The sequence below is a fragment of the Flavobacterium ustbae genome (assembly GCF_003946915.1).
GTDB lineage: Bacteria > Bacteroidota > Bacteroidia > Flavobacteriales > Flavobacteriaceae > Flavobacterium > Flavobacterium ustbae.
Genome location: NZ_RPOC01000013.1, coordinates 57,672 through 112,352 on the forward strand (window position 1 = coordinate 57,672; position 54,681 = coordinate 112,352).

General features: G+C 33.9%; 39 protein-coding genes and 1 other RNA gene (1 of these 40 cut by a window edge). 26 read left to right on the forward strand and 14 right to left on the reverse strand.

Going from position 1 to position 54,681, the window contains the following annotated elements; translation table 11 throughout:
* From EG814_RS15645 to EG814_RS15660, 4 genes are all read left to right on the forward strand, one after another.
* On the forward strand, positions 1 to 464 hold the 3' portion of the coding sequence (locus EG814_RS15645; RefSeq protein ID WP_125722835.1) for a (Fe-S)-binding protein. The gene continues 328 nt to the left of window position 1, outside the view; 464 of the gene's 792 nt are visible here — the last part of the coding sequence; its start codon lies beyond the left edge, outside the window; it ends in the stop codon at positions 462 to 464.
* A gap of 92 nt (positions 465 to 556) precedes the next feature.
* Positions 557 to 1,039, forward strand: a complete 483-nt coding sequence (locus tag EG814_RS15650; RefSeq protein ID WP_125722836.1) for an ABC transporter ATPase — start codon at positions 557 to 559, stop codon at positions 1,037 to 1,039.
* Positions 1,040 to 1,448: 409 nt separating this feature from the next.
* Positions 1,449 to 2,594 carry an N-acetyl-alpha-D-glucosaminyl L-malate synthase BshA gene (bshA, locus tag EG814_RS15655; protein WP_125722837.1) on the forward strand — a complete coding sequence of 382 codons (1,146 nt, stop codon included), beginning with the start codon at positions 1,449 to 1,451 and terminating at the stop codon, positions 2,592 to 2,594.
* A 16-nt stretch (positions 2,595 to 2,610) separates the two neighbouring features.
* Positions 2,611 to 3,033 (forward strand): protease complex subunit PrcB family protein, encoded by a 423-nt coding sequence (locus EG814_RS15660; protein WP_125722838.1) that lies wholly within the window; start codon positions 2,611 to 2,613, stop codon positions 3,031 to 3,033.
* Positions 3,034 to 3,278: 245 nt separating this feature from the next.
* Here the strand turns inward: EG814_RS15660 and EG814_RS15665 are convergent, their stop codons facing one another.
* Positions 3,279 to 3,776 (reverse strand): hypothetical protein, encoded by a 498-nt coding sequence (locus EG814_RS15665; protein ID WP_125722839.1) that lies wholly within the window; start codon positions 3,774 to 3,776, stop codon positions 3,279 to 3,281.
* A gap of 138 nt (positions 3,777 to 3,914) precedes the next feature.
* Entirely contained in the window at positions 3,915 to 4,736 is an 822-nt protein-coding gene (locus EG814_RS15670) for a UDP-2,3-diacylglucosamine diphosphatase (RefSeq protein ID WP_125722840.1), read from the reverse strand.
* Between the two features lie 188 nt (positions 4,737 to 4,924).
* On the opposite strand from EG814_RS15670, the gene aroC reads away from it, so the two are divergent.
* The 3 genes from aroC (at position 4,925) to EG814_RS15685 (ending at position 9,605) form a co-directional block, all read left to right on the forward strand.
* On the forward strand, positions 4,925 to 5,983 hold the full coding sequence (gene aroC, locus EG814_RS15675; protein ID WP_125722841.1) for a chorismate synthase: 1,059 nt from the start codon (positions 4,925 to 4,927) through the stop codon (positions 5,981 to 5,983).
* A gap of 52 nt (positions 5,984 to 6,035) precedes the next feature.
* Positions 6,036 to 7,298: a dicarboxylate/amino acid:cation symporter gene (locus EG814_RS15680; protein WP_125722842.1), complete on the forward strand. Its 1,263-nt coding sequence runs from the start codon at positions 6,036 to 6,038 to the stop codon at positions 7,296 to 7,298.
* A 123-nt stretch (positions 7,299 to 7,421) separates the two neighbouring features.
* Positions 7,422 to 9,605 carry a response regulator gene (locus tag EG814_RS15685; RefSeq protein ID WP_125722843.1) on the forward strand — a complete coding sequence of 728 codons (2,184 nt, stop codon included), beginning with the start codon at positions 7,422 to 7,424 and terminating at the stop codon, positions 9,603 to 9,605.
* Here EG814_RS15685 and EG814_RS15690 read toward each other — a convergent pair.
* Both EG814_RS15690 and EG814_RS15695 read right to left on the reverse strand, forming a co-directional pair.
* Positions 9,602 to 10,849, reverse strand: coding sequence for a DEAD/DEAH box helicase (locus EG814_RS15690; RefSeq protein WP_125722844.1), 1,248 nt, complete (start codon positions 10,847 to 10,849; stop codon positions 9,602 to 9,604). The two genes, EG814_RS15685 and EG814_RS15690, sit on opposite strands and share 4 nt — an antisense overlap.
* A 135-nt stretch (positions 10,850 to 10,984) precedes the next feature.
* Complete coding sequence (locus EG814_RS15695) at positions 10,985 to 12,022, reverse strand: formimidoylglutamase (RefSeq protein ID WP_125722845.1); 1,038 nt, start codon at positions 12,020 to 12,022, stop codon at positions 10,985 to 10,987.
* A gap of 98 nt (positions 12,023 to 12,120) precedes the next feature.
* On the opposite strand from EG814_RS15695, the gene EG814_RS15700 reads away from it, so the two are divergent.
* Entirely contained in the window at positions 12,121 to 12,999 is an 879-nt protein-coding gene (locus tag EG814_RS15700; protein ID WP_125722846.1) for a hypothetical protein, read from the forward strand.
* 101 nt (positions 13,000 to 13,100) lie between these two features.
* Here the strand turns inward: EG814_RS15700 and hutI are convergent, their stop codons facing one another.
* Together hutI and EG814_RS15710 are read right to left on the reverse strand one after the other, a co-directional pair.
* Positions 13,101 to 14,339, reverse strand: a complete 1,239-nt coding sequence (gene hutI / locus EG814_RS15705) for an imidazolonepropionase (protein ID WP_125722847.1) — start codon at positions 14,337 to 14,339, stop codon at positions 13,101 to 13,103.
* 120 nt (positions 14,340 to 14,459) lie between these two features.
* Positions 14,460 to 15,509, reverse strand: a complete 1,050-nt coding sequence (locus EG814_RS15710; RefSeq protein WP_125722848.1) for a glutaminyl-peptide cyclotransferase — start codon at positions 15,507 to 15,509, stop codon at positions 14,460 to 14,462.
* An 88-nt stretch (positions 15,510 to 15,597) separates the two neighbouring features.
* Between EG814_RS15710 and ffs the strand changes: the two genes are divergently transcribed.
* From ffs to EG814_RS15730, 4 genes are all read left to right on the forward strand, one after another.
* An RNA gene (gene ffs, locus EG814_RS15715) (signal recognition particle sRNA small type) lies at positions 15,598 to 15,695 on the forward strand.
* 179 nt (positions 15,696 to 15,874) lie between these two features.
* Positions 15,875 to 16,678, forward strand: coding sequence for an SDR family oxidoreductase (locus EG814_RS15720; RefSeq protein WP_125722849.1), 804 nt, complete (start codon positions 15,875 to 15,877; stop codon positions 16,676 to 16,678).
* 173 nt (positions 16,679 to 16,851) lie between these two features.
* Entirely contained in the window at positions 16,852 to 17,508 is a 657-nt protein-coding gene (gene fsa / locus EG814_RS15725) for a fructose-6-phosphate aldolase (RefSeq protein ID WP_012026532.1), read from the forward strand.
* Between the two features lie 91 nt (positions 17,509 to 17,599).
* Positions 17,600 to 18,097 (forward strand): hypothetical protein, encoded by a 498-nt coding sequence (locus EG814_RS15730; protein ID WP_125722850.1) that lies wholly within the window; start codon positions 17,600 to 17,602, stop codon positions 18,095 to 18,097.
* A gap of 112 nt (positions 18,098 to 18,209) precedes the next feature.
* Here the strand turns inward: EG814_RS15730 and EG814_RS15735 are convergent, their stop codons facing one another.
* The 3 genes from EG814_RS15735 to EG814_RS15745 form a co-directional block, all read right to left on the reverse strand.
* Entirely contained in the window at positions 18,210 to 19,679 is a 1,470-nt protein-coding gene (locus tag EG814_RS15735; protein WP_125722851.1) for an MFS transporter, read from the reverse strand.
* 171 nt (positions 19,680 to 19,850) lie between these two features.
* Positions 19,851 to 20,552, reverse strand: coding sequence for a LytR/AlgR family response regulator transcription factor (locus tag EG814_RS15740; RefSeq protein ID WP_125722852.1), 702 nt, complete (start codon positions 20,550 to 20,552; stop codon positions 19,851 to 19,853).
* Positions 20,542 to 21,594: a sensor histidine kinase gene (locus EG814_RS15745; RefSeq protein WP_125722853.1), complete on the reverse strand. Its 1,053-nt coding sequence runs from the start codon at positions 21,592 to 21,594 to the stop codon at positions 20,542 to 20,544. Before EG814_RS15745 ends, EG814_RS15740 begins: the two co-directional genes overlap by 11 nt.
* Before the next feature lie 275 nt (positions 21,595 to 21,869).
* On the opposite strand from EG814_RS15745, the gene EG814_RS15750 reads away from it, so the two are divergent.
* The 8 genes from EG814_RS15750 (at position 21,870) to EG814_RS15785 (ending at position 39,984) form a co-directional block, all read left to right on the forward strand.
* The gene (locus EG814_RS15750) at positions 21,870 to 24,908 is read left to right on the forward strand and encodes a SusC/RagA family TonB-linked outer membrane protein (protein ID WP_125722854.1); all 3,039 of its coding nucleotides are present in this window, start codon (positions 21,870 to 21,872) and stop codon (positions 24,906 to 24,908) included.
* A 10-nt stretch (positions 24,909 to 24,918) separates the two neighbouring features.
* The gene (locus EG814_RS15755; RefSeq protein ID WP_125722855.1) at positions 24,919 to 26,487 is read left to right on the forward strand and encodes a RagB/SusD family nutrient uptake outer membrane protein; all 1,569 of its coding nucleotides are present in this window, start codon (positions 24,919 to 24,921) and stop codon (positions 26,485 to 26,487) included.
* 106 nt (positions 26,488 to 26,593) lie between these two features.
* On the forward strand, positions 26,594 to 28,531 hold the full coding sequence (nagB, locus tag EG814_RS15760) for a glucosamine-6-phosphate deaminase (protein WP_125722856.1): 1,938 nt from the start codon (positions 26,594 to 26,596) through the stop codon (positions 28,529 to 28,531).
* A gap of 151 nt (positions 28,532 to 28,682) precedes the next feature.
* Positions 28,683 to 30,749, forward strand: a complete 2,067-nt coding sequence (locus EG814_RS15765; RefSeq protein WP_125722857.1) for a beta-N-acetylhexosaminidase — start codon at positions 28,683 to 28,685, stop codon at positions 30,747 to 30,749.
* 469 nt (positions 30,750 to 31,218) lie between these two features.
* Entirely contained in the window at positions 31,219 to 35,958 is a 4,740-nt protein-coding gene (chiA, locus tag EG814_RS15770; RefSeq protein ID WP_125722858.1) for a T9SS-translocated chitinase ChiA, read from the forward strand.
* A 246-nt stretch (positions 35,959 to 36,204) separates the two neighbouring features.
* Positions 36,205 to 36,894, forward strand: coding sequence for a DUF3592 domain-containing protein (locus EG814_RS15775; RefSeq protein ID WP_125722859.1), 690 nt, complete (start codon positions 36,205 to 36,207; stop codon positions 36,892 to 36,894).
* Positions 36,895 to 36,959: 65 nt separating this feature from the next.
* A complete protein-coding gene (locus tag EG814_RS15780) occupies positions 36,960 to 37,730 on the forward strand; it encodes a TlpA family protein disulfide reductase (RefSeq protein ID WP_125722860.1) in 771 nt (256 codons plus the stop codon).
* A 634-nt stretch (positions 37,731 to 38,364) separates the two neighbouring features.
* Positions 38,365 to 39,984, forward strand: a complete 1,620-nt coding sequence (locus EG814_RS15785; protein ID WP_125722861.1) for an ABC-F family ATP-binding cassette domain-containing protein — start codon at positions 38,365 to 38,367, stop codon at positions 39,982 to 39,984.
* A 73-nt stretch (positions 39,985 to 40,057) separates the two neighbouring features.
* Here EG814_RS15785 and EG814_RS21050 read toward each other — a convergent pair whose 3' ends face one another.
* Together EG814_RS21050 and EG814_RS15790 are read right to left on the reverse strand one after the other, a co-directional pair.
* Entirely contained in the window at positions 40,058 to 40,228 is a 171-nt protein-coding gene (locus EG814_RS21050) for a hypothetical protein (RefSeq protein ID WP_164515335.1), read from the reverse strand.
* Positions 40,229 to 40,345: 117 nt separating this feature from the next.
* Positions 40,346 to 42,379 carry a TPR end-of-group domain-containing protein gene (locus EG814_RS15790; protein WP_125722862.1) on the reverse strand — a complete coding sequence of 678 codons (2,034 nt, stop codon included), beginning with the start codon at positions 42,377 to 42,379 and terminating at the stop codon, positions 40,346 to 40,348.
* A 190-nt stretch (positions 42,380 to 42,569) separates the two neighbouring features.
* Here EG814_RS15790 and pyrR point away from each other — a divergent pair, with 190 nt between their 5' ends.
* The 6 genes from pyrR to EG814_RS15820 all read left to right on the forward strand — a co-directional run bounded on the left by pyrR (position 42,570) and on the right by EG814_RS15820 (position 47,283).
* Complete coding sequence (gene pyrR / locus EG814_RS15795; RefSeq protein ID WP_125722863.1) at positions 42,570 to 43,109, forward strand: bifunctional pyr operon transcriptional regulator/uracil phosphoribosyltransferase PyrR; 540 nt, start codon at positions 42,570 to 42,572, stop codon at positions 43,107 to 43,109.
* 156 nt (positions 43,110 to 43,265) lie between these two features.
* The gene (locus EG814_RS15800; RefSeq protein WP_125722864.1) at positions 43,266 to 44,192 is read left to right on the forward strand and encodes an aspartate carbamoyltransferase catalytic subunit; all 927 of its coding nucleotides are present in this window, start codon (positions 43,266 to 43,268) and stop codon (positions 44,190 to 44,192) included.
* A 137-nt stretch (positions 44,193 to 44,329) separates the two neighbouring features.
* A complete protein-coding gene (locus tag EG814_RS15805) occupies positions 44,330 to 44,662 on the forward strand; it encodes a ribonuclease Z (protein ID WP_125722865.1) in 333 nt (110 codons plus the stop codon).
* A 90-nt stretch (positions 44,663 to 44,752) separates the two neighbouring features.
* The gene (locus tag EG814_RS15810; protein ID WP_125722866.1) at positions 44,753 to 45,658 is read left to right on the forward strand and encodes a ribonuclease Z; all 906 of its coding nucleotides are present in this window, start codon (positions 44,753 to 44,755) and stop codon (positions 45,656 to 45,658) included.
* Between the two features lie 299 nt (positions 45,659 to 45,957).
* Positions 45,958 to 46,602 (forward strand): pyridoxamine 5'-phosphate oxidase, encoded by a 645-nt coding sequence (gene pdxH / locus EG814_RS15815; RefSeq protein ID WP_125722867.1) that lies wholly within the window; start codon positions 45,958 to 45,960, stop codon positions 46,600 to 46,602.
* A gap of 174 nt (positions 46,603 to 46,776) precedes the next feature.
* Positions 46,777 to 47,283, forward strand: coding sequence for a CAP domain-containing protein (locus tag EG814_RS15820; RefSeq protein ID WP_164515336.1), 507 nt, complete (start codon positions 46,777 to 46,779; stop codon positions 47,281 to 47,283).
* 119 nt (positions 47,284 to 47,402) lie between these two features.
* On the opposite strand, the gene EG814_RS15825 is transcribed toward EG814_RS15820, so the two are convergent.
* The 3 genes from EG814_RS15825 to EG814_RS15835 form a co-directional block, all read right to left on the reverse strand.
* Positions 47,403 to 49,346 (reverse strand): OmpA family protein, encoded by a 1,944-nt coding sequence (locus EG814_RS15825; RefSeq protein WP_125722868.1) that lies wholly within the window; start codon positions 49,344 to 49,346, stop codon positions 47,403 to 47,405.
* An 11-nt stretch (positions 49,347 to 49,357) separates the two neighbouring features.
* The gene (locus EG814_RS15830; protein WP_125722869.1) at positions 49,358 to 50,275 is read right to left on the reverse strand and encodes a PorP/SprF family type IX secretion system membrane protein; all 918 of its coding nucleotides are present in this window, start codon (positions 50,273 to 50,275) and stop codon (positions 49,358 to 49,360) included.
* Positions 50,276 to 50,414: 139 nt separating this feature from the next.
* A partial coding sequence (locus EG814_RS15835; protein WP_125722870.1) for a T9SS type B sorting domain-containing protein occupies positions 50,415 to 54,681 on the reverse strand: 4,267 nt, incomplete at its 5' end.

Genomic DNA, 54,681 nt, shown 5'->3' on the forward strand with positions numbered 1-54,681 from the left:
AGTATCCGGAATTAGGTGGGAACTACGAAGTTATTCACCATACAGAGTTTTTAAAATCTTTAATTGATGACGGAAGACTAACTGTTGAAGGTGGACAATTTAAAGGTAAAAAAATTACTTTTCACGATCCTTGCTATTTAGGACGGGCAAATAAAGTTTATGAAGCGCCAAGAGATTTAATTCAGAAATTAGATGTTGAATTGGTCGAAATGAAACGTTCTAAATCAAACGGATTATGCTGTGGAGCAGGAGGAGCGCAAATGTTTAAAGATGCTGAACCTGGAAATAAAGAAGTAAACGTACTTCGTACAGAAGATGCTCTAGAAGTTCAGCCAGATATTATTGCTGCGGGTTGTCCTTTCTGTAATACGATGTTAACAGACGGAATCAAACATGCACACAAAGAAGGAGAAGTAAAAGTGATGGATGTGGCTGAGTTAATTGCTAATGCGCAAGATTTATAAATAAGGTTCAAAGTGACAAAGGGGCAAGGGGTTAAAGTTTTAAAACCTGAAACCTGAAACTTGAAACAAAACAAACAAAACAAAATTTAAAAATGTATATACCTTTTGAAAATTTACCAGGTGAATCTAGAGTTTGGATTTACCAATCGAACAGAAAATTTTCTGAGGAAGAGTTTTCTGAAATCGAAACAGATTTAAAAGCTTTTGTAGAACAATGGGCTGCTCACGGCACAAGTCTTGAAGCTTCGTTTTTATTGAAGTATAACCGATTTATTATATTGGCAGTTAATCAAGATGTGCAAGCTGCTACAGGATGTTCTATTGATAGTTCTGTTGAATTTATTCAATCATTAGAAAAGAAATATAATGTTGATTTATTAGATAAAATGAATGTTACGTTTAAACTTGGAGATCATATCGCTCATAAGCCATTAATTGACTTCAAGAAAATGGTTAAAGATAAAGCCGTAACAGCTAATACAATTGTATTTAATAATCTGGTTAATAATATTGAAGAATTTAATGATGCTTGGGAAGTTCCTGCAGCCGACAGCTGGCATAGCAGATTTTTTTAAGAGATTATAAAATGTTTAAAAAGCGAAACTTATGTTTCGCTTTTTTTGTTTCAAGTTTGAGGTTTCAAGTTTTAAGTTTGAAACAACATCAAGCTTCTTCAATATCAAGCTTCGTTAATGTTACACTTTGTCAAAGTTTCAAACTTGACAAATTTGTTTTAGGTGATTTAATTTCTATTGAAAAACAAAACTTCTAAATTAGCCACGATGGGGAGCGGCATCCTTTTTCGGGTTTTTTTAAACAGAAAAAGATATAGCGGACTGCGGGAATGGTATTCTTTTGAAACTTTTACTTCTGCTTCTAAAAATATTTATCAACCGGACTAATCTAATTTTGTCGAAAATCTAACAATTTAAAAGCCTGATGAAACGCTATTTTTGAGTATTTTCGTAGAATTAAATTTAATCCATGAAAATAGCAATTGTTTGTTATCCTACTTTTGGAGGTAGTGGTGTGGTAGCCACAGAGTTAGGTCTCGAATTAGCCAGAAGAGGACACGAAATACATTTTATTACATACAGCCAACCCGTTAGATTGGCGCTTTTAAACCCGAATGTTCATTATCACGAAGTAAATGTTCCAGAATATCCTTTGTTTCATTATCAGCCTTATGAGTTAGCGTTATCGAGTAAGTTGGTCGATATGGTTAAATTGTACAAAATAGAGCTTCTGCACGTGCATTATGCAATTCCTCATGCTTATGCAGGTTATATGGCAAAACAAATGCTTAAAAATGAAGGAATTAATCTGCCTATGATTACAACGCTTCATGGAACCGATATTACACTGGTTGGGAACCATCCGTTTTACAAGCCCGCTGTGACTTTTAGTATTAATAAATCAGATTATGTTACTTCGGTTTCGCAGAGTTTGAAAGATGATACTTTGAAATTATTCAAGATCAAGAATAAAATTAAAGTGATTCCAAATTTTATAGAATTGGATAAAGTCAAAAAAGATCCAACGGCACCTTGCCATCGTTATGTAATGGCAAACGAAAACGAGCGTATTATAACGCATATCAGTAACTTTAGAAAGGTAAAACGCATTCCAGATATTATTAAGATTTTCTATAATATTCAGAAAGAAATTCCAGCAAAATTAATGATGGTTGGTGATGGGCCAGAAAAGGAAAAAGCCGAAATTTTGTGCCAAGAATTAGGTATTTTAGACAAAGTAATTTTCTTTGGAAACAGCCATGAAATTGATAAGATTTTATGCATGACCGATTTATTTCTTCTTCCTTCTGAGACTGAAAGTTTTGGTTTAGCAGCGTTGGAAGCTATGGCTTGCGGTGTTCCGGTTATTTCGAGTAATTCTGGTGGTCTTCCTGAAGTAAACTTTGACGGATTTTCGGGATATCTAAGCAATGTCGGAAATGTGGAAGAAATGGCAGAAAATGCGATTAAAATTTTGAAAGACGATACAATTTTAAGTCAGTTTAAAGCAAATGCTTTGGAAGTAGCAAGAAAATTTGATATCAAAAATATTCTTCCAAAATATGAGGCTTTATATCAAAAAGCTGTAGATGATTATAAATATGAGAAGCATTAATTTTAAAAATAGGTAAATGAAAAAAGTAATTTCGATTTTAGCAGTTTTTGTTTTGATTTCTTGCGGTGCCAAGAAAACCTCTGCTGCAACAGGATTGTATGAAGTTTTGACGGTACAGTCTAACGGAGGCGGTAATATTAAATTCTTTGAAATCCTGACAGAGCCTAATGAGATTAAAATGTTGGAAAATGACCCGCTTTTGGCAGATAAAGTAAAAAACAGCGATACCAATACTTCAAATTATGTGATTTTGAATATGGGTGAAAAAAATACCAGCGGCTATACTATTGATGTTGTAAACGTTGAAGAAACAGATAAAAACATTATTATTACCGTTAAAGAAAATAATCCTGCAAAAGATGCTATGACGATGCAGGTAATTTCATATCCTTACACCGTAGTTAAAATTAATTCTAAGAAAGAAATTATTATTAAATAAGAAAGTGGTTTTTTAACCGTAAAGAACGCAAGGTTTTCGCTAAGCGCGCTACATTTTTTTAATTTAATTTAATCTCGCAAAGTCGAGAAGTCGCAAAAAATTAAACTTTGTGACTTGGCGACTTTGCGAGATTCTTTTTTATTGGAACTTGCGAACTTTGCGGTTAAATTTACCATTTATCACATAAAAAAAACCTGCCGGTTTTAAACGACAGGTTTCTTCTTACAATTATTTTTTATTTTTAATTAGAATCTGAATTTAACACCTAAACCAACGTCAAATCCAAAATTATCGTCATCATAGTACCCAGAACCAATTTCAGGTCTTACATCTAATGATAATGTAAGTGGCACTTCATCAAATCTATATTCAATACCGATATCTCCAGCTGCAAAAACATAAGTTCCGCTATCGTTGTATCTGTAGTTGTTATTGTAGTAATCGTAATCCCAAGCGGCTAAACCTCCACCGACACCTGCGTACCAGTTAAAACCTCCATCGATGTTCCAAACCCATTGGTAAAGAGCAACACCTTTTATTGCATCTACATCTCTGCTATTTCTCCAACCTAAATCAAACTCAAGTCTGTTTTTCTGATTTAGTCCTAGTTGGTATGATATTTCTCCTCCAAATCCGTTATTGTCTCCTAGACGTAATCCTAAAGCGTGCTTCGAAATTTCTTGCGATTGAGCCGTGAATGCTAAACCAAGAAGCATAATGGCAGATAATAAAATCTTTTTCATAAAATGGTTAAATTAATTTTTTTCAAATGTATAATTACAGTCCAATAGAGAACGTATATTATTTTTGAAAATTGTTATATAATTTACATTTCTTGAAAAACGGAGCGTTAAAATTCTTAAAAAAGCGATTCTGTGCTTCTATTTTAATATTATAGACGAAATGAGTTGCGAAGTAATAAGATCTTCCATTTCTAATAGATTTTCTTCTTCGGCAAAATTACTAGCTTTATAAGAAAACAATTTCCAACGCTTTTTATGATATTCTAGTGCAGTTAAGTTTTCTACCCAATCGCCAGAATTAAGGTATAAAGTGGAGCCGTATTTGTTTTCGATTGTTGCAATTTTAGGTTCATGAATATGACCGCAAACGACATAGTCGTAATTTTTTTCGATAGCCAAATCGGTAGCTGTTGTTTCAAAGTCTGAAATAAATTTTACAGCTTTCTTAACGCTTGCTTTTATTTTTTTCGAAAAAGAATAAGGTTCACGTCCCAATTTTGCTAAGCACCAGTTCACAAATCGATTCATTAGAATTAAATAATCGTAGCCTAATCCGCCTAGTTTTGCAATCCATTTAGAATGCTGCACAGAAGCGTCAAAAACATCTCCATGAAAAATCCAGGCCTTTTTGTCGTCTAATTCTAAAACTAATTTATCAACAAGAGCAAAATTTCCCATATTCATATCGCTGAATTTTCGAAGTATCTCATCGTGATTTCCAGTAATATAGTACACTTTTGTTCCTTTAGAAGCCATTCCGATAATACGCTGGATCACTCGTAAATGGGCTTTGGGAAAATAAGATTTTCGAAACTGCCAAGCATCAATTATATCGCCGTTTAAGACTAAAGTTTTGGGTTTAATGCTTGAAAGATAGTTGTTTAATTCTTTAGCATGACTTCCGTAAGTTCCTAAATGAACATCAGAAAGAATAACCAATTCGACGTTTCTTTTTTTCAATTTTTCTTGATTTGAAGTTTTACAAATGAAAGGAAATTTGTAAAAATTGACTTTATTAAAAGGTTATTAAAAAGAGGATATTTTTACCAAATTGTAATTTTTATCCCATTTAATGTTTCGTTAATAATACCAGTTTTAAATTTTTTAATTTAATTCATAAAACTTACATTTGCTCAAAACAAAACACAATGGCAGGAAACAGCTTCGGCACATTATATAAAGTAACAACATTTGGAGAATCTCACGGTGAAGCTTTAGGCGGTATTATTGACGGATGTCCTCCAGGAATACAATTAGATTTTGAAGCAATTGAGGTAGATATGGCAAGAAGAAAGCCAGGTCAGTCGGCAATTGTTACACAAAGAAAAGAACCAGACAGCGTTCAATTTTTATCAGGAATATTTGAAGGAAAAACTACTGGAACTCCAATTGGTTTCATTATTCCGAACACCAACCAAAAATCAGACGATTACTCTCATATAAAAGATAATTACAGACCAAGCCACGCCGATTACGTTTACGACCAGAAATATGGTTTGCGTGATTACCGAGGCGGCGGAAGAAGTTCTGCTAGAGAAACCGCAAGTAGAGTAGTAGCGGGTGCAATTGCAAAACAAATGCTGCCTGAAATTAAAATCAATGCTTATGTTTCTTCTGTTGGGCCAATTCATTTAGAAACGCCTTATGAAGAATTAGATTTTTCTAAAATAGAAAGCAATCCTGTGCGTTGTCCAGATGAGAAATCGGCAGCGATTATGGAAGAATATATTCGCGATATCCGCAAGCAGGGAGATACCGTTGGAGGTGTTGTAACTTGTGTGATCCAAAATGTTCCAGTTGGTTTAGGAGAACCAGTATTTGATAAACTTCATGCAGAATTAGGAAAAGCAATGCTTTCTATTAATGCAGTAAAAGGTTTTGAATACGGTAGCGGTTTTTCTGGATCTGAAATGAAAGGAAGTGAACACAACGACTTATACAATCCTGACGGAAGTACCAAAACAAATCTTTCTGGAGGAATCCAAGGTGGTATAAGCAACGGAATGGATATTTATTTTAGAGTTGCGTTTAAACCAGTTGCAACTATCATGCAGACTCAAGATTCTTTGGATAATAAAGGTAACATTACACCAATGACAGGAAAAGGACGTCATGACCCGTGTGTAGTGCCTCGCGCAGTGCCAATCGTAGAAGCGATGGCGGCAATTGTTTTGGCAGATTTTTATTTAATCAACAAAACATATTAGTAAAAGGTAAGACAGTGAGGGTCTTATATTTTAATAATTAAAAAATAATTTAATGCAAGAAGTTACAGAAACTAAAAAACAATCATTTCTTTCGGGATTAACAGGGCAAATTATAATTGCAATGGTTCTTGGAGCCATTTTAGGAATTATACTGCATAATACCATTTCGCCTGAAGCCGCACAATTATTTAGTGGTAAAATAAAAATGCTGGCAACGATTTTTATCCGTTTGGTGCAAATGATTATTTCGCCTTTAGTTTTTACTACTTTGGTAGTAGGAATTGCCAAATTGGGTGATATTAAAACTGTTGGAAGAATTGGAGGAAAAGCAATTGGGTGGTTTTTTACAGCTTCGTTTATTTCTCTTTTAATTGGATTGTTTTACGTAAATGTTTTGCAGCCGGGAGTTGGTTTAAAATTAGACCACGTTGATATGGCAGCAGCTTCTGAAGTTACAGGTAAAACACAAAATCTTACTTTTGATAATTTTGTTGAGCATATCGTGCCAAAAAGTATTGTCGAAGCAATGGCGACTAATGAAATTCTGCAGATTGTAGTTTTCTCTATTTTCTTCGGATTAGCGGCAGCTTCTTTAGGACCGACAGTAAAACCAATTATTGGAGCCTTTGATAAATTATCGCATATCGTTTTGAAAATGGTAAACTATGTAATGAAATTTGCGCCAATTGGAGTTTTTGGTGCTATTGCAGGTGTGTTTGCTATACGTGATGCAGAAGAATTGGTTATTACTTATTTTAAATTTTTCGGTTCCTTTTTAATCGGTATCAGTACGCTGTGGATTATTTTGATCGTGGTTGGATATATTTTCCTTAAAGGAAGAATGACTGAGTTATTAAGACGAATTACAGGGCCTCTGGCTATCGCTTTCGGAACAACGAGTAGTGAAGCAGTATTTCCTAAATTGACAGAAGAATTAGAAGGTTTTGGCGTAAAAGATAAAATTGTTTCTTTTATGTTGCCTTTAGGATATTCGTTTAACCTAGACGGAAGTATGATGTACATGACTTTTGCCAGTATATTTATTGCTCAGTTTTACAATGTGCATTTAGATTTAGGAACCCAAATGGCAATGCTTTTGGTTTTAATGCTTACCAGTAAAGGTATTGCGGGCGTGCCTCGTGCAAGTTTGGTTGTTGTAGCTGCAACTTGTGGCATGTTTGATATTCCGATTGAAGGAATTGCCTTGATTCTTCCAATTGACCATTTCTGCGATATGTTTAGAAGTGCAACCAATGTATTAGGAAATGCATTAGCAACTTCTGTTGTAGGACAATGGGAAGCAAACAAAGAATAAATAATAGTACTGAGATTTATTTTTTTTCTTAGTTATCAAAATAATTTTTGACAAGCTGTATTTTTTTACGAAATACAGCTTTTTTTTATTTTAAAGTGTATATTTGATCAAACTAGCCGATTAATGCCCCAAAAACGGATTTTTTTACTTCTACTCTTTGTTCTGAATTGCTTTGTCAGTTCGGCGACTCCGCAATCTAATTGTAATCTGGATCCTAAGATTGATAAGATTGTAAAAAAAGCACTTTTAAATTTTAGGGAATCTAACTTCGAAAAATCACTTATCTATTCTAGAACAGCTCTAAATGCTGCAACTGCAAAAAAAGATTATTGTCTTATTGCCCGCTCTTATAATATTATTGCGGCCAATTACAATGAGCTGACAGAATTTGATAAAGCTGTTTTTTTCTATAAAAAAGGGCTGTACTATGCCAATAAAACTAGTAATGATACCTTAAAATGCAATCTCTACAATAATCTAGGGAATATGTTTTGTTTCGAAAAGAAACAGTTTGATGAAGGAATTCGTTATTACAAAAAAGCAGTGGCCTATGCTTTAAGAATCAATGATTTAAAAGAAGTGTATTTTACCAATGTAAATATTGCTTGGGCTTATTTTGATATTGGAAATTACAATCAAGGATATCTTTTTCTAAAATATGTCAATAGCACAAAAGTAAAGTACAATGATGGTGCTACAGAAGTTATTGTTCATATGCTGAATGGCATTTATTCGAGTTACAAAAACAATGACAAGGCTGCAAATGTTCATTTTTTGAATGCAATTGAAGCAGGAAAAAGATGCCAGGAAAAAACAGATTTGGCGCATGCTTATTTAGAATATTCACATTTTTTAAATAAAATAAACAAGCATAAAGAAGCTTATGAAGCGCTTGTTAATCATTACAATGTTTCAGATAAGCTCTATGATGCTAAAAAGCTTAAAAAAGCATCTCAGGCTGGTTTAAGTTTGGAATTGGACGAATATAAAAGACAAATTGATAAAGTTGAAGGCGAAAAAGTCGAACAATCTCAAAGTTTACGAAAATCAAAAATTATTGTAGTTCTTTTTATTTTGATTTCGCTAATTCTTTTAGTTTTGATTGTCACTTTGATAAAGAATATCAGATATAAGAAAAAACACAATTTAGAGCTTCTTCAAGCCAAAGAAATTGCAGAAGAAGCTTCTCTGCTCAAAACACAATTTATATCAACCATAAGCCACGAATTGCGTACGCCACTTTATGGGGTTGTCGGAATAACCAATATGCTGCTTGAAGAACACAAAGAAATTTCAAGAAGCCAGCATTTAAGTTCGCTGAAATTTTCTGCTAGATATCTATTATCTCTAGTAAATGATATTCTCCAAATCAATAAAATTGAAGAAAATAAAATCGTACTTGAAAACCTAACTTTTAATATTTCTGATGAAATTACGGTAATCAAAAATTCGCTTTCTTTTCTTTCCCAAAAAAACAATAATAGGATTTCTATTGATATTGATTCTAATATTCCCGAGTATTTAATTGGAGATAAATTGCGTTTAGCGCAGATTTTGATGAATCTCGTAAGCAACGCATTAAAATTTACCAAAGACGGACAAGTTGAAATTATCGTAAAACTCAATAAAGTTGAAGGTAAACTGTATTATTTAGACTTCTTGATAAAAGATAACGGAATAGGAATCGCACTTGTAGACCAGAATAAAATTTTTGAAAAGTTTGTTCAAGTTGGTAGAAAAGACGAAGATTATCAAGGTACAGGTTTAGGACTCAGCATTGTAAAAAGACTTCTGGGGCTTTTTGGAAGCACGATTACGCTAGACAGTGATTTAGGAAAAGGAACTTCTTTTTCGTTTACAATCGCTTTTGAACACGATTTAGCCAAAACGAAAAGTATTATTGATGAGATTGAAGTAGATCTGACTTCGAGCGAAATTTATAAAATTTTAGTGGTAGAAGATAATTTGATTAACCAGCTAGTGACCAAAAAGATTATCGAAAAAAATAATTATGCCTGCAAAGTGGTAGAAGATGGTTTTGGAGCACTCAAAATTTTAGAAGACGAAACCTTCGATTTGATTTTAATGGATATTAATATGCCTTTAATGAACGGATTTGAAACTACTAAAAGAATTCGCCTTTTAGGCATAGAAACGCCAATTGTGGCTCTGACAGCTTTTGATAAAGATGAAATCACTGATGAAGCCATTTCGTCTGGAATGAATGATATTATAATTAAACCTTTTGAGCCGGTTAAATTGTTCAAAATAATCAATTTCCTTATAAACGAAAAAAACGCTGTTTAGTACCAGCGTTTTTTATTTTTTTTAGAATTATCTGACTTTCTCGATTTGTGAGCGCCACCGCTTCTGTTGGAGTTTTTAGGTTTTTCTCCTGCTTCTGGACTTCCAGAATGCCATTGATACGGATGATCAGCAATCGTTTTTACATCTACTTTAATTAGTTTCTGAATGTCTTTCCAATATGGAAGTTCGTCTTTTCCGCAGAAAGAAATAGCGATACCGCCATTTCCTGCACGGCCAGTACGACCAATACGGTGCACATATGTTTCTGGAATATTTGGTAAATCAAAATTGATCACGTACGGAAGCTGTTCAATATCAATTCCTCTCGCTGCAATATCTGTCGCTACTAGAACGCCAACTTCTTTGTTTTTAAAGGCATCCAAAACTCTTTGTCTTGCATTTTGAGATTTGTCTCCGTGAATAGCTTCTGCAGGAATATCTTTTTTGCGAAGTGCTTTTACAACATTATCGGCACCATGTTTTGTTCTAGAGAAAACAAGCACGTTTGATAAATTTTCTTCTTTAATTAAAGTATATAATAAGTTTCTTTTTTCGGTTTTATCTACAAAATAAATACGCTGTTCTACGTTTTCTGCTGTAGAAGAAACGGGAGAAACTTCTACTTTTTCTGGATCTTGCAAAAACATTTCTGCCAGTTCGCGAATTGCAATTGGCATTGTTGCAGAGAAAAGTAAAGTCTGTCTGTTTTTAGGAGTTAGTTTTACGATTTTTTTTACATCGTTTATAAAACCCATATCCAACATCTGATCGGCTTCGTCAAGCACTAAAGTGTGCAAGTGATTAAAGTCAAGAAAACCTTGTTTATGAAGGTCTAATAAACGTCCAGGAGTAGCAATTAAAATATCGACTCCATTTTTTAAAGCTTCAACTTGAGGGTTTTGCGAAACTCCACCAAAAATGGTCAGCTGCGTTAAATTGGTATATTTGGCATAAGTGTCAAAACTTTGTCCAATTTGTACTGCTAGTTCGCGGGTAGGAGTAACCACGAGCGCGCGAATTAATTTCGCTTTTTTTGATGAACCGACAATGCGGTGTAATTGGTGTATAATTGGAATAGCAAAAGCCGCTGTTTTTCCTGTTCCGGTCTGCGCACAGCCAATTAAATCACGGCCCGCCAAAACAATAGGAATAGATTTTTCCTGAATTGGAGTAGGATTTAAATAGCCTTCTTCAAATACGGCTTTTTGTATACTTTTTGAAAGTGATAGATCTTCGAATAACATATCTTAGGTGATTAACTATTTTAGTTTTAATGCTAAAATGCCGTGCAAAGATAAGTTTATTCAGTTAATCGTTTGTTTGAATTGGCTTTTATTTGGCAAAACCAATTTTTTCGGTGTTTATAATCAGCTTTTAAATCAATCCTTTTCGATGTTTGCCTTAATGAAATCGGTTACCAAATAACCAATTAATTTGCCTATTAAATTATTATTTGGAGCATTGTCTAAATCTGGTGCTCCTTCGCAGATATGCAGATATGCGGCGTTTTTATGTTCGCCAAAGAAAGAAACAAATTGTCTCAATTCTTCAACCGAAAATCCGCTTATGGTCATGGCGCTGCTGGCAATGTTGGGAATTGCATCTAGATCGATCTCGATTCCGAAAGCATCATTTTTTACAAAATCTAAAGCAGTAATCATTTCGCGATTAAAATCTTTTTCTTTTCTAATATTGACACTGTCGTACGTATTATATCTAACGCGATCTTCGAGTTTTTTAATGATATCTAAAACACTTTTTGAAGTGTAATTTTCATGAAGACCAAAAATGAAATATTTTTTTAAAAAACCTTCTTCATAAGCATAAGAAAATCCGTTTCCGCTATGACGGCCTTCTAAAATTCTGAAATCAGAATGCGCATCAAAATTAATAGCGTTCACAGGTTTTCCTTTTGCAAGAGCGGCACCTTTAATGTTTCCGTAAGCATTATTGTGGCCTCCACCGATAATAATAGGTGTTTTTCCAGCTTTGATTATGGTAAAAATAATGTGAGATACTTCTTTGTCTATTTTTTCAACCAGCTGGCTTAATTTAGAACGATCGTCAATATCATTAAAATCTAAGTTTTCTACATTACGCATTTCTTCGGCTACATTGATATGACCTAGAATAATAATATTGCTTCCCTTAGAAAAACGATTATGCTGAATGTTGGCAATGCTTTTTATAGCAGATTGCCATGCAGAGGCGGCTCCTGGTCTTCCGTAATTGGCACGAATGCCAATATCTTCTGGAATTCCTAAAAGAACATATTGGGCTTCACTTTCTTTAATAAAATCAACTTTGTCTGCTCCTGGTGGAATGACAAGCATTTTTTCTCCGAACTTTATTTCGCCACTTCTATGATTTGTGATTTTAGCTAAATCATTTATAGTGAAAGGGATTAATTTTTCCATGAAAAAAATTTATTTTCCAAAAATAATATAATTGTAGAAACTTACGTTATTACCTTATATTAATTCTTAAATTTGTTATTAAAGAAAATTATTTAAATATGGAAAACCCAAAGAACAACAATTCAAGTCTAAAGGCGGTAATCGCAGTTTTAGCAGTCCTACTTATTGGTAGCTTAGTTTATATTTTCAAATTATCTTCTGATACAGATGTAGTTAAGACAGAGCTTACCACTACAATGACAGAAAAAGAATCTGTAATGAAAGATTTACAGGAACTAAAAGCAACTTACGATGCTGCAATTGCTGAAAACACTTCTATGTCTGACGAATTAATTCAAGAAAGAGATAAAGTTGTCGCTTTAATGGATGATTTGAACAAATCTAAAGGAGATGTTTCTAAATACAAATCTCAAGTTCAAGCAATGCAGAGCAAAATGAAAACTTTAGTTGCTGAAAACGATGAGTTGAAAAAACAAAATGGTGTTTTAACTACTCAAAGAGACAGTACTATTGTAGTTTTAGGAGAATCTAAAAAATATAATGAAGTATTAGTTGGTCAAAATGAAGAACTAGCTAAAACTGTAGAAAAAGGTGCTAAATTATCTGTATTAAATACAAAAACTTCAGCTTATAAATTGAAAAGCTCTGGTAAACAAATTGAAACAGATAAAGCAAGCCGTGCTGACGTTCTAAAAGTTAGTTTTACAATTGCTGAAAACCAAATTGCAAAATCTGGAGACAAAACGTATTATGTTCAGGTTATTGATGCTAAAAACAATGTTTTAGGAGAAAAGAAAACAGAAAGTTTTGGAGATAATTCATTAACTTACAGCTTCAAAACTACTGTAAAATACGAAAACAAAACTGTTCAAGTTAGTGAAGATCTTCCTGGAAAAGATTTCGCTAAAGGAACTTACTTTATCAATGTTTTTGATAATGACGAATTAGTTTCTAAAACAAGTTTCAGTTTAAGATAATCAGCCGAAGAGGAAAAAATACCACTTAAGATATTAAAGGTCTGCAAAAAATGCAGACCTTTTTTTATACAATAAAGTAAGTTTGAATAATAAGTTGAAGGCTATTCTAATATTTTACCTTCAACAAAAACAGATTCAATAAGATTGCTCCCAAAAGCATAAGGAATCTGATAATAAGAAGAAATTGGTTTTGTCAGGATTAAATTGGCTTTTTTGCCTTTTGTAATGCTTCCATGCGTTTCTGAAAGTCCCATTGCATAAGCTCCGTTTATTGTTGCCGCGTTGATGGCTTCTTCTGGTGTCATTTTCATTTTAATGCAAGCCGTTGCCACGACAAAATTCATATTTCCAGATGGAGTAGAACCCGGGTTAAAATCGGTTGCCAATGCTAGCGGAAGACCTGCTTTTAGCATTTCTCTTGCCGGCGTATATGGAATGCTTAAAAAATAAGAACAAGATGGCAAAGCAACAGGCATTGTTTGTGTGTCTTTTAATGCTAGAATATCCTCAGGATTCATAATTTCAAGATGATCTACAGAAAGCGCGTTAAATTTAATTCCAGCCTGAATGCCGCCAATAGAATTAAATTGATTAACGTGAATTTTAGGCTTTAAACCAAAGTCGATCCCAGCTTGCATAATTTTTTCGGTTTCTTCTACAGAGAAATAACCGCTTTCGCAAAAAACATCAACATATTGTGCTAGTTTGTTTTTGGCAATTTCAGGAATCATTTGAGTAATTATTTCATCAATGTAACCTTCTTTATTTTCTTTATAATGAGTTGGAAAAGCATGCGCGCCCAAAAAAGTAGCTTTTATAGAAATTGGATAATTTTCTGCCAGTTTTTTAATAACGCGAAGCATTTTCAGTTCGCCTTCAATCGTTAATCCGTAACCTGATTTGATTTCAACGGCTCCAGTTCCTAAGTGCATTACTTCTTCAAGTCGAATTTTAGATTGTTCGTAAATTTCTTCTTCAGAAGTCTCGTTTAGTTTTTTAGCCGAATTCAAAATTCCGCCACCACGATTCGCAATTTCCTCATAAGAAAGTCCGTTTATGCGGTCTACAAATTCTTGTTCGCGATTTCCTGCGTAAACGATATGAGTATGACTATCACACCAAGACGGAAGAATAACTTTTCCAGTCGCATCAATAATTTCGTCTGCGTTTATTTTAGGAAGATTTTCCATTGAGCCGAAATCCTCAATTAAATTGTCTTTTATAATTAAAAAAGCATTTTTAATAGTGGGAAGAATCGCCATTTCAGAACCTGAAACTTTATCGATCGGAGTTTCGCGAACTTGAAGTAGTTCTTGTATGTTTGTGATTAAAGTGATCATGAATATAAATTGTTATAAAAAACAAATTTGCTTCGCCTATTCCCTTCGGTCGAGTCACAAATTTTCACGGATTAGGATGTGAAAACTTGTGAAATTCGTAAAATTGTTTTTGTTTATGTATTATTCTGAAACCGTAATTTCGAACATTTTATCCCAATATTTGCCTGTCACAAAAATAGTTTTTGTGATTGGATTATAAGCAATACCATTTAAAACTTCAGCGTTCTTAGCTTTAAGTGATTTGCGAAGATCTGCAAGGTTTAAAATCCCTTCAACTGCTCCTGATGCTGTATTTACTACAGCAATCGCATCTTTTTGCCATACGTTTGCATAGAATTTACCATCAATTAATTCTAATTCATTAATAGCTTTAATTTTTGAAGTTCCTGAATAAACATTGATGTAATCAATTAATTTTTGGGTTGCGGGATCCATTTTCCAAATTTTTTCAGTTCCGTCAGAATGATAGATGTATTTATCATCATGTGTCATTCCCCAACCTTCAATGTCTTTATCGTATTTGAATGTTTTTTCTAGTTTGAAAGTATTTGCATCATAAATGAAACCTGTTTTTTCTTGCCATGATAATTGGTATATTTTTCCATTGAAAAATGTTATTCCTTCACCAAAATATTCTTTATCAAGATCAACTTGTTTGACTACTTTTCCAGTTTTATAATCTACTTCTCTAAAATAAGAATCTCCTTTTTGTCCAGTACTTTCAAAAAGCCTTCCATCATGAAACTCTAAGCCTTCTGTAAAAGCTGTAGTATCATGTACAAAAGTGTTTACAACTTTATACTTTAATAATTTAGGTTCGATATCAGAAAAAACTTCAATTCTTTTAGTAGCATCAGAAGAATCTCCTTCGAAATAAACGGTAGCTTTTAGGTATTGATATCCTAATTTCTGATCTATTAATTCAAATCTAAAATCTTTGGCGCCTTTTGTACTTCCAACTCTTAAGTCGTTTATGAAGTAAGCAACGCTGTCGATTTCTTTCGAATTTGGGTTTAAAATTCCAATTGTAAGCGGTTCTTTTTGCGTAAAATGAGCCGGAAAAGCAGAATCATCGATAGTAAATAAAGAATTTTCACCTTTTTTTGTATCTCCACATCCAATTAATGTGATTCCTAATAAAATGACAGCTAGGAAGTTATAATTTTTCATAGTTTAAAATTTGAATAAGCCAATATACGACGATATTTTTATAGCAACAAAGGTCTTGCAAAAATATAAAAAGGTTGTATATTTGCACCGGCAAGTCCTACACGACCAGCTCCTGCAGACTCCCCCAGGATGGGAACATAGCAAGGGTACGTGGTTGAGCGGTGCGATGTAGGTCGCTTGCCATTTTTTATTTTTTAGAATTAATTAATTTGTGATCTTCCTTATGGGAGATTTTTTTATTTTTACCCCCATCTGAAGTTAGATGTTATTGGTTAAAAGTTAAAAGTTGGCTGCTTTGTACAGTTCAAAATTAACCCAATTCCAAGAAACGTATAGCTCATAACCCATAACTTATCACTAAAAAAATGAGTAAAGTCGTTTTAATTACTGGCGGTTCATCAGGAATCGGAAAATCTATTGGAGAATTTTTGCATCAAAAAGGTTTTGTTGTTTACGGAACAAGTAGAAACCCAGAGAAAGTTTTGAATTCTGTTTTCCCTTTGGTTGCCTTAGATGTCCGAAATTCAGAATCTATTAAAACTGCTGTTAGCAGAATTATCGAAACTTCTGGAAGATTAGATATTGTAATTAATAACGCTGGAGTTGGAATAACAGGTCCTTTGGAAGAAATTCCTACCGAAGAAATTAGAAATAATTTTGAAACTAACTTTTTTGGTCCAATTGAGGTTATGAAAGCTGCGTTGCCGCAAATGCGCAAACAAAACTCGGGACTTATTATCAATATCACTTCGATTGCAGGTTATATGGGACTTCCGTACAGAAGTGTTTATTCAGCATCAAAAGGGGCTTTAGAATTAATTACGGAAGCTTTGAGAATGGAGGTTAAATCTTTTGGAATTGAAATTACAAATGTTGCACCTGGAGATTTTGCAACCAATATTGCGGCTGGACGTTACCATGCACCAGTTGTTAAAGATTCTGCTTATGAAAAAGTTTACGGAGACGTTTTGGCAACAATGAATGATCATGTAGATGCTGGAAGTAATCCGAATGAAATGGCAGAAGCAGTTTATAAAATCATTCAAACAAAAAAACCAAATGTACATTATAAGGTCGGTGCTTTTATGCAGAAGTTTTCGATTGTATTAAAACGCGCTCTTCCAGATAAAGTGTATGAGAAAATGCTTATGAATCATTATAAGTTGTAGAAAAATGTAAAAAATACACTTATTTTTAACATATAATTTTAAAATGGTTTTAATTTTAAAAACGTTATTGATATTGATTTTGTAATTTTGCAGCTATATTTTCTTTTTGAATATCTATTGGAAGGAAATTAACAAACATATATACAAACAAACCATTTTTAATTAAACAAATTATGAAATTTTTTATAGACACAGCTAATTTAGCTCAAATTAAGGAAGCACAAGCTTTAGGTGTTTTGGATGGTGTGACAACTAATCCGTCATTAATGGCAAAAGAAGGAATCACTGGAAAAAACAACATTCTTAAGCATTATGTTGATATTTGCAATCTTGTTGAAGGCGACGTAAGTGCTGAAGTTAATGCTCTTGACTTTGAAGGTATGGTTAAGGAAGGCGAGGAGCTAGCTGAATTACATGAGCAGATTGTTGTAAAACTTCCTATGACTAAAGAAGGTGTTATGGCAGCTAAATATTTCTCTGATAAAGGAATTAAGACTAACGTTACTCTTGTTTTCTCTGTAGGACAAGCTATCTTGGCTGCTAAAGCTGGAGCTACTTATGTTTCTCCGTTTGTTGGTCGTTTAGATGATATTTCTACTGATGGATTGAACTTGATCCAAGAAATTAGAGAAGTTTATGATAACTACGGTTACGAAACTCAAATTTTAGCAGCTTCTGTTCGTCACACAATGCATATTGTAAACTGTGCTAAAATTGGTGCAGATGTTATGACTGGACCGCTTTCTGCAATTTACGGTTTATTGAAACACCCCTTGACAGATATTGGTTTAGCTCAATTCGTAGCTGACTTTGAAAAAGGAAACAAGTAATCCTTAAATAGTTACAAAATAAAAAACGCTTTTTTTCTAACGAGAAAAGGCGTTTTTTTTTACTTTTATATTGAATCTTAAATAGTCAAGTATGAAAGTAATCTTATTTATGCTGTCTTTTTTTGCAGCCAGTTTTTCAGTAAATGCACAAGCTGCTAAAGTTATTACTTCGATTAACGAAGCTGGCGATGTGGCCACTTATGAATTAGATTGTTCTGTTAAATTTCAAACTCTAGCCAAAGGCCTAAGGTATAATATTACCAGACATGAGTTTAAAGGCCCTGAATTGAAAAACAGTTATCGTCTTTTGCTTGTTATGGATGGGTTTTATTCGAAAACCTTAAATAGCGAAATGAATATTTCGGCAGTTTTAAGTGATGGTACAAAAATACAGGCTAAACAGACGTTAGAAGAAGATGGTTATTTTGATGGTGCCTGCACTTTGAGAATAAAAGATCCTCAGGCACTTTTAAATGCTGATATTGACAAAGTAATTATTCATGCAGATAAAGATGTCGTTTATACGTTAACAGCGCAAAATAAAGCTGTTTTTAAGAAGAATTTGAGTAACGTAATTAATGCGAAGTAAAAAGCTTCTAAGATACTAAGGCGCTAAGCTGCTAAGTTTATAGAATAAAAAAAATCCAAATTCCGATTTTACTAATTGGAATTTGGATGTTTTATATTGGCATTTCTAAATTTTAGTGTCCGCCACCAGCACTTTCGATATGGCTAATTCCTTGTCTTTTTAATATTTTTGGACAGTAGAAACCATAGAATCCTAAATAGGCAAAACCTAAAAGAGGAATAATATATGAGAAGTGAGTGTACGTGATTCCGAAAATTCCATTTGGATTTGTAGCATCTAAATCACAAATACTTCCTTGTACCAACGGAATTACTCCACCACCAAGAATCATCATAATTAAGAAAGAAGATGCTTTTCCTGTGTTTTTTCCTAATCCAGCGATTGCTAAATCGAAGATTGAAGGCCACATGATAGATAAGAATAAACCTCCAGAAATAAAGAAGAATTTAGCAATTTCTGGGTCTGGCCAAACTAATCCTAAAACCATCATGGTTAATCCTGAAATTCCGAAAAGCATTAATGTTTTTCCAGCATTTTTTCCTCCCACAAAACTAACTGCAATAAACAATAAGATCCAGATTGGGTAGATATAGAACGAAGAAACATCGTGAGCAGCAAAGATATTTGCTCCAATGATTACTCCAAAAGCAGCAGCTGGCACAATAAATTTAAGAGCTGTATTTACCAAGTTTGAAGTGTTAAATACGTTTGCTCCACCATTCCAACGGCCAATCATTAAACTACCCCAGTAAAGTGCGATAAATGGTGCAATTGCGTCTTCTAGGATATTTCCGAATTCGTTAGTGTGTAATAATGCAGGTAAATTACTAATGATGGTAACTTCAGTTCCCACATAAATAAAAATTCCCAACATACCTAGGTATAATTGAGGATAATCAAGAATGTTGAATTTACTGTGTTTTTCTGTAATAATTGCTTCTTCCTCTTTTACAGGATCTTCAATTTTTGAGAAATTCATAAATACTGCAACGGCAATAAATGCTAGACCCAAAATGATAAAAGGCAATTTAATATCTTCTAATGAAAGAGCTGTTTTTTTATTGTCTCCCATTCCAAATAAAGCAATACCCAATAAAATAGCTCCAATAGTTGTTCCGAAAGAGTTGATTCCTCCAGCAAGAGTTAAACGGTGCGCTCCAGTTTCTGGACTTCCCATTTTAATAGCCAACGGATTTGCTACAATCTGCTGAATGGAGAATCCTAATCCTACTGTAAACAATGCAGTTAAAAAGAAAGGGAAACTTTGTATTGTAGCTGCGGGTACAAATAGGAATGAACCTACTGCAGACAAAATTAATCCTGCCGATAGCGTTCTTTTGTAACCGTATTTCTGCAGAATATCTACTTTTAGCGATACAATAAAGAATATAATTGATCCAACAAAATAAGCCGCATAGAAAGCCCATGCTACTAATTGAGATTGTACTTGCGATAACGTAAATACTTTTTTGAATACTGGGATAAGGATGTCATTAGCAGAACCAACAAAACCCCAAAAGAAGAAGACGATTATCAAAGAGATAAATTGTCCCCATTTGGTTTGAACATTTTCTGAACTCATAATAATAAGGTTAATTTTATTTATTGTTTTTTGAAGACCGTAAATATATTTGTTAGGATTATCAAAAAAAAATAAAAAGGTATAAATAATGTTAAATTTAAACCAACGACTGTGTTTTTTCAACAAAGTGTTAATTTTAACCTAGTTACATAGTAAAATTTACAATTATATTTATTCCAATATCTTATTTTTAACCTCTTTACTGTAGTTTCTGCCTATCGGAATGTTGTAAGATTGTATTTGTACGCGATTTCCTTCAATAGATTTTACCTTATTTAGGGCAATTACATACGATTTGTGTATTCGAAGAAAGCGATCTGCGGGTAATTCTTCTGACAAAGATGTTAGCGATTTGTGGGTAATATAAGTTTTATCTGGAGTAACAACTTTTATATATTCCTTCATTCCTTCAACGAATAAAATCTCTTCAATATTAATTTTCATCATCTTTTTATCGACTTTGATAAAAATATGAGAATCGCCTTTTGACGTTTCAACTTTAATATTGTTTTTGAGATTATATTCGGTAGTAATTTTGTTAATGCATTTTATAAACCTTGGCAACGGAATGGGTTTTACCAAGTAATCTAAAACATCCAGATCATAACTTTCGGCAGCAAACTCTCTAAAAGCAGTTGTAATAATCACTTTAGTTTTGTTTTCTATGAGACTTATAAGTTCAAAACCAGTCATCATGGGCATGTTGATATCTAAAAAGACGGCATCAACAGGTGTACTGTTGATAAAATCAAGCGCCTCTAAAGAGTTATTGAATGTTGCGACAACTTCAAAATCTGTAAAATTGGTAAAATAATTTTGCAAGACTTTGATAGCTAAAGGCTCATCATCAATTAACACGCATTTAATCTTCATTATGAGTAGGTATTTGCAATCTAATTATATAGAAATTGAGTTTGGTTTGGTGTTTAAGGCTAAAATTGTTTTTGTAAATCAGTTTGAGTCTTTTTTTAGTATTAACAAGCCCAATTCCTCTTTTTGGATTATGATTTTGTGAAATTACAAAATTATTTAAGATTTCAAAATCGAGTACTTTGTTGTCGATAACTTTGCAATTGATTTTTATTTTTAAATTTCGGTTATTCAGACCTCCATGTTTAAAAGCATTTTCGACAAGCGAAATAAAGATTAGCGGTGGTACAATAACGTCTTCAATATTTGATTCCAGATTTATGGTAACTTCGACATTTTCAAAACGTAGCTTTTCTATTTCAATATAATTCTGAATATAATCGATTTCCTTAATTAGCGGAACGAATTTGGTTCCTTTAACATCATATAAAACATATTCCATCAAATTAGAAAGTTTTATAATTACGTCTGGAACTTTTTTAGAAGATTCTAATGATAAAGCATATAGATTGTTTAAGGTATTAAAGAAAAAATGTGGCTGAATCTGATTTTCTAAATATTTAAGTTTAATCTTAAACTGATTTTCTCGTAAAGATCTATTTCTTTCTCGTTCTCTCAACCATGTCAAAGTAAGATAAACAGATGATGCCATTGCAAGAACATACAATTCTCCAATACAAACGGCCACTATGTGATTGATTTCAAATGGATGATATTCCCTATTAGCTTCGGGCCATATATTTTCAGATATAATATAATACGTAAGAGCTGTTTTTGCTAAATAGATGGCAAATAAACTCAGCAGTAGTAAAAAAGTATACATAATATACTTCTGTTTTAATACATATTTTGGAACTAAAACAAATAAATTCAAATACACTAAAGGAATCACCAGAGAAAATTCAATTAGGTTAGATTTGAATGCATAAGGGTAATCATTAAAATAAGCACCCCATCTTAAAAAGTTTAATGTAAAATAAACTCCCCAAAACCAAAGATGGTTTTGCAGTTTAATATCAAATTTAACTTTTCGAATTTCTTTCAATGCGTTTATATGCGATTTAAAAATTTGGTTTTTCTTAACACTAATTAAATATTGTGCAACTTTAAACAATTAAAGGCAAAGTGACAATTTTTTTGAATAAAATTTTGCGTAAAAAGGGTATTTGTGGTTATTTTTTGGAATAAAACGTTTTCGTGAAACGCATTATTGAATGTTTTATGTCGTTGGTTTAAAATTTCAAGCTGTTGGTTTAATTTATTTTTTTTAACAATGTCTTAAGAATAATTTTACTTCATAACTAACAAAATAAAATAAACATGAAAAAAATTTTCTTAATCTTTATGATTGTTTTTACGGCGCAAGTTTCTCTTGCACAGGTAAAAAATGTCAAGGGTGTGATTACAGATTCTGATGGTATGCCATTGCCAGGAGCTTCTGTTGCGGTACAAGGAGGTCAAAAGGGAACAACTACCGATTTTGACGGATTGTACACAATCGAAGTTCAAAAAGGTCAGAGCTTAGTTTTTACTTATGTAGGGCTAGAAACTCAAACAATTGTTGTAGGAGATGCTGCTACAATTAATGTGAAGTTGGTTCAAGGAGCTTCAAATGCTTTAAATGAAGTTGTAGTAACTTCTTTGGGTATCAAAAAATCTAAAAAATCTTTGGCCTATGCAGCTCAAGAACTTAAAGGAGAAGAGTTAACTCGTGTTAAAGATGCTAACCTTATTAATACAGTAGCTGGTAAAATTGCTGGTGTTGCTGTAACAAGAAGTTCATCTGGAGCAGGAGGAACAACAAAAGTTACTATTCGTGGTAATTCATCTTTTGTAAATAACCAACCATTATATGTAATTGATGGTATTCCGTTATATAATGGTGGAGCAGGACAACCAAATGGAACTTTTGGAGATTTAAATGGAGGTAACAAAGATGGAGGAGATGTAGTTTCATTGATAAATCCAGATGATTATGAAGGAATGACAGTTCTTAAAGGTGCAGCGGCTTCTGTATTATATGGTTCTCAAGGAGCAAATGGGGTTATTTTATTGTCTTCTAAAAAAGCAAAAGCAGGCGCTGAATCATTCAATGTGAATTCTGTTACAACTTTTGAAACTGCGGCTTACCTTCCTGAATTTCAGTCTGATTACACATCTAATGCAGGAGATCCAAGATCTTGGGGAGCAAAACAAAAAGTTGAAGGAGATAAAGAGATCAAAGACTTTTTTGAAGTAGGTAATACTCAAATTACATCTATGACTTTTACAAAAGCAACAGAAGGAGCTTCTACTGCTTTAAGTTATGCAAATACAAATGGTTCTGGAATTATTCCTGGAAATCATATAAAGAAAAATAACTTTGGAATTCGCCAGACAAGTAAATTTTTTGATGATAAATTAAGTGTTGCTGTAACAGCAAACTATGTTACTCAGACAATTAACAACAGACCAACAAATGGTTTATATTTTAATCCAATTGCCGGAGTTTATAGCCATCCTAGAGCATTTAGTTTAAATGATTTGAAAACTTATGAAGTTTTTGATCCAGTTAAAAATATGATGCAGCAAAACTATCCTGGCTTTGCAGCAGTAAATGAGAGTAATGAAAACCCATATTGGCAGATTAATAGACAAAAATCTATTGATAAAAATAATTTCTTTACTGGAGCAATCGCTTTAGATTATAAAATTGCCGAATGGTTTCATTTGACTTCAAGATATAGCTATAACAGAAACGAAAGTAATTTCCAAAAAGGAATGTACGGAAGTTCTGCAACTTCATTAGTTCATCCAACAGGGCGATATATTAATGCAAGTCTTATTGGAACACAAAACTACGCTGATTTAATCGCTTTGTTTAATACAAAAATTAACGACAACTTTAGTTTTAATGGAACTTTAGGAACAAGTATAAACCACTCAAGAGCAAATGGGTTAACTATCGATTCAGGAATAGGCGGTGGACTTGTTTTAGACAATATTTTTACTTTAGGTAACTTTGTTAACAATAATGGAAATGTTCAAACAGGTGCAGAAAGAGAAGTGCAGTCTGTTTTTGCTGCGGCAACTTTTGGATATAAAGATTATTTGTTTTTAGATGTTGCCGGAAGAAATGACTGGTCTTCAACATTAGCTAATACTGATAATCCAGGTTATTTTTACCCAGCTGTTGGTGCAACTGCAATTCTTAGTGAAATGGCTACAATGCCAGAATTTATAAACTATGGTAAAGTTCGTGCAACTTTTGCTCAAGTTGGTAATGATATTGCGTCTACAATTACAAGTCCGACATCTGGAATTGTAGCTGGAAATATTGTCAATCCTCCTGTAGGACCAAGAAGAGGAACTAGTTTAAAAAATGAATTAAAATCTGAGTTAGAATTGGGTACAGAATGGAGAATGTTTAATAACAGATTAGGATTTGAATTATCGTACTATACTTCTGATACAAAAAATCAATTTCTTCAAGTTCCAGCAGAGCCTACAAACCCTGACGGATATAGTTTTTACGCGATAAATGCGGGTAGTATTTCTAATAAAGGTTTTGAGGTTGTTTTATTTGCTGACATTGTTAGAGGTGAAAAATTCAATTGGGAATCAAAAATTAACTTTTCTCAAAACAGAAGTAAGGTAAATGATATTCCTTCTGAATCAACAGGCGGAAGAATTGTACTTACTGATCCGGGATCTAACTCTTACAGATATTCATTAATTGAAGGAAGACCATTTGGTGTAATTGAAGGTTTCGATTTTCAAAGAGATGCACAAGGAAGAATTTTAGTGAATGACGACAATACATTACAAAGAACAGATTGGAAAGAAATTGGAAATGCAAATCCTGATTTTATGTTAGGCTGGTCTAATACTTTTAAACTGGGAGCTTTTACAGCAAATATTTTACTTGACGGTCGTTTTGGAGGAGAAGTACTAAGTTTGACACAAGCGATTAATGATTTCAATGGAGTTTCTAAAGCAACAGGCGACGCAAGAAATGCGGGTGCTGTAAATATCAACGGTGTTAGAGCAAGCGATGGTACTCCAGTAACTTCGATGGATCCTTTCGATTATTATAGTAATACTGCTGGAAGAAATGGAGTAAGTAGCCAATATATCTATGATGCTACAAATGTTAGTGTAAGAGAAGTTTCTATAGGATATACATTCAATAAAACAAAATTACCAGTCTTTCAAACGGCTACAGTTTCTTTAATTGCCAGAAATTTATTCTTTATTTATAAAGATGCTCCATTCGATCCAAATGTGGCGCTAAGTACAGGTGAAGGTTTACAAGGTGTTGATGTGTTCGGAATGCCGTCAACAAGAAGTATTGGTCTTAATTTAAACTTAACATTCTAATCTTACAATCATGACATTAAATATAATCAAAAGAACAGCGATATGCTTCTCTCTTCTTACAGCTTTTAGTTGTACAGATAATTTTGACGAGATGAATCAAAATCCTGTAGGAGCTACTACACCGGATTTGGAACAAAATTTTAATAATATAAAAGGTTTAATAAAGCCTGCATTTACCAGACTTTACATTTCAGATGTAACATGGCAATATCAATTACAGCAAAGTTTACAAGCAGATGGATGGTCTGGATATATGACTTCTCCAAATGAATTTGGAGGAATTAACAACCACAATTATAATTTAAATCAAAACTGGAATGGATTTGCTTGGGATGATGCATATGTAAATATCATTGCAAATTTGTTTAAGGTAGAACAAAGAGCAAAAGGAAAATACGATCAGTTTTATGCATGGTCACTTATTATTAAAGTGGCTACGATGCAACGTATTACAGATATGTACGGACCAGCAGTATATTCTAGTTTTGGAGGAGAAGGTTTGGCTACATACGATTCTCAGCAACAAATTTACACTCAAATGTTTAAAGATTTAGATTTTGCTGTAACTGACTTAACAGCGAGAGTCGCTCAAGGCGAGGTTTCTAAATTTACTGAAACAGATCAGTCTAATTACGGAGGGAATTATTCTCAATGGGTAAAATATGCAAACTCATTACGTTTAAGATTGGCAGTACGTATTTCTAAGGTAGATCCTGCATTAGCAAAAACAGAAGCAGAAAAAGCAGTAAGCCACTCTATAGGAGTGTTTAAAATTAATAATGATTTAATCAAAATTAAATCCCCATTAGATCTTAATGTTATAGATGTAATGAGTCATGTTTGGGCAGGTTTAGCAATGGGAGCAGATATGGAGTCTATTTTAGGAGGATATGATGATCCGCGATTAGCTAAATATTGGGAGCCTTCAACTCAGTTTCCAGGAGAATACAAAGGGGTAAGAACAGGAATTGTGTATCCAACGCCTTCAACTTATGCAAACTTTTCAAGAACTGGTGCTAGAACAAAAACGGGAGAAGTTACCTGGATGACTACTGCAGAGGTTTATTTCTTAAGAGCTGAAGGTGCTCTAAGAGGATGGAACATGGATGGAAGCGCTAAAGATTTATATGAAGCGGGAATTAAGGCTTCTTTTGATCAAAATGGTGTAGATGGTGCTGCAGCGTATGCAACTGACAATGTGAAAAAACCAATTGATTATGTAGATCCTGTAAGCGCAACAAACAACGCTCCAGCTGTGTCTAAAATTACTGTAGCTTGGGGAACAACTAATGAGGAGAATCTTGAGAAAATCATTACTCAGAAATGGATTGCAACATATCCTGATGGTCAAGAAGCTTGGTCTGAGTTTAGAAGAACAGGTTATCCGAAATTATTTAGAATAACAAATAATAAAAGTGGTGGAGTTATCAGCACTGAATTAGGAGTAAGAAGATTGCCTTTCCCTTTATCTGAAGCAACAAATAACCCTAAGGGAGTAGAATCTGGTGTTGAGGTTCTTGGTGGCCCAGATAACGGAGCAACAAGACTTTGGTGGGATGTGAACAAAGCAAACTTCTAAAAAGAACAATATTGAGTTTGGTTAGTAAGTGGTATGGTATAGATGGCGAAAGCTATCTATACCATTCTTAAAACCAAAATGATAATTACTACAAAAAAGAAAAGAAATGAAAAGTGCTTTAGAAATAAAACCTGATATCAGTTACAAAAGCGCCGGAAAATTTGAAGAAACTCGATTTGAAAAAATTCACAACGAAATCTTCAAAAATTCTATTGAAGCTTCTGTAATTGTAGCACAGGAAATTGCGCAGCTAATTAGATCTAAGCAAGAAAAAAATAAATCTTGTGTCTTAGGTTTAGCAACAGGTTCTTCTCCCGTAAAGGTTTACGAGGAACTAGTGAGAATGCACAGAGAAGAAGGACTTAGTTTTAGCAATGTAATTACCTTTAATTTGGATGAATATTATCCGATGACTAAGGAGAATAATCAGAGCTATCATTATTTCATGCATGAGCATCTTTTTAATCATATTGATATTAAACCTGAAAATATTAATATTCCTGATGGTACAGTGGCAATTGATGAAATAAATCAATACTGTATCGATTACGAAATGAATATTAAAAATGCAGGTGGACTTGATTTTCAGCTGTTAGGAATTGGCCGTACAGGACACGTTGGATTTAATGAGCCAGGTTCGCATATTAATTCCGGAACCAGAATTATTACTTTAGATCATATCACAAGAGTCGATGCATCATCAGCTTTTAATGGTATTGATAACGTGCCGAAACGTGCCATAACAATGGGAGTTTCAACAATCATGAGATCAAAACGTATTGTTTTGATGGCATGGGGACAAAATAAAGCAGATATCATCAAGAGAACAATTCAAGGTGATATAAGCTCAGAGGTTCCAGCTACATTTTTACAAAATCATCCTAATGCAACTTTTGTTTTAGATCAGTCGGCGTCATCAGAATTAACTCGTTTCAAAACGCCTTGGTTAGTTGGAGAATGCCTTTGGACTCCTGAATTGAAAAGTAAAGCAATTGTTTGGCTTTGTCAAAAAACAAAACAATCTATTCTGAAATTGACTGACCGTGATTATAACAATAACGGAATGTCAGATCTTTTGGCTCAGGAAGGTTCTGCTTATGATATGAACATTAATATGTTTAATATTTTACAGCACACCATTACAGGATGGCCAGGAGGAAAACCTAATACAGATGATTCTCATCGTCCAGAAAGAGCAAATCCGGCCAAGAAAAGAGTTATTCTTTTCAGTCCGCATCCTGATGATGATGTGATTTCTATGGGAGGAACATTTTCTAAGCTAATCAAACAAGGACACGATGTTCATGTAGTGTACCAGACTTCGGGGAACATTGCGGTTTCGGATGATGAAGCATTAAAATTTGCAGAAGTAGCCAGTGATTTTATTGGAGAAGAAAAAGCAGATATCAATTTCAAATCGGTTATTGAATTTTTAAATAACAAATCAGAAAATCAAATTGATTCTTTAGAAGTTCGAAAATTAAAAGGACTTATCAGAAGAAGAGAATCCTATGGAGCAACAAGATATATCGGACTGAAAGATGAAAACACCCACTTTTTAGATCTTCCTTTTTATGAAACAGGACAAGTTAAAAAGAATCCGTTAGGACCAGAAGATATTGCTATTGTAAAAGATATTATTTCGAAAATAAAACCTCATCAGGTTTTTGCTGCGGGAGATCTTGCAGATCCACACGGTACACATGAGGTTTGCTTAAATGCCATTTTTGCAGCTTTAAAAGCATTAAAACCAGAATCATACATGGATGATTGTTGGTTGTGGCTTTATAGAGGAGCTTGGCACGAATGGGACATTCACGAAATTGACATGGCAGTTCCATTAAGTCCATCAGAAGTTTTATTGAAACGTCATGCTATTTTACATCACCAGTCTCAAAAAGACAGAGTAATGTTTCAAGGTAATGACTCTCGTGAATTTTGGGTTAGGGCAGAAGACCGAAACAAAAATACAGCCATCTTATATGATGAATTAGGCTTGGCTGAATATGAAGCAATAGAAGCTTTTAAACGCTTTGATTACTAAAGTTTTATGATTCGTTTTTGAACGAATCAAATGACAAAATTCAGACGATTACTGGTAAAAGTGAGGTAATGCAGAAGTCATTCTGAATTTTGTCTTTTTTTATATAAATTAGGATACTTATTAAAAACTATCCAAACCAAAAAAAAGAAAAATGAAATATTTATTTGTACTACTATTAGCAGGTTTAACCGCCAGTGCTCAGGTTCAGAAAGAGCAGCTAAATCTAATGCCATGGCCTCAAAGTGTTGTTGTAAACAATGGTAATTTTAATTTAACTAAAAATTTTAAAGTAAATATTACTGGAAATCCTAATCCTAGAATATTTGGTGGGGTAACGCGTTTTTTGCGACGTTTAGATGGTAGAACAGGTATGTTTTTCGAACAAGGTTTTATTACAAAATTAAATGAAGTTCCAAACGCAGAATTGCAAATCAATTGTACAAAAAGCGGAAAAATTGGTTTATACGAAGATGAAAGTTATCATTTAGATATTACTTCAAATAAAATCACTTTAAATGCTTCAAGTGATTTAGGAGCATTGCATGGATTAGAGACTTTGTTGCAGATGCTTCAAAATAATTCAAATTCTTTTTATTTTCCAGCTTCAAAAATTTCAGATTTTCCAAGATTTACTTGGAGAGGTTTAATGATTGATGTTTCCAGACATTTTCAGCCGGTTGATGTTATTAAAAGAAATATTGACGGATTGGCAGCAATGAAAATGAATGTTTTTCACTGGCACTTGGTTGACGATCAAGGCTGGAGAATCGAAATGAAAAAACATCCAAAGTTTACACAATTGGCTTCGGATGGAATGTATTACACACAAGAGGAAATTAAAAATATCGTAAAGTATGCTGACGAACGTGGTATTTTAATTGTTCCAGAAATAGATGTTCCGGGTCACGGATCTGCAATTTTAACGGCTTATCCAGAAATTGGCAGTAAAGTAATTACGCTGACTGGAGGAACATCCGAAAAAAATATTCAAGGTACAGCAATCGCTACCTATGGAATTGAAAGAAATGCGGGTATTTTTTCACCAACATTAGATCCTTCAAATCCTAAAACATACCAATTATTAAGCGAAGTTTTTGATGAGGTTTGCCCATTATTTCCAGGTGCTTATTTCCACATTGGAGGAGATGAAAACGAAGGAAAAGATTGGGATGCAAATCCGAAAATTCAAGAATTTAAAAAGAAACATAATTTAAAAACCAACCACGAATTACAAACTTATTTCACGATGCAATTGGCTCCGATGTTAAAGAAACACGGAAAACAATTGATGGGTTGGGAAGAAATTTTAACGAAAGACTTATCTAAAGAAGCCATTGTACATTCTTGGAGAGGTCCAAATGAAGGAATGGCAGCAGGACAATCTCTTGTAGATGCTGTTAAAAAAGGATATAAAACAGTTCTTTCAAACGGTTATTATATTGATTTGATGTATCCAATTGCAAGTCATTATTTAAACGATCCGATGCCAAAAGGAGCTAATTTGACAAACGACGAAAAAGCAAGAATTTTGGGAGGAGAAGCGACAATGTGGACAGAATTGACTACACCGACAACTGTAGATTCTAGAATTTGGCCAAGAACAGCTGCAATCGCAGAAAGATTATGGTCTGCAGAAGATGTAGTAGATGTAGAAAATATGCGTAAACGTTTAGAAAACATTTCTTTTAGATTAGAAGAATTAGGGATTACACATATTCGTAATAAAGATGTTATTTTAAGAAATATTGCTAATAATCAAAACATTCAATCGCTTGAAGAATTTTCTAAAGTAAGCGAACCTTTAAAAGGATATACACGTAACAAAGGAGGAACAGAATATCAAATGTACTCTCCGTTTACTTTGTTTGCAGATGCTTGCGGACCAGATGCAAAAGATGCACTTGCGTTTGATGCAGCAGTAAATCAGTATTTGGCCAATAAATCGGCAGATAATAAAGCAAAAGTAACAGCATTTTTTAATAAATGGATTGGTGTTCATAAAGACTTAACAGAATTAAGCGCCAATGCTCCATTAGTACAGCCATTGCTTCCTTTATCTAAAAAATTGAGCGACGCATCACAAGAATTATTATTGGTATTAGACAATAAATCAAATGTAAAAGAAGCTGATTTAAAAAGTTTAATCGAGCAATGTAATACAAAAGATCATGCTGACGTAGAATTGTCAGTTTATGAAAGCTTAAAAAAATTGATATAAAATTTTGATTGAGTTAGTGTTAATTAGAGTTACCATTAATCAGCTTTTAATTATCTCTGCCGAATTTTTCGGTAGAGATAGTTATAGCTAGATTTCAAGAAAAAAATTAATACTTCACTAAATCAAATACTAAAATATAAGCCGTGAGAATAATTATTAACCTTTAAAAACCAAATAAAAAGAATACAACAAAAACATGACAAAAACGAGAGTATAGATTGATGATTAGTCCCAAATTTATCATTTGTATTTACGATTAATTTTTTAAAAATTATAAATAAATATCAGTCACTGCTATTTGCTAATGATTATGTATGAATCAGAAATAGTAATATTTATCTATAGAATGTAATTTAAGTTTATTTCCAATCGACAGCAGCCTTCCAACCTGCAGTTGAGCGAAACCTAACTGTTGAAGAGCAGTTATGGTCCACGTACTTATTTTTCTATTAACCAATATTTATTAACTATGAAACATTATTACAGATTACTCTTTTTGTTGTTGTTTCCCTTACTTGTGTTAGCCCAGCCGGCTCACGGAAAAAAAGTAGTGGGGTATTATGCGCAATGGTCTATCTACGCTCGAGACTTTAATGTTCCGAAAATTGATGGAAGTAAGATTACGCATTTAAATTATTCTTTTTATGGGACAACTTATGATCCTGCCCATCCAGAGAATACAAAATTAAAGTGTTTGGATACCTATGCTGACTTTGAGCATATGGAAGGCGGAATTCCTTGGGATGCTCCAGTTAAAGGAAATTTTTACGATTTGATGAAACTAAAACAAAAGTATCCTCATTTAAAAATCTTAATTTCGGTTGGAGGCTGGACAAAAGGCCAGGATCTTTCTCCAATTGCTGCCAGTCCGGTGGCTAGAGCCGCTTTGGCTGCAGATATGGCAAACTTCATCACAACATATCCGTTTATTGATGGTTTCGATATTGATTGGGAATATCCTCTTTCAGGCGGAACTGACGGTACAGAAATTGTGAATGGTGCGCCAGTGCCTCCGCAAAAATACAGCCCTGACGATAATAAAAATTTAGTGCTTCTATTAAAAGCGATGCGTCAGGCAATGCCAAATAAATTGGTAACTATTGCTGCAGGAAACAATGTGAGAAATGTTTCTAAACAGTATTTAGGGCCAAACAACAGAGCACAATATGGCATGAGCGAAGACATTTCGACTTATTGCGATTATATTACTTATTTCGGATATGATTTTGGAGGAAACTGGTATGACAAAACGTGCTACAATGCTCCATTATATTCAAGCGGAAACCCAAATGATCCATTGTATGGTGCAACACAATCGGAATCATTAGACGAATTAACCAATCAATATTTGAACGTAATTGGTTTTCCTGCGAATAAATTAATCATGGGATTACCTTTCTACGGAAAAAAATTCGATAACGTTGCTGCAAATTCAACAAACGGATTATTTGTTGCAGCACCAAGATATATAGTTCCAGGATGTACAAATCCGCAAAATCCAACAGGAACATGGGATGGTGCAGGAGCATGTGAAAAATCAGGAAGTATCGAAATTTGCGATTTAGTCGGAAATCCAGTTACTAACTCACATGCTTATTTAGATCCAAATACGATGATGGTAACTCCGTCTGCAGCTTCTGCAGGATGGGTTCGTTATTTTGATAATACTACAAAAGTTCCGTACTTATATAATGCTACTACAAAGGAATTTATCTCGTATGAAGATAAACAGTCAATGGATTTAAAAGTACAATACATTAAATCTAGAAACCTAGCCGGAGGTATGATTTGGGAATTATCTCAAGATACGAGAGGTTCAATTCCAAACTCCTTATTAAACCAAGTTGATGCTTCTTTCGGAAGCGTTGTTCCAGGAACTGTGAGTATTGCTGGTTCTGTAAAAAATGGAGCAAACTTGGTTACAGATGTTACTGTAGAATTAAGAAATGCTTCTAACGCGGTTATTCAAACAATAGTTTCTCAAACAGGAAACTTTACATTCAACAGCCTAACTTCAGGACAAAATTATTCGCTAACAGCTGCAAAAGCTTCTTATACTTTTATACCAGTTAGTTTAACAAACGTAACGGTTAATCAAACAGGAGTAACCATTCAAGGTTCTCAGCCTTTGTATACCATAAGCGGGACAGTTCTTAACGGAACAACACCAGTTTCTGGCGTAACAGTTTCGGCAGTTTCTGGAAGTACAACTTTGACAGCGGTTTCAAATGCTAGCGGAGTTTACAGCGTTGCAGGTTTAACAGCAGGTTTAAACTTTACGGTTTCTGCTTCAAAATCTGGATTCTCTTATACGCCAGCATCAACAGTTTACAATGCAATTGACAGCAATAAAACATTGAATTTTACTCAAGGTCCAGTAGTTGTAAATTACACCGTAAGCGGAACAGTTTTAAACGGATCGACTCCAGTTTCTGGCGTAACAGTTACCGCTTCTTCTACAGGAGGAAATTATACAGCGGTTACTAACACAAGTGGTTCTTATTCGCTTAGTTTGCCTTCTGGAGGAAATTATACGGTAACAGCGGCTTTGACAGGACAGACTTTTACTCCAGCGTCAACTGTTTATTCTAATTTGAATGCCAACAAAACATTAAACTTTACGCAAAATGTTGTTTCGACTTCAAGCAAAATTAGCGGAACAGTTAAAAACGGATCAACTCCTGTTGCGGGTGCAAAAGTAGAATTGGTTTTGCCTTGGACAGATAATGCACACAACTGGAAAAGCGTTATTGCAACAACAGATGCACAAGGAAAATACAGTTTTGATAATTCTGTTACAGACGGTTATACCACTATTACAAGTTTGAAATTAAATACTTGGTCAAACGGAGAGGTAAACTATTACCCAAACAATTTGGCAAATTTTCCTGTTCCGTCAACTCCAACGGTTTACAATTTTAATACAACTTCAACAGCTAGAGTGGCATTAGCTGCAGCGACAAACCTAATTAGCGGAACAGTTAAAAATGGCTCAACTCCAGTAGCTAATGCTAAAGTAGAAATTGTATTGCCTTGGACAGATAATACACACAACTGGAAAAGTGTTCTGGCAACAACGGATGCATCAGGAAATTATACTTTTGATAACTCTGTTGTAGCAGGATATACTCAGATTCTAAGTTTAAAACTGAATTCATGGCAGAATGGGGAACTGACTTATTATCCAAATAATTTAGCCAATTTTGCCGTGCCGACAACGCCAACGGTTTATAATTTTAACAGACAAGCGGTTGTAGAAACTAAGCCAGTGGTTGCTATTACAGCACCAACAGCATCGGCGATTGCTATAAATTTAGGATCGTCAATTAATTTTGTTGCAAGTGTTGGATTAAGTGCTGCTGATGCTACTACAATCTCATCTGTCGTGTTTAGTTTAGATGGACAAAATTTGAGCGCTACTAATTCTTCTGGTACTTATACATCGGTTTGGACGCCAGTGGCAAATCAATTTTCACTTTCTCATACGTTAACGGTTACGGCAACAGCATCAAACGGAACAACAGATTCAAAAACATATAGTTTTACATTAAATTGTTCAGGTGCAAACTGTCCTAATTCATTGCCAGTAATTACTTGGAATTCACCATCGAATACTACGATATACCAAAATTCTTTCCAAGCTGTGCCAATTTCAGTTACAGCTGTTGATAGCGACGGATCAGTTTCCGGTGTTACTATTACTATAAATGGAGGTACATTTAATATGACTGCTGGTACAAATAATACTTATACGTATAATTTTACGCCATCTGCTTATCAGGATTATCCAATTGTTATTAAAGCAACCGATAATAAATCTGGTATAACTACATTAAACAATACGATTAAAATCGCTCAAGTAAGCACTAATAGATTTATTCCGCTTCCATCTAAAGTTATTTTAGGATACGCGCATTCTTGGGAAAATACTGCTGCGCCATTTTTATATTTTTCTCAAATGGTAGGAAGCAAATTTAACGTAGTAGATTATGCTTTCGTAGAAACTGTTAATCGCGATGGTTACACACCAATATTAACTACAAATGATGCGAGATATTTAACTAATGGTGTTTTCAATAAACAATTATTAAAGAATGATATAAAATCCCTAAGAGATAGCGGTGTTCCCGTTATTGTTTCTATTGGAGGTCAAAATGGTCATGTTGTTTTAGAAAATGTAACTCAGAAAAATATTTTTGTTAATGGTCTAAAAGCAATTATCGACGAGTATCAGTTTGATGGAGTTGATATTGATTTCGAAGGTGGATCAATGAATTTTAGCGCTGGAAACTTAAGAGATATTTCTTATGCGGGTATTTCTGCTTATCCAAGATTAAAAAACGTAGTAGATGCTTTCAAAGAATTAAAAGCGTACTATGGTCCTGGGTTTTTATTAACGGCAGCTCCAGAAACACAATATGTACAAGGAGGATATACTACTTATACAGATACTTTTGGTTCTTTCTTGCCAATTATTCAAAACCTACGTAATGAATTGGATTTGTTAGCAGTGCAATTGTATAATACTGGAGGAGAAAACGGATTAGATGGACAATATTATGGTACAGCTAAGAAATCAAACATGGTAACTGCTCTAACAGATATGATCATAAAAGGATATAATATTGCTTCTACAGGAATGCATTTTGATGGTTTACCGGCCTCAAAAGTTCTTATCGCATTGCCAGCTTGTCCAAGTGCAGCAGGTAGCGGTTATTTAACGCCAACAGAAGGAATTAATGCTATGGATTATTTAAGAAATGGAACTACTTTTTCTGGAAGAACATACACCATGCAGCCAGGCGGACCATATCCTTCTTTAAGAGGTTTAATGACTTGGTCTGTAAACTGGGATGCTTCTTCTTGCGGTAATTCATCTGAATTGTCTAAAGCGTACGCTGCATATTTCGCATCACAATCAGTAACTGCTAAAACATTAGCGGTTGAGGATATTTCAGCTACAAATAATGCAACATTAGCTTATTTTAAAAACAATACTTTATCTGTAGCAAATGATTCGGAAGATATTGCTCAGGTTGACGTGTTTAACACAATTGGACAGAATGTTGTAAGTCAGAGAAATCTTCAAAACAATAAAGAGATCTTACTTAACAGTCAAAGTTTTACAAGCAAACAAGTGTTTATTGTGATTGTAACTGACAAAGCAGGAAACAAAAAATCATTGAAAGTAATGAACTTTTTAAACTAAAATAGGATTGAAAATTTAGAAATAAAAAGATGGGACGGTTAAAATTGAGTTTGGTTATTTATTTTTTAACTTTTTTTATTTCGAATAAATGCGGCTTTAGGTAATTTGTTATTTGGTTTTTGCCTAGAGCAATGCATTATAAACCTGGTAGTTTTACTGCCAGGTTTTTTTATGGATTAAAAACAAAATCATAACTCTTTGTATGATCTATTTTAATATTTTTACTTCGATTAATAACATAGAAGGATGAAAATAATAAAATACGTATTTCTGATTATAGGCCTAGCGTTACTGGCTGGAGCTTTTTACTTTTACCAAAGCAAACAGGCATTTTTAAATCGAGCAGTAAAAGTTCAGGGCACTGTTACAGCATTGATACCTTCAAGATCCGATAATTCGACAACTTATAAACCAGTTGTCTCTTATACAACAAAAGAAGGAAAACAGATAGAATTTACTTCCTCAGTAAGCAGTAATCCGCCAAGTTATCACGAAGGTGAAAGTGTAGAGATTTTTTACGATCCAGCAGACCCTTACGATGCCGATATTAACGGATTTGCTTCTCTATGGCTTGCACCATTAATTTTAGGAATTTTAGGTACTGTTTTCTTTTTAATAGGTTTTTTGATTATTCTATTTGGTAAAATGAAAGAAAAGAAAATAGACGATTTAAAATTCAACGGAAGATCTATTATATCCAAATTTGATAATGTAAATATTAATTACAATTATAAAGTAAACGGAAGAAGTCCATATGTTATTTATAGTCAATGGCTCAATCCAGCAACTAACGAAATGCATTTGTTTCAGAGTGAAGATATTTGGTTTAATCCAACAGATTTCATTTTATCAGAAGAGATAAAAGTGCTGATTGATCCTGCAAATCCAAAAAAATATTATATGGACATTTCTTTTCTGCCTAAAATGAATAGTTAATTTCAACAGCACAAAAAGATTAAACTTTTAAGTAATTTTGCCGTTCATTTATTTTATTTCAGTTAATGAAAAAGTCAATCAATTTTTTAGTTTTCTTTTTAGTTTTTGCAAATTGTATAAGTCAAACTAAATTCGGAAATCCAGAAGTAGATCCCGTTCAAATTCAGAAAACTTATGAAAGCTGGTCCGCTTATAATAAAAGGCTAATGCTTTCCAGGGATTTTACAGCTTTAGATGCTGAATCAAAAGAAATTTCAAAAGAAGTTTTTTTTAATCTTCTAGTAAACGAAAATTTTATTCCAATCCGATTGGAGTCTGCAGATTCGATTTACGACTATAAACTATTTAAAATTCAGCCAAAATCAGATACCAGTATCAAAGCAACCATTAGTCAAGAAGCTTTTGATGCTTTGAAAAACTACGAAATGGAAGGAAAACCTTTTCCGCAATTTTCATTTAAAGACTTAGACGGAAATGAAGTTTCAAACGAAACGATGAAAGGAAAAATTATCGTTATAAAATGCTGGTATATTCATTGTGCCGCCTGCATCAAAGAATTTCCAGCCGTAAACGCATTGGTTGCAAAATACAAAGACAAAAAAGATATTCTTTTTGTAAGCCTTGCCGAAGATACTCCAGAACAATTAAAAGTTTTTTTAGCTAGAAAACCATTATCTTATTCTGTTATTCCAAACATGAAAGAATATATGAATAATACATTACAGCTGAATGCCTTTCCAACACATTTCATTCTCAACAAAGAAGGCAAAATCGCCAAAGTTTTAAATAACTACGAAAGTCTAGAAGTGGCTTTGGAAAAAGAAAGCCGTTTTTAAACCATATAAGTGATATAAGATATTTTAAGCTTACTGTTGAAATAATCTCTCAATCCCGATAGTTATCGGAAGCAGAGGCGCAAAGTTTTCTCTTTTTTGTCATGCTGAGGAACGAAGGATCTCCATAAGAAACTCTACAAAGATTGGCGATTTTGATTGTCGAGCTACTTGTGAAGCCCCTTCGTTCCTCAGGATGACAAACTATGGTTAATAGTCTATGCACAACACTTCAAATATCTTACATAACTTATATGGTTTTAAAAAAAACTTTGCGTCTCTGCGACTTTGCGCGATTAAAACACAAAGTATGTTAAATGAACTTACATAACTTATATGGTTTTAAAAAAAACTTTGCGTCTCTGCGACTTTGCGCGATTAAAATACACACAGTATATTAAATGAACTTATTATGGTTCAAAAAAAACTTTACGTGATTAAAATACACAAAGTATATTAAATGAACTTATATCACTTATATGGTTTAAAAAAAACTTTGCATGGTTAAAATACACACAGTATATAAAATGAACTTATATTACTTATATGGTTAAAATAAAAACCTTAGCACCTTAGCATCTTTGCAACTTAGAACCTTTTTCACTACTTTTGCACCAAATTAATTAAAAAGACATTCATGTTAACAGTCAATAATTTATCAGTTCAATTTGGTAAAAGAGTTTTATTTGATGAAGTAAATACAACTTTCACTCATGGAAACATTTACGGAGTTATTGGAGCCAATGGTGCTGGAAAATCTACTTTTCTTAAAATCATTTCGGGCGATATGGACCCGACTTCTGGGCATATCCATTTAGAACCGGGAAAACGTATGTCGGTTTTAAACCAGAACCACAACATGTTCGACGAGCATACCGTTTTGGAAACCGTTTTAATGGGAAATAAAGTGCTGTATGCTGTTAAAAAAGAAATGGATGAGCTTTATTTAGATTATAATGATGCCAATGCTGACCGAATTGGAGAATTGCAAGTGCAGTTTGAAGAAATGAACGGATGGAATGCCGATTCTGATGCGGCTTCGATGTTATCAAACTTAGGAATCACAGAAGCAGATCATTATACTTTAATGGCTGATATGGAAGGAAAAATGAAAGTACGTGTGCTTTTGGCGCAGGCACTTTTCGGAAATCCTGACGTATTGATTATGGATGAGCCTACCAACGATTTGGATTTTGAGACAATCGCTTGGTTAGAAAACTTCTTAGCAAACTACGAAAACACTGTAATCGTTGTATCTCACGACCGTCACTTTTTAGATGCCGTTTGTACACATATTTCTGATATTGATTTCGGAAAAATCAATCATTATTCTGGAAACTATACATTCTGGTACGAGTCTAGCCAATTAGCGGCGAAACAGCGTGCACAGCAAAACAAAAAAGCAGAAGAGAAGAAACAAGAGTTGGAAGAATTTATTCGTCGTTTTAGTGCAAACGTGGCGAAATCGAAACAGGCGACTTCTCGTAAAAAAATGATTTCAAAATTAAATATTTCAGAAATTAAACCATCTAGCCGTCGTTACCCTGCGATTATCTTCGATCAGGATCGTGAAGCTGGAGATCAAATTTTGAATGTACAAAACTTAGCTGCTTCTGTAGATGGAGAAGTATTATTCAAAGATGTAGATTTGAATATGGCAAAAGGCGATAAAATCGTTCTTTTCTCTAAAGATTCACGTGCTACAACAGCTTTCTACGAAATCTTAAACGGAGAACAAAAAGCAGATGCTGGAACTTTCGACTGGGGAATTACAACAAACCAAGCGTATTTGCCAGCAGAAAACCACAAATATTTCGAAAATGATTTGACTTTAGTAGACTGGTTACGTCAGTACGCTAAAACAGAAGAAGAGCGCGATGAGGTTTTTATTAGAGGATTCTTAGGAAAAATGATTTTCTCTGGAGAAGAAGCTTTAAAAACATCTAGAGTTTTATCTGGAGGAGAAAAAGTGCGTTGTATGCTTTCTAGAATGATGATGGAGCGTGCAAATGTTTTAATGCTAGACGAGCCTACAAATCACTTAGATTTGGAGTCTATTACAGCTTTCAATAACTCATTGAAAAACTTTAAAGGTTCTGTAATCTTCACAACGCATGACCACGAGTTTGCGCAAACTGTTGGTAACAGAATCGTAGAATTGACACCAAACGGCGTTATCGACCGTTACATGACATTTGATGAATATCTTGATGATGAAAAGATTCAGGAACAAAGAAAAAAGATGTACAATCTTTAATCTGTAAATTCAAATTACAATATTAAAAATCCCAAATTCCAATTAAAAAAAGAATTTGGGATTTTTTTTCCTTTTATTTTCTAAAAAACCTTGCGAAAATCCAGATAATAATCGCAATAACAAAGATTACGATAAAGATTCCGAATCCCATTCCGGCTTGAAAAATGTCTCCAACTAATTCACAGCTTGTAAATGAAAACAGTATTACAAATACCATTAACAATCTTAGTATTTTATTTTGCATGATTTTGAGTTTTTAAGTTCAATACTAAAATTACTTCAAGAATCAAGAAAATGTGTTATAGAATTTTTTGGAAATGTTTTAGGATTTGGAGTTGATTATAACAAGTTGGTTTTGTAATTATTCATGTCTTGAAATAATTTGCTTGAAATCATCATCATTTTTGTGTAAATCCCAGTCACTATCATTCATTACAAGATTTAGAGGTACCTCTCTATCTTTTAGGCTCTTTTCAAGCAAAGCAAACGAATTAACTTTGTCATCTAAAACAGCATACAAGCAGGCTAAATTATAATTTTTGCTTCCTAAGTTAACAGCTGTGCTTAGTAGTTTAAGACTTTCTTCAAAAGCTTCAGTTTTTTTGTGTAGTTTTGCATATTCAGCAACACTGGAGCCCCAAGCATAAAAAACTTCACAATTTTTTGGATTTATATTTTTTGCCGTTGCAAATTTTTCAAAAGCTTCCTCGTGAAGCTTTTGGTCTTTAGTACTCTGTGCAAATTTAGAAATTGTATTACCCCATTCTATAAAGATATTTTCGTCAAAGGGATTTAGATCCGTGGCTTTATTATACTTTTCTGTACTTTCTTCTAATAATTTTCGGTCTTCTTTTAGATTGGCAATTTCTCCTAATGTTTTGGCCCAAACGAATAAACATTTATCATCATTCTCGTTTTTTTCAAATGCTAATTTAAATTTTTCAATACTTTGAAAATATAATTTTTCGTCTTTTTTAAGTATTGCTTGTGCACGAAGGATATATGCCCAATTTTGGTAACTAAGTCCCTCTACATCTCCAATATTAATTGCTTTTTTACATTTACTAATAGCATCATTGTAAAATTTATCTTTTAGTTCGTCTTCAAGCACATTAGCATAATCATATAATTTAGCACCCCAATTGTTAAAAGTGTTATAGTTATTTGTATCTAATACTGAAGCTTTTTCGTATAATTTAAAACTTTCTACAAATAATTCTTTATCCTTCTTAGCTAAAGCTTTTCGGCCCACATCATCCGCCCATCTTCTATAGTATTCGGCTAATAGTTCGTTAGTTTCTGGATCGTTCAAATTTTCATATTTCTTTTCTATACTTTGGATTTTACTTTCGTTAAAATTTTTGTTAATTATTTCATCAATAATCTCCTTGTGTAAAAGATTTTTGTCAATGCTTTCTTTTAAAACTTTATTTTCAACCATTTCGCCTTTCTCAAATTGTTGAATTGCTAATTGAACATCTTTTTTAACAATTTCTAGTCTTTCTTTTACACCTTTAAAATGTTCCTTGTCTTCTATATCAACAATGTTTTCTAAAGTAAGGCTTAAAGAGGTAAAAGGTGTATCAATTATAGCTGGCTGAGGCAATTTTAATTCACTATTAAGTTGTAACATAAATGAATCTGAATCATAACCTTTTATCAAAAAAGCATTTGTATTTTCTTTTTCAAGTAATTCTGAACAAACTCTGTCACAAGGATTATTTTGATTGTAAGAAATCCAATAAAGTCCATTATCGAATCTTCCTAATTTTGTTACATGATGAAAAATAGGATCTTCACCACTATAACCAATAAATACCCATGCTCTTTGATTTTTAATACTGCTTAATATAGGAGGAATCATTTCATTAACTTTTGCCATTTCTTCTTTTGTGTTAAGAAGCCATAAACCATGATGTTGACCGTGTAAGTAAACGACAGATTTTTCTTTGAAACTTGTTGTTGTTAAATCTTTTAGAATTGCCATGTCATAAGTTGGCGGGAATTCATTAAATAATGCTAAAGCTCTAAGCATTAAATTATCGAAATTTACAGTAAGTACATAATCAATGTATCCATTGATTATTAATTGCGCTAAATAGATGTGAGTTACATTTATCTTAGCCTCCTCAATATATTGTTTTAAAAGTTTGTTTCTTTCAAAAGGAGTAAGACAAGACATTAAAATCGGATACGTTTTGTCGCTTTCTTCAAGATTTTTGATGTTAGGCTTGTCTGCATATTTAATTAATATATCCTTTGTTATTTCTGTAGCAAGAGGAACTCCTCCTGATTTAGAAGCTCCAGCACCCAAAAAGACAATCGGTTTAGGAAGGTTTTCCTGTTTCGCTTGATTTATCAAGTATGCTAAATCTTCAATGGTAGCTGTATTCATAGACTTAAATATCTTAATTAGTGTTTTGGTTTTGCTAAAATATGATTTTAATCAAAATTTCTTTGAAAAGTAAGATTTTATTTCTTTAAATATTTGATAGCAATATTTAAAAAATATATTTCCAACCCCAACACCCCAACAAATAAAATCAGATTCCGTATATTTGCGCGACCAATCATTACAATTAATTATGAGCCAGAAAGTATTACTTAATTCAAAAGAAGTTACTATCATACTTCATCGTTTGGCTTGTCAGTTAATCGAAAAACATCTTGATTTTTCAAATACTATTTTAGTGGGAATTCAGCCAAGAGGCGTTTTTTTAGCTGAACGTTTAAAACAAATATTAGAAAACGAATATCAGGTTCCTGAAATTTCTTTAGGTTATCTGGATATCACTTTTTTTAGAGATGATTTTCGTCGTACTGAAAAACCTCTCGAAGCCAATAAAACTCAAATCAATTTTATAGTAGAAGACAAAAAAGTCATTTTTATAGATGATGTTTTGTTTACAGGTCGAAGCATTCGTTCTGCCTTAACTGCGATTCAATCTTTCGGAAGACCTTCAGAAATTGAATTGTTAGTTTTAATCGACAGACGTTTCAGCCGTCATTTGCCAATTCAGCCCGATTATCGTGGCCGTCAGGTAGATGCCATTAATGGCGAAAAAGTTATTGTGAGCTGGCAGGAAAATGATGGGGAAGATGTTGTTCACTTAGTGACAAATTAAATTTGGTTAATCGTTTAATCGGTTAATTGTTTAATCGATTCATTCCGATTACTCAATTAAAAATTATAAAAATAGGTTAACCGTTAAATCGTTTAACTGTTTAATCGCAAAGCAAACGATTAAACGATTCAACAAATAAACAATTAAACAATAAAGATGAAAGAATTAAGCGTAAATCATTTATTAGGCATAAAATATATCAACGAGAATGATATTAACCTGATTTTTGAAACGGCAGATCATTTTAAAGAAGTCATTAATAGACCAATTAAAAAAGTTCCTTCATTACGAGATATTACGATTGCCAATATTTTTTTCGAAAACAGTACAAGAACTAAACTCTCTTTCGAATTAGCGCAGAAACGTTTATCTGCTGATGTTATCAGTTTTTCTGCAGCTCAATCATCCGTTAAAAAAGGAGAGACCCTGATTGATACTGTAAATAATATCCTTTCTATGAAAGTTGATATGGTTGTAATGCGCCACTCCAATCCCGGAGCGGCTTATTTTTTATCTAAAAATGTCAAAGCCAGTATCGTAAACGCAGGAGACGGAGCGCACGAGCACCCAACACAAGCTTTATTGGATAGTTATTCAATCAGAGAAAAATTGGGCGATGTTGCAGGAAAAAAAGTGGTAATTGTTGGAGATATTTTGCATTCAAGAGTAGCACTTTCTAATATATATGCTTTGCAAATGCAAGGCGCAGAGGTTAAAGTTTGCGGACCAAAAACGTTGATTCCGAGATATATTGAATCTTTGGGAGTTACGGTTGAACCAAATCTTCGTAAAGCTTTAGAATGGTGCGACGTTGCGAATATGCTTCGTGTACAAAACGAGCGTATGGATGTGAATTTCTTCCCGTCAACGCGTGAATATGCTCAGCAATACGGAGTTGATAAAGCGCTTTTAGATTCTCTTGGAAAAGAAATCGTAATCATGCACCCAGGACCAATCAACAGAGGAGTAGAAATTACTTCTGAAGTGGCTGACTCTGATCATTCTGTGATTTTAAATCAGGTAGAAAATGGTGTGGCGATTAGAATGGCAGTGATTTATTTATTGGCGTCTAAGATTCAATAGGTTTAGAGTGTTCAGTGTTCAGTTTTTTAGTGGTCATTGTGGTTACGTATTCAAAACTGAACACTAAAAAACTGAACACTGAGTACTAAAAAAATCTTCGTACCTTAGCTCTAAATTATAAGCCCCATAAATTAAAAATGAAAGTAGATCAAAAAGGACATACCGTTACTATTAAAGATACTCAAGGAGATGTAAATGCTTTCTTGGAAAAAATAACGCAGCAATTTAAAACCTTTGAAAAACAAAATATTATAATCGATCTGTCATCAGATTCTAATATTTCAGAAAAAGATTTAAAAGCTTTTTTACCGCTTTCGAAAGTTCATAAAAAATCAAAAAAATCTTTTGTAATTGTAGCAACAGATCTTGATTTTAATGCTATTTCAGATAAATTGGCTGTGGTTCCTTCTCTTTTGGAAGCGCACGATATTATCGAAATGGAAGAAATAGAAAGAGACTTAGGTTTCTGATTGTAGATTTTTGATTTTAGATTTTAGATTTTTTTAAAGCTGAATCTAAAATACTTTTCTCATTCTAAAATCTAAAATCATAAATCTAAAATGAAATTAACTATACTTGGCTGTTATGCCGCAACTCCCAGAACACTTACTAATCCGACTTCACAGGTTCTAGAGATTAAGAACCGGTTGTTTTTAATTGACTGTGGCGAAGGAACTCAAGTTCAGCTTCGAAAGAACAAGATTAAATTCTCTAAGATTAATCACATTTTTATTTCGCATCTTCACGGAGATCATTTGTTTGGATTGATTGGGACTATTTCTACTTTTTCGCTTTTAGGAAGAACAACCGACTTACATATTTACGGACCAAAAGGAATAAAAGAATTGATTCTGCTTCAATTGAAATTGACAGAATCTTGGACTACTTATTCTTTGTTTTTCCACGAATTAGTATCTAAAGAAAGTGAAGTTATTTTTGAAGATAAAAAGGTAATTGTAAAAACGATTCCGTTAAAACATCGCGTTTATACGAATGGTTTTTTGTTTCAGGAAAAACCAGATGAAAGGAAACTAAACGTTGAAGCAGTTCAGCGCTATGATATTCATGTAGCTTATTACCAGAAAATTAAAAACGGAAGTGATATTACGCTTGATGATGGAACTGTAGTTGAAAATGAAAAACTTACTTTTGATCCGCCGCCAACAAAAAGTTATGCCTTCTGTTCTGATACGGTTTATAATGAAGAGATAATTCCAGTTATACAAAATGTAGATATTTTATATCACGAATCGACTTTTTTAGAATCTGAAGCGAGATTGGCAGAAAAAACACTGCATTCGACGGCAAAAGAAGCGGCCAATATTGCTTTGAAAGCAAATGTAAAACAATTAATTTTAGGACATTATTCAACCCGTTACGACGGCTTGGAACGTTTTAAAAAAGAGGCAGAAGAAGTTTTTCCAAATGTCCTTTTAGGAGATGATGGGGTTTCGTTTGAGTTTTAATTTTAAAGGTACTAAGGTTCTGAGTTGCTAAGGTACTAAGGTTTTTTTGTCAGGCTGAGCGTCCCGAAACTTCGGGAGAAGCCTTTATTTTAATTTTAAAGGTACTAAGGTTCTGAGTTGCTAAGCTTCTAAGGTTTTTTGTAAGGCTGAGCGTCCCGAAATTTTGGGAGAAGCCCTCATCTGAAAACTTTGAAACAGAAGCATTTTGACTCCACTCAGGATGACAACGAAAACCTGAAACATGAAATCTGAAACATGAAACATGAAACCTGAAACCTGAAACAAAAAAAACAAAAGTTATGAATGATTTAAGTAATTATAGAAAGTCATACGAGAAAAGTGAATTATTAGAAACTAATATTCCAGAAGATCCTATTAATCTGTTTAACCGCTGGTTTCATGAAGTGGAGGATTTTGGCGGAAGCGGGGAGGTGAATGCCATGACGGTTTCGACAATCGGACTGGATGGTTTTCCGAAATCTCGTGTGGTTTTATTGAAAAAATTCTCAGAAGAAGGTTTCATATTTTATACCAATTATAATTCTGAAAAAGGAAAAGCAATAGAAGCTAATCCAAATATTTGTTTGTCATTTTTTTGGCAGGAAGCGGAACGTCAAGTTATTATTAAAGGAATTGCTCAGAAAACATCTGAGATTATTTCAGATAATTATTTTGATTCTCGTCCAGACGGGAGCAAGCTAGGAGCGATTGTTTCGAATCAAAGCGAAGTGATTCCGTCCAGAACTTTTTTGGAAGAAAACTTAAAAAAACTAGAAGCAGAATTTGACGGAAAACCAATTCCTAGACCTGAAAATTGGGGAGGATATATTGTGACTCCACTGCAAGTTGAATTTTGGCAGGGAAGACCAAATAGACTTCATGACAGAATTCGTTATACTAGCCAGTCTGATTTTTCATGGAAAATTGAGCGTTTATCTTCTTAGTTGTAAGAAAATACATTTTTAAATAAAAACTTAATGCATTTCATCGATTAATTTTGTAGTTTAACGGTAAATTAAATACGTTTGGTACAGAAAATGCAAACGATATTTTATTCAAAGATAAATTTAAAGGATTTGCCCCAACATTTACTTTAAACCGCTAAAATGCTGATGATTATGAAAACGATTATGCGCACCATGTTGTTCATTGCGATTTTGGTCGCAATGAACGCATGTTCTGCTGATGCCGCCGAAGCAAGCTTGGATACTACTACTCCAACAGAAACACTTGTTGCCAACTACACTTACAACGATACCGAAACAGAAACGATGAGGCTAATAAACGAATACCGTGTTAGTATTGGTTTAAATGCTTTGGAAAGAATTAATCATATTTCTTCTAAATGTGAAGAACATAATAAATATATGATTCAGAATAATGTTGTAAATCACAACGATTTTACGGCTAGATCTAGTAATATGACTAGTGTTTTGGGAGCAAAAAAAGTAGGAGAGAATGTGGCCTATAATTATAAAACTCCAGAGGCAGCTCTTAGAGCTTGGCTTGATAGTCCAGGACACAAAGAAAATATTGTAGGTGATTTTACCCATTTCGGATTAGCTGTAACAACAGATCCTTCTTCTGGAAAAAAATATTATACGAACATATTTGTGAAGCTATAAAAATATATTGAACAGGTTGGTTTTTTAGAAGTCGTTGCAATTCTTAGAGTTGCAACGACTTTTTAAGTTTAAAAAAAGCCGCCTAATAGGCAGCTTTTTGGGTTGGTTGTTTAAGTTTATTATAATGCTGTAATGATAAATTCGCTTCGTCTATTGGCCTGATGTTCTGCTTCGGTACATGGAACTCCGTCTGAACATTTGTTGACAAGCTCGGTTTCACCATATCCTTTACCAGTTAATCGGTTTGGAGCTATTCCGTTATTAATTAGCCACTGAATTGTAGATTTAGCTCTACGGTCAGATAAGGCTTCATTATACTGATGTGATGCTCTACTGTCTGTATGAGAACGGATATCCAATTTCATGGTTGGATAATCATTTAACACCGAAAGTATTTTTTCAAGATCTAATGCTGCTTCGGTTCTAATATTAGATTTATCCAAATCAAAATAAATCATTTTAATACCAAAGCATTTTCCTAAATCATCGCCCACGGTAACTTTGCAGGTTGATTTTTCTAGCGCAATGGGAAGACTGGTTTTTCCGCTTGTTTTATCGATGGTAATACTTAGTTCTTTTGTGGTATACTCTGGTTTTTCGGCTCTTACATAATAGGTTTTGCCACATTCGACAGAAAAGTTGTAATTGCCTGAAGCATCTGCCACAGCAGAATTTTTAAGATTCATTTGGTCATCAGAAAGCGTGACTTTTGCCCCTGTAAGCACAACACCCGTTTCTGCATCTGTTATGGTACCGTACAATTCTTGAATGCATTTTAACCTTCTAGTTTCTAAGAATCTATAAATATCATCAGAACCTTGACCACCTTCTTTGTTAGAAGTAAAAAAACCTCTTCTAGTTTCAGGATCAATAATATAGGCAAAATCATCTTTTGGAGAATTGACGTCGGCTCCCACATTTTGGATATTGCTTATTTTTCCATTATTGTCAATATTGCCAACAAAAATGTCCAAACCTCCTAAACCTGGATGTCCATCTGATGAAAAGTAAATCTCGTTTTCGCTGGTTAAATAGGGATAAGTTTCTTTTCCTTCTGTGTTAATTGTGTTTCCAAGATTTTCGGGTGTGCTGTAGCCTCCGTTTGAATTGATGCTAACTTTATACAAATCTGACTGTCCGATAGATCCAGGCATATCTGAAGCAAAATAAAGTGTTTTTTCGTCGGGGCTTAAAGCTGGATGCGCCGTGCTGTAATTATTGCTGTTAAAAGGGAGTTCGACAATGTTAGTCCATTTATTGTCATTTCCCAGTTCAGCTTTATAGAGTTTTACTAAAGTGATTTTCTTATCATCTTTACCTTTTTTTCCGTTGATGTAATTGTTTCTCGTAAAATAAACTGTTTTTCCATCTTTAGTAAAAACTGGAGAAGATTCATGAAATTTGGTATTAATAGCCGATTTAAATTTATTGACTTTTGTAGTACTTCCTGTTGCAGGATCTAGATCGGCATTATAAATATTGGTGAAATATTCTCCTGTCCATTTGTGTTTGCGCTTTGCAAAGTTTCCTGTGTCTCGTGCCGACGCAAAATAAATTTTGTTATTGTAAACAAACGAACCGTAATCGGAATATTTGCTATTTATGCCCGCGTCTTCTATTTGGTGCCTTCCAGAATTTGCTTTAATTTGGTCTAGATAATTTATATCTTCTTTGTAAAGTTTTCCTCTACTATCATTTTTAGATATGGCACTAAATTCTTCTAGTAGCTTATTTGCTTTGGCGATCTCTCCGGTTGATTTTAGAGACTGAGCGTATCTAAAATAGTATTCGGGTTCTACATTTGCACTCATTACAAATAACTCGCCATACCATTTTGCGGCATTTTGAAAATCCGAATTGAAATAATAGGCATTTCCCAGTTTTTTAAACATATCTTCTGACTTGTAGCCTTTATCAGCAATTTTTTCATAGGTTTTGATGGCATCAATATAGGCATAACTGTCATATTTCTTATCCGCCGAATTTATTTTTGACTGCTGTCCATAACAGCTAAATGAAAAAGCGCCTATAATTGAAACGAAAAGTAGTGTATAGTTTTTCATGATACCTTATTTTAGAAGAAACGAGGAGTTGTCATTTTACCTTTGTTTGAGAAGAATTCATAACGCAGGAAGATTTCGTGAGATCCCGAATTATAATTGTTTAACTTGGTGGTTTCTCGATCGTATCCGTAACCTACATATAAGCCATCGGTAATCTGAAATCCAGCCATCGCACTTACAGAAGAGCTCCATCTATAAGCGGCGCCAATCATAAATTTATCATAGAACATAAAATTGGCAGAAATATCTACTTGAAGCGGCGCTCCTTCAACCAATTTGGTTAAAATAGCGGGTTTAAATTTTACATACTGGTATTTATCAAGATTAAATACATATCCTCCAATTAAATAATAGTTGATTTTCTCTTTATAAATGGCAACATCATTATCATCATATCGGTTTGTTTCAATAAAGTTTGGTATAGATAAACCAATGTATGCTTTATCGGAGTGCCAATAAACTCCCGCACCGATATTTGGACTGAATTTACTATCTAAATCCTGAAACAGAGGGTCGCCCTGATCTGCAGGATTTAATTTGTTTATATCTAAATTAAAGATATTTGCAGTCCCTTTAATACCAAATGAAAGTTTGAAATCTGCCGATGTCTGAATAGAATAAGACAAATCGACTGAAATATTGTTCTCATTTGTTGGACCAATTTTGTCGCTAACGATCGATGCTCCTACACCTAATTTACTATTATTTATAGGTGTATTGATAGAGAAACTAGCGGTCTCTGGTGCACCATCGAGTCCAACCCACTGTGTACGATAAAGTCCAAATACACTTAATACTCCACGGGAACCAGCATACGCAGGATTTATATTTATTGTATTGTACATGTATTGCGTATACTGTGCATCTTGCTGTGCAAGGCCAGAACATGTAACTAACAAAATGACGAAGGAAAATAATTTTGTTCTCATAGTAGATTTTATTAATTTAATAATTACTATTGATTATTTAAAACATTGAATTTCAATGTGTTCTTGTTCAAAATTAATCAAAAATTATCGGATTTTTTTTTAATGTGCTGTAAAAGAGTATTTTACAGCACATTGTGATTTAATTGTTTTTAGATAAATATAAATATCCGTTTAATTTATTTTCTTGAACATTGTTGTTTCCATCTAGAGATTTATAATTAATGATGTAAAAATAAGTTCCAGTTGGTAGTCCGTCAGATTGCTTAACAGTTGTTCTTCCTCTTGAAGTTCCATCAAAAGCATTTGTTGTGTTATTGTAATTTGTAGTTTCAAAAACCAAAATTCCCCAGCGATTATATATTTCAACAGTATTGCCTGGATAACAAGTTATGTCATCAATATTGTCAATTTTGAAGAAATCATTTAGGTTATCGCCATTTGGAGTGAATGCGTTATGAACTACTACATTACCACAAGCTAAGACTCTACAGTCATCATTGATTTCCATGTTTAAGACTATGCTTCTTGGGCATCTTTCATCGGCTATCACATATTCAAAAATGTAATTTCCTAATGCTAAACCAAATGGGTTAAGAATGCCTCCCTGTACTGCATTGCTGTTGTTTATATCCTGCCAAATTCCTGTTGTAGGTGTTCCTTCAGGAAGATGATCACTTAAGTTTACCAATGTTGAATCATCGTTACATGCTGTACCACTTACTTCTACGACACCATTCGGAATTACTGTAATGGTTATTGTAGCAGAATCGCAATTTTCTGGACTTGATTTATCACAAATTGTATAGTTATAAGTATAAGTTCCAGCAGGTGTCAAACTTCCTACATTTACATTTCCAGAAGCATCTATAGTAATGTTTGGATCTGCTTGAGTATTATTTCCTTCGGTAAGAAGTGTAAAGTTTACTAATTCTAATGTTGCAGGAAGCGTTCCTTTTAAATCATTGTTTAATACATTACCGACCAACCCGAAAGTGTTACATCCAATATTGCTAAACGTATCATCATTTGCAATAACAGGAGCAATTATAACAACAGTCACTATAGCAGTATCGCAGTTTCCGAAATCGGCTTTTTCACAAATTTGGTACGTTAATGTATACGTGCCGCCTGGTGTATTTGCTGCAACACTGATTGTTCCGTCAGCGTTTACTGTTATTGATCCTGTAGGATCAGGAACAGTTGTTGTCAATGTAACATCATTTATGTTTACAGTAGTACCATTAAGGGTATCATTAGTTAAAACATTACCTACGTTAGTTTGTGCTGTAGGAACAATTATTGGCGCAGGATTATCGTCATTGGCAACAATTGCAAATGTTGGTCTTGCAGTACAATAAGGATCTGCCGGCGGATAGCTTAATGTAATAGTTTGGCTCGGATTTACAGATATTGTGACATTAACTGTTGGACGTAATTTTTCAAATCCATCCGCGCCTTCAATCCATCTGTTGTTTTCAAAAATCCATCCTGGCCAGTCAATTCCTTTTCCTTGCTCATCTACTACTGCGCCTGGCCATAATACACGGCCACTTAGCGGTAGATTATTCATTGTAGTTACAACATTGTTACTACTGTCTGCCCAAGCAATGGTTACGCCATTTACAGGAGTGAAATTTCCTGGTGTCACAACATAATCAATATAAGGAACATCATTTACACATATCGATGTTGCAGTAACGGTCATTACTGGAGCTTCTATTGTAATGGTTACAGTAGCAGTATCGCAATTGTCTGTCTGGTCGGCTTCGCAAATTTGGTATACCATTGTTAATGTGCCTACTGGAGCATTTGGCAATACATCAACAGATCCGTCAGCATTTAATTGTAAAAACTCATTCGGTGTAACTGTAGTTATGATAACATCAGATGCGGTTACAGGATTTCCTTCTAGGGTATCGTTTGTTAATACATTCAATACATTAGTTGTAGTGTGATTGACTCCTGCAATAGGTCCAGCGCTATCATCATTAGCCACTATATCTTTGTATTCTTTGCAGCTTACGCCGAAATCAGCATCTAAATGAACCAGATCTTCTGGAGTTACTGTTACTATATACCCGCTGTCTGTTGTTGTACTGCAAACGGTATGCGATTGTGCTTTGCTCGTTTTGCCTGTAATATTTTTAGCAGATACAGAAGGAAGTACTTTTACTAAACCTGTAAATCCTAAGTTTGCAGCCACGGTATCAAAATTTGCATCTCGAACCAATTTGATAGTGTAATCTCCGTAAGGATTTGCTGTAGCTGGACGATCTCTCCAGAAGCCTTCGATACCCACGATCACTTCTTCATGATATCCATTTGGACCATCAATAATTACATTGGCACTTAATGCATTTCCAAAACCTGCGGCATTTAACTCTCCGTTATTTTGAGGACCAGTATAACTTCCGTCTCCGTTAAGATCAATCCATTCCCATAGGCTGTAATCAATAGCTCCATTTGAATCTGGAATGTTTTTAGTGACAACTCCATCATTATTTGCATCATACCATTCATCCTGAATACCATTGCTATTAATATCATACCAAACATAATCTCCTAGAACAGGAAGTTTTGATGCTCCATATTCGAAATTATGAGTCTGGATTTTACATTCTTCAAGGGTAGTAAAGAACAAGCTAGAGTCAATAGGATACAATTGATATGCGCTATTTAAATTAGCATCTTGCACTTGTACTAAATAATCTCCTGCAGGCATTCCAGAGAAACTATACATTCCGTCTGCACCAGTAATGCGCATTTGTATTGGTCCTGTAGTTGTTCCTTGCGGGATTAACGTAACTGGTACATTTGCAATAGGAGTATTCGTGTCTACATTAATAATTTTTCCAGAAATTTTCACAGTATATTCAGGCTGTGCAATTATCACAGTCGCTGTGGCAGTACAAATTTGGTTTTCGCCATTTACCGGTGCTGTTGCAGTAATAGTATAGGTGCCAGCTGGTAAATTGGTATTGCCAACAACTTCATTTCTTTCATTTGTAATTACAACGGTAGAGCCAGGACTGCTTGTTACAGCAATGCTTCCATCTGTGCCTCCGAAACAGCTAGTGTTTGTAGGAACTCCACTAACAGTAACTTTGCTTTCAACTGTAAAAGTTTGAACCAATTCGGTTTTGTTTCCAGCACAGTCAGTTAAAGTATAAGTTCTTGTTAAGATGTATGCTTCTCCATCGCAACCATTTCCTCCGTTGTTTGTATCCGAAACTGTAATATTTACAGTCGAACTGCAATTATCGGTTGCATCTTTAATATCTGATGGATTTCCTGCAGGTATTAAATCTATGCTCGCTAAGTTGGTTACACTTTCGGGAGCAGTTCCAGTTGGAGCCGTTTTGTCTCTAACCGTAATAACCTGAATGTGAGTAGTGGTATTGCCACCACAGTCACTAATTTTCCAAGTACGAGTTAAGGTATAATTAGTAGGACAATTGTTTTCGATACCTGATTTTACTTCAGTGAATACTATTGGTAAGTTTTCGCTACAATTATCTGAAACAGTCATTTCTGCAGGTTCAGGAACAGCATCACATGATACTTCAATATCTAAAGGAAGATTTCCAGTAAATATTGGAGCAGTATTATCTTGGATTGTGATTATCTGGGTGAAAGTTTCAGAAACATTTCCGCAGTCATCTTTTACAGTCCAAGTGTTGGTGTAAGTTCCTGCGTTTCCGCACCCTTCAGAAGCTGCAAACTGTCCGCTTACTTTAGAGATGTCAGAAACATCCGCATCGCATAAGTCAGAGGCTGTTGGAAACTGAGCCTGGGCTAAAGCAAGGCCTTCAGCATCGCTGCATTCTAAAGTTGCATCTAGAGTTCCGGCAGCCGTTGTCCAAGTTGGAGCAGCATTATCTTGAATTGTGATTATCTGGGTGAAAGTTTCAGAAACATTTCCGCAGTCATCTTTTACAGTCCAAGTGTTGGTGTAAGTTCCCGCGTTTCCGCATTCTTCAGAAGCTGCAAATTGTCCGCTTACTTTAGAGATGTCAGAAACATCGGCATCGCATAAGTCAGAAGCGGTTGGGAATTTAGCCTGCGCTAAAGCAAGGCCTTCGGCATCGCTGCATTCTAAAGTGGCATCTAGAGTTCCGGCAGCCGTTGTCCAAGTTGGAGCAGCATTATCTTGGATTGTAATTATCTGGGTGAAAGTTTCAGAAACATTTCCGCAGTCGTCTTTTACAGTCCAAGTATTGGTGTAAGTTCCCGCGTTTCCGCATCCTTCAGAAGCTGCAAACTGCCCGCTTACTTTAGAGATGTCAGAAACATCCGCATCGCATAAGTCAGAAGCGGTTGGGAATTTAGCCTGCGCTAAAGCAAGGCCTTCGGCATCGCTGCATTCTAAAGTGGCATCTAGAGTTCCGGCAGCCGTTGTCCAAGTT

Coding starts and splice junctions, on each gene's coding strand:
- EG814_RS15650 (WP_125722836.1), top strand. CDS start 557: ATGTATATACCTTTTGAAAATTTACCAGGTGAATCTAGAGTTTGGATT.
- bshA (WP_125722837.1), top strand. CDS start 1,449: ATGAAAATAGCAATTGTTTGTTATCCTACTTTTGGAGGTAGTGGTGTG.
- EG814_RS15660 (WP_125722838.1), top strand. CDS start 2,611: ATGAAAAAAGTAATTTCGATTTTAGCAGTTTTTGTTTTGATTTCTTGC.
- EG814_RS15665 (WP_125722839.1), bottom strand. CDS start 3,776: ATGAAAAAGATTTTATTATCTGCCATTATGCTTCTTGGTTTAGCATTC.
- aroC (WP_125722841.1), top strand. CDS start 4,925: ATGGCAGGAAACAGCTTCGGCACATTATATAAAGTAACAACATTTGGA.
- EG814_RS15680 (WP_125722842.1), top strand. CDS start 6,036: ATGCAAGAAGTTACAGAAACTAAAAAACAATCATTTCTTTCGGGATTA.
- EG814_RS15685 (WP_125722843.1), top strand. CDS start 7,422: ATGCCCCAAAAACGGATTTTTTTACTTCTACTCTTTGTTCTGAATTGC.
- EG814_RS15690 (WP_125722844.1), bottom strand. CDS start 10,849: ATGTTATTCGAAGATCTATCACTTTCAAAAAGTATACAAAAAGCCGTA.
- EG814_RS15695 (WP_125722845.1), bottom strand. CDS start 12,022: ATGGAAAAATTAATCCCTTTCACTATAAATGATTTAGCTAAAATCACA.
- EG814_RS15700 (WP_125722846.1), top strand. CDS start 12,121: ATGGAAAACCCAAAGAACAACAATTCAAGTCTAAAGGCGGTAATCGCA.
- hutI (WP_125722847.1), bottom strand. CDS start 14,339: ATGATCACTTTAATCACAAACATACAAGAACTACTTCAAGTTCGCGAA.
- EG814_RS15710 (WP_125722848.1), bottom strand. CDS start 15,509: ATGAAAAATTATAACTTCCTAGCTGTCATTTTATTAGGAATCACATTA.
- EG814_RS15720 (WP_125722849.1), top strand. CDS start 15,875: ATGAGTAAAGTCGTTTTAATTACTGGCGGTTCATCAGGAATCGGAAAA.
- fsa (WP_012026532.1), top strand. CDS start 16,852: ATGAAATTTTTTATAGACACAGCTAATTTAGCTCAAATTAAGGAAGCA.
- EG814_RS15730 (WP_125722850.1), top strand. CDS start 17,600: ATGAAAGTAATCTTATTTATGCTGTCTTTTTTTGCAGCCAGTTTTTCA.
- EG814_RS15735 (WP_125722851.1), bottom strand. CDS start 19,679: ATGAGTTCAGAAAATGTTCAAACCAAATGGGGACAATTTATCTCTTTG.
- EG814_RS15740 (WP_125722852.1), bottom strand. CDS start 20,552: ATGAAGATTAAATGCGTGTTAATTGATGATGAGCCTTTAGCTATCAAA.
- EG814_RS15750 (WP_125722854.1), top strand. CDS start 21,870: ATGAAAAAAATTTTCTTAATCTTTATGATTGTTTTTACGGCGCAAGTT.
- EG814_RS15755 (WP_125722855.1), top strand. CDS start 24,919: ATGACATTAAATATAATCAAAAGAACAGCGATATGCTTCTCTCTTCTT.
- nagB (WP_125722856.1), top strand. CDS start 26,594: ATGAAAAGTGCTTTAGAAATAAAACCTGATATCAGTTACAAAAGCGCC.
- EG814_RS15765 (WP_125722857.1), top strand. CDS start 28,683: ATGAAATATTTATTTGTACTACTATTAGCAGGTTTAACCGCCAGTGCT.
- chiA (WP_125722858.1), top strand. CDS start 31,219: ATGAAACATTATTACAGATTACTCTTTTTGTTGTTGTTTCCCTTACTT.
- EG814_RS15775 (WP_125722859.1), top strand. CDS start 36,205: ATGAAAATAATAAAATACGTATTTCTGATTATAGGCCTAGCGTTACTG.
- EG814_RS15780 (WP_125722860.1), top strand. CDS start 36,960: ATGAAAAAGTCAATCAATTTTTTAGTTTTCTTTTTAGTTTTTGCAAAT.
- EG814_RS15785 (WP_125722861.1), top strand. CDS start 38,365: ATGTTAACAGTCAATAATTTATCAGTTCAATTTGGTAAAAGAGTTTTA.
- EG814_RS21050 (WP_164515335.1), bottom strand. CDS start 40,228: ATGCAAAATAAAATACTAAGATTGTTAATGGTATTTGTAATACTGTTT.
- EG814_RS15790 (WP_125722862.1), bottom strand. CDS start 42,379: ATGAATACAGCTACCATTGAAGATTTAGCATACTTGATAAATCAAGCG.
- pyrR (WP_125722863.1), top strand. CDS start 42,570: ATGAGCCAGAAAGTATTACTTAATTCAAAAGAAGTTACTATCATACTT.
- EG814_RS15800 (WP_125722864.1), top strand. CDS start 43,266: ATGAAAGAATTAAGCGTAAATCATTTATTAGGCATAAAATATATCAAC.
- EG814_RS15805 (WP_125722865.1), top strand. CDS start 44,330: ATGAAAGTAGATCAAAAAGGACATACCGTTACTATTAAAGATACTCAA.
- EG814_RS15810 (WP_125722866.1), top strand. CDS start 44,753: ATGAAATTAACTATACTTGGCTGTTATGCCGCAACTCCCAGAACACTT.
- pdxH (WP_125722867.1), top strand. CDS start 45,958: ATGAATGATTTAAGTAATTATAGAAAGTCATACGAGAAAAGTGAATTA.
- EG814_RS15820 (WP_164515336.1), top strand. CDS start 46,777: ATGAAAACGATTATGCGCACCATGTTGTTCATTGCGATTTTGGTCGCA.
- EG814_RS15825 (WP_125722868.1), bottom strand. CDS start 49,346: ATGAAAAACTATACACTACTTTTCGTTTCAATTATAGGCGCTTTTTCA.
- EG814_RS15830 (WP_125722869.1), bottom strand. CDS start 50,275: ATGAGAACAAAATTATTTTCCTTCGTCATTTTGTTAGTTACATGTTCT.